General features: G+C 37.5%; 60 protein-coding genes and 2 pseudogenes (1 of these 62 running past the window's edge). 18 read left to right on the top strand and 44 right to left on the bottom strand.

What is annotated here, in order from left to right:
- From I6F53_RS12160 to I6F53_RS12130, 7 genes are all read left to right on the top strand, one after another.
- A protein-coding gene (locus I6F53_RS12160) for a DUF3081 domain-containing protein (RefSeq protein ID WP_002958616.1) crosses the window boundary here: on the top strand, window positions 1–151 show its 3' portion. It extends 107 nt beyond the left edge of the window; the window shows 151 of its 258 coding nt (coding positions 108–258); its start codon lies off the left edge, out of view; the stop codon is at window positions 149–151.
- On the top strand, window positions 151–456 hold the full coding sequence (locus I6F53_RS12155; protein ID WP_197239710.1) for a hypothetical protein: 306 nt from the start codon (window positions 151–153) through the stop codon (window positions 454–456). The genes I6F53_RS12160 and I6F53_RS12155 overlap by 1 nt, the downstream gene beginning before the upstream one ends.
- Window positions 457–879: 423 nt before the next feature.
- Window positions 880–1,455, top strand: coding sequence for a transcriptional regulator BetI (gene betI / locus I6F53_RS12150; RefSeq protein WP_197239711.1), 576 nt, complete (start codon window positions 880–882; stop codon window positions 1,453–1,455).
- A 1-nt stretch (window position 1,456) separates the two neighbouring features.
- Entirely contained in the window at window positions 1,457–2,920 is a 1,464-nt protein-coding gene (gene betB, locus I6F53_RS12145) for a betaine-aldehyde dehydrogenase (protein WP_197239709.1), read from the top strand.
- A gap of 11 nt (window positions 2,921–2,931) precedes the next feature.
- Window positions 2,932–4,599: a choline dehydrogenase gene (gene betA, locus I6F53_RS12140; RefSeq protein WP_197239708.1), complete on the top strand. Its 1,668-nt coding sequence runs from the start codon at window positions 2,932–2,934 to the stop codon at window positions 4,597–4,599.
- Window positions 4,600–4,757: 158 nt separating this feature from the next.
- A complete protein-coding gene (locus I6F53_RS12135; protein WP_166421205.1) occupies window positions 4,758–5,975 on the top strand; it encodes a BCCT family transporter in 1,218 nt (405 codons plus the stop codon).
- Window positions 5,976–5,984: 9 nt separating this feature from the next.
- Window positions 5,985–6,686, top strand: coding sequence for a TorF family putative porin (locus I6F53_RS12130; protein ID WP_197239706.1), 702 nt, complete (start codon window positions 5,985–5,987; stop codon window positions 6,684–6,686).
- 83 nt (window positions 6,687–6,769) lie between these two features.
- Here I6F53_RS12130 and I6F53_RS12125 read toward each other — a convergent pair whose 3' ends face one another.
- The 4 genes from I6F53_RS12125 to fdxA all read right to left on the bottom strand — a co-directional run bounded on the left by I6F53_RS12125 (window position 6,770) and on the right by fdxA (window position 12,077).
- Window positions 6,770–8,680 carry a putative bifunctional diguanylate cyclase/phosphodiesterase gene (locus I6F53_RS12125; RefSeq protein ID WP_197239704.1) on the bottom strand — a complete coding sequence of 637 codons (1,911 nt, stop codon included), beginning with the start codon at window positions 8,678–8,680 and terminating at the stop codon, window positions 6,770–6,772.
- 210 nt (window positions 8,681–8,890) lie between these two features.
- On the bottom strand, window positions 8,891–9,349 hold the full coding sequence (locus I6F53_RS12120) for an Sbal_3080 family lipoprotein (RefSeq protein ID WP_197239703.1): 459 nt from the start codon (window positions 9,347–9,349) through the stop codon (window positions 8,891–8,893).
- A gap of 24 nt (window positions 9,350–9,373) precedes the next feature.
- A complete protein-coding gene (locus tag I6F53_RS12115) occupies window positions 9,374–11,617 on the bottom strand; it encodes a carbohydrate binding family 9 domain-containing protein (protein ID WP_197239701.1) in 2,244 nt (747 codons plus the stop codon).
- 136 nt (window positions 11,618–11,753) lie between these two features.
- Entirely contained in the window at window positions 11,754–12,077 is a 324-nt protein-coding gene (gene fdxA, locus I6F53_RS12110) for a ferredoxin FdxA (protein WP_197239699.1), read from the bottom strand.
- Window positions 12,078–12,272: 195 nt separating this feature from the next.
- Between fdxA and I6F53_RS12105 the strand changes: the two genes are divergently transcribed.
- Window positions 12,273–13,880: an NAD(P)/FAD-dependent oxidoreductase gene (locus I6F53_RS12105; RefSeq protein WP_197239698.1), complete on the top strand. Its 1,608-nt coding sequence runs from the start codon at window positions 12,273–12,275 to the stop codon at window positions 13,878–13,880.
- 95 nt (window positions 13,881–13,975) lie between these two features.
- Window positions 13,976–15,475 (top strand): amidase family protein, encoded by a 1,500-nt coding sequence (locus I6F53_RS12100; RefSeq protein ID WP_197239696.1) that lies wholly within the window; start codon window positions 13,976–13,978, stop codon window positions 15,473–15,475.
- 30 nt (window positions 15,476–15,505) lie between these two features.
- Here the strand turns inward: I6F53_RS12100 and I6F53_RS12095 are convergent, their stop codons facing one another.
- The 28 genes from I6F53_RS12095 to I6F53_RS11960 form a co-directional block, all read right to left on the bottom strand.
- Entirely contained in the window at window positions 15,506–16,810 is a 1,305-nt protein-coding gene (locus tag I6F53_RS12095; RefSeq protein WP_197181618.1) for a DEAD/DEAH box helicase, read from the bottom strand.
- A 67-nt stretch (window positions 16,811–16,877) separates the two neighbouring features.
- Complete coding sequence (locus I6F53_RS12090; protein WP_024611386.1) at window positions 16,878–17,309, bottom strand: hypothetical protein; 432 nt, start codon at window positions 17,307–17,309, stop codon at window positions 16,878–16,880.
- Between the two features lies 1 nt (window position 17,310).
- On the bottom strand, window positions 17,311–18,123 hold the full coding sequence (locus I6F53_RS12085) for a MipA/OmpV family protein (RefSeq protein WP_197239695.1): 813 nt from the start codon (window positions 18,121–18,123) through the stop codon (window positions 17,311–17,313).
- Entirely contained in the window at window positions 18,116–19,345 is a 1,230-nt protein-coding gene (locus I6F53_RS12080) for a beta-ketoacyl-ACP synthase (protein WP_166421389.1), read from the bottom strand. Before I6F53_RS12080 ends, I6F53_RS12085 begins: the two co-directional genes overlap by 8 nt.
- Window positions 19,345–20,070 (bottom strand): 3-ketoacyl-ACP reductase FabG2, encoded by a 726-nt coding sequence (locus I6F53_RS12075; protein WP_166421388.1) that lies wholly within the window; start codon window positions 20,068–20,070, stop codon window positions 19,345–19,347. The genes I6F53_RS12080 and I6F53_RS12075 overlap by 1 nt, the downstream gene beginning before the upstream one ends.
- The gene (locus I6F53_RS12070; RefSeq protein WP_166421387.1) at window positions 20,070–20,531 is read right to left on the bottom strand and encodes a hotdog family protein; all 462 of its coding nucleotides are present in this window, start codon (window positions 20,529–20,531) and stop codon (window positions 20,070–20,072) included. Before I6F53_RS12070 ends, I6F53_RS12075 begins: the two co-directional genes overlap by 1 nt.
- 3 nt (window positions 20,532–20,534) lie before the next feature.
- The gene (locus I6F53_RS12065) at window positions 20,535–21,704 is read right to left on the bottom strand and encodes a beta-ketoacyl-[acyl-carrier-protein] synthase family protein (protein WP_197239693.1); all 1,170 of its coding nucleotides are present in this window, start codon (window positions 21,702–21,704) and stop codon (window positions 20,535–20,537) included.
- A gap of 1 nt (window position 21,705) precedes the next feature.
- Window positions 21,706–22,221, bottom strand: coding sequence for a DUF3261 domain-containing protein (locus I6F53_RS12060; RefSeq protein ID WP_197239692.1), 516 nt, complete (start codon window positions 22,219–22,221; stop codon window positions 21,706–21,708).
- A 47-nt stretch (window positions 22,222–22,268) separates the two neighbouring features.
- Window positions 22,269–23,543 carry an NAD(P)/FAD-dependent oxidoreductase gene (locus I6F53_RS12055; RefSeq protein WP_197239691.1) on the bottom strand — a complete coding sequence of 425 codons (1,275 nt, stop codon included), beginning with the start codon at window positions 23,541–23,543 and terminating at the stop codon, window positions 22,269–22,271.
- Window positions 23,543–25,885 (bottom strand): MMPL family transporter, encoded by a 2,343-nt coding sequence (locus tag I6F53_RS12050; RefSeq protein WP_197239689.1) that lies wholly within the window; start codon window positions 25,883–25,885, stop codon window positions 23,543–23,545. The genes I6F53_RS12055 and I6F53_RS12050 overlap by 1 nt, the downstream gene beginning before the upstream one ends.
- Window positions 25,854–26,417, bottom strand: coding sequence for an outer membrane lipoprotein carrier protein LolA (locus I6F53_RS12045; protein ID WP_197239688.1), 564 nt, complete (start codon window positions 26,415–26,417; stop codon window positions 25,854–25,856). Before I6F53_RS12045 ends, I6F53_RS12050 begins: the two co-directional genes overlap by 32 nt.
- Window positions 26,407–26,835 carry an acyl-CoA thioesterase gene (locus tag I6F53_RS12040; RefSeq protein WP_166421381.1) on the bottom strand — a complete coding sequence of 143 codons (429 nt, stop codon included), beginning with the start codon at window positions 26,833–26,835 and terminating at the stop codon, window positions 26,407–26,409. The genes I6F53_RS12045 and I6F53_RS12040 overlap by 11 nt, the downstream gene beginning before the upstream one ends.
- 9 nt (window positions 26,836–26,844) lie before the next feature.
- Window positions 26,845–28,401, bottom strand: coding sequence for an HAL/PAL/TAL family ammonia-lyase (locus I6F53_RS12035; protein WP_149593000.1), 1,557 nt, complete (start codon window positions 28,399–28,401; stop codon window positions 26,845–26,847).
- A 19-nt stretch (window positions 28,402–28,420) separates the two neighbouring features.
- Window positions 28,421–29,410: an LpxL/LpxP family acyltransferase gene (locus I6F53_RS12030; RefSeq protein WP_149593001.1), complete on the bottom strand. Its 990-nt coding sequence runs from the start codon at window positions 29,408–29,410 to the stop codon at window positions 28,421–28,423.
- Window positions 29,411–29,423: 13 nt separating this feature from the next.
- Entirely contained in the window at window positions 29,424–30,161 is a 738-nt protein-coding gene (locus tag I6F53_RS12025; protein WP_166421380.1) for a glycosyltransferase family 2 protein, read from the bottom strand.
- Window positions 30,162–30,173: 12 nt separating this feature from the next.
- Window positions 30,174–30,530, bottom strand: a complete 357-nt coding sequence (locus I6F53_RS12020; RefSeq protein WP_166421379.1) for an ApeI family dehydratase — start codon at window positions 30,528–30,530, stop codon at window positions 30,174–30,176.
- Entirely contained in the window at window positions 30,523–31,851 is a 1,329-nt protein-coding gene (locus tag I6F53_RS12015; RefSeq protein ID WP_197239687.1) for an AMP-binding protein, read from the bottom strand. The genes I6F53_RS12020 and I6F53_RS12015 overlap by 8 nt, the downstream gene beginning before the upstream one ends.
- A 5-nt stretch (window positions 31,852–31,856) precedes the next feature.
- Window positions 31,857–32,408 (bottom strand): hypothetical protein, encoded by a 552-nt coding sequence (locus tag I6F53_RS12010; RefSeq protein ID WP_197239686.1) that lies wholly within the window; start codon window positions 32,406–32,408, stop codon window positions 31,857–31,859.
- Complete coding sequence (locus tag I6F53_RS12005; protein ID WP_166421390.1) at window positions 32,408–32,662, bottom strand: acyl carrier protein; 255 nt, start codon at window positions 32,660–32,662, stop codon at window positions 32,408–32,410. Before I6F53_RS12005 ends, I6F53_RS12010 begins: the two co-directional genes overlap by 1 nt.
- A 56-nt stretch (window positions 32,663–32,718) precedes the next feature.
- On the bottom strand, window positions 32,719–32,976 hold the full coding sequence (locus I6F53_RS12000; protein ID WP_010553039.1) for a phosphopantetheine-binding protein: 258 nt from the start codon (window positions 32,974–32,976) through the stop codon (window positions 32,719–32,721).
- The gene (locus I6F53_RS11995; protein WP_231616588.1) at window positions 32,969–33,745 is read right to left on the bottom strand and encodes a lysophospholipid acyltransferase family protein; all 777 of its coding nucleotides are present in this window, start codon (window positions 33,743–33,745) and stop codon (window positions 32,969–32,971) included. Before I6F53_RS11995 ends, I6F53_RS12000 begins: the two co-directional genes overlap by 8 nt.
- The gene (locus I6F53_RS11990) at window positions 33,745–34,473 is read right to left on the bottom strand and encodes a beta-ketoacyl synthase chain length factor (RefSeq protein ID WP_166421375.1); all 729 of its coding nucleotides are present in this window, start codon (window positions 34,471–34,473) and stop codon (window positions 33,745–33,747) included. Before I6F53_RS11990 ends, I6F53_RS11995 begins: the two co-directional genes overlap by 1 nt.
- Window positions 34,474–34,554: 81 nt before the next feature.
- Window positions 34,555–35,076: a hypothetical protein gene (locus tag I6F53_RS11985; protein WP_166421374.1), complete on the bottom strand. Its 522-nt coding sequence runs from the start codon at window positions 35,074–35,076 to the stop codon at window positions 34,555–34,557.
- Window positions 35,073–36,176 carry a beta-ketoacyl synthase N-terminal-like domain-containing protein gene (locus tag I6F53_RS11980; protein WP_197239684.1) on the bottom strand — a complete coding sequence of 368 codons (1,104 nt, stop codon included), beginning with the start codon at window positions 36,174–36,176 and terminating at the stop codon, window positions 35,073–35,075. Before I6F53_RS11980 ends, I6F53_RS11985 begins: the two co-directional genes overlap by 4 nt.
- A complete protein-coding gene (locus I6F53_RS11975) occupies window positions 36,176–36,448 on the bottom strand; it encodes an acyl carrier protein (protein WP_010553044.1) in 273 nt (90 codons plus the stop codon). Before I6F53_RS11975 ends, I6F53_RS11980 begins: the two co-directional genes overlap by 1 nt.
- Window positions 36,439–37,590 (bottom strand): ABC transporter permease, encoded by a 1,152-nt coding sequence (locus I6F53_RS11970; protein WP_197239683.1) that lies wholly within the window; start codon window positions 37,588–37,590, stop codon window positions 36,439–36,441. Before I6F53_RS11970 ends, I6F53_RS11975 begins: the two co-directional genes overlap by 10 nt.
- Window positions 37,584–38,507, bottom strand: a complete 924-nt coding sequence (locus I6F53_RS11965; protein ID WP_197239682.1) for an ABC transporter ATP-binding protein — start codon at window positions 38,505–38,507, stop codon at window positions 37,584–37,586. Before I6F53_RS11965 ends, I6F53_RS11970 begins: the two co-directional genes overlap by 7 nt.
- Before the next feature lie 69 nt (window positions 38,508–38,576).
- On the bottom strand, window positions 38,577–40,601 hold the full coding sequence (locus I6F53_RS11960; RefSeq protein WP_197239681.1) for a 2,4-dienoyl-CoA reductase FMN-binding domain-containing protein: 2,025 nt from the start codon (window positions 40,599–40,601) through the stop codon (window positions 38,577–38,579).
- A gap of 266 nt (window positions 40,602–40,867) precedes the next feature.
- Between I6F53_RS11960 and I6F53_RS11955 the strand changes: the two genes are divergently transcribed.
- On the top strand, window positions 40,868–41,689 hold the full coding sequence (locus tag I6F53_RS11955; RefSeq protein WP_197239680.1) for a hypothetical protein: 822 nt from the start codon (window positions 40,868–40,870) through the stop codon (window positions 41,687–41,689).
- A 24-nt stretch (window positions 41,690–41,713) separates the two neighbouring features.
- Here the strand turns inward: I6F53_RS11955 and I6F53_RS11950 are convergent, their stop codons facing one another.
- Window positions 41,714–42,160, bottom strand: a complete 447-nt coding sequence (locus I6F53_RS11950; RefSeq protein ID WP_197239678.1) for a DUF2141 domain-containing protein — start codon at window positions 42,158–42,160, stop codon at window positions 41,714–41,716.
- A gap of 84 nt (window positions 42,161–42,244) precedes the next feature.
- Here I6F53_RS11950 and I6F53_RS11945 point away from each other — a divergent pair, with 84 nt between their 5' ends.
- From I6F53_RS11945 to I6F53_RS11930, 4 genes are read left to right on the top strand one after another with little or no spacing between them, the layout of a single operon-like run.
- Window positions 42,245–43,165, top strand: a complete 921-nt coding sequence (locus I6F53_RS11945; RefSeq protein WP_149593015.1) for a dialkylrecorsinol condensing enzyme — start codon at window positions 42,245–42,247, stop codon at window positions 43,163–43,165.
- A 9-nt stretch (window positions 43,166–43,174) separates the two neighbouring features.
- A complete protein-coding gene (locus I6F53_RS11940; protein ID WP_197239677.1) occupies window positions 43,175–44,329 on the top strand; it encodes a beta-ketoacyl-ACP synthase III in 1,155 nt (384 codons plus the stop codon).
- Between the two features lie 13 nt (window positions 44,330–44,342).
- Entirely contained in the window at window positions 44,343–44,744 is a 402-nt protein-coding gene (locus tag I6F53_RS11935) for a hypothetical protein (protein ID WP_166421366.1), read from the top strand.
- Between the two features lie 10 nt (window positions 44,745–44,754).
- Window positions 44,755–45,759 carry a BtrH N-terminal domain-containing protein gene (locus I6F53_RS11930; protein ID WP_166421365.1) on the top strand — a complete coding sequence of 335 codons (1,005 nt, stop codon included), beginning with the start codon at window positions 44,755–44,757 and terminating at the stop codon, window positions 45,757–45,759.
- A gap of 64 nt (window positions 45,760–45,823) precedes the next feature.
- Here I6F53_RS11930 and dapA read toward each other — a convergent pair whose 3' ends face one another.
- A complete protein-coding gene (gene dapA, locus I6F53_RS11925; protein ID WP_197239676.1) occupies window positions 45,824–46,741 on the bottom strand; it encodes a 4-hydroxy-tetrahydrodipicolinate synthase in 918 nt (305 codons plus the stop codon).
- Between the two features lie 171 nt (window positions 46,742–46,912).
- Here dapA and I6F53_RS11920 point away from each other — a divergent pair, with 171 nt between their 5' ends.
- Window positions 46,913–47,566, top strand: coding sequence for a DUF6058 family natural product biosynthesis protein (locus tag I6F53_RS11920; RefSeq protein ID WP_165740781.1), 654 nt, complete (start codon window positions 46,913–46,915; stop codon window positions 47,564–47,566).
- A 9-nt stretch (window positions 47,567–47,575) separates the two neighbouring features.
- Here the strand turns inward: I6F53_RS11920 and I6F53_RS11915 are convergent, their stop codons facing one another.
- From I6F53_RS11915 to I6F53_RS11885, 7 genes are all read right to left on the bottom strand, one after another.
- Window positions 47,576–48,340: a 2-keto-4-pentenoate hydratase gene (locus I6F53_RS11915; RefSeq protein WP_197139361.1), complete on the bottom strand. Its 765-nt coding sequence runs from the start codon at window positions 48,338–48,340 to the stop codon at window positions 47,576–47,578.
- A 130-nt stretch (window positions 48,341–48,470) separates the two neighbouring features.
- On the bottom strand, window positions 48,471–48,875 hold the full coding sequence (locus I6F53_RS11910) for a hypothetical protein (RefSeq protein WP_197139360.1): 405 nt from the start codon (window positions 48,873–48,875) through the stop codon (window positions 48,471–48,473).
- 109 nt (window positions 48,876–48,984) lie between these two features.
- The gene (locus I6F53_RS11905; RefSeq protein ID WP_007378675.1) at window positions 48,985–49,143 is read right to left on the bottom strand and encodes a hypothetical protein; all 159 of its coding nucleotides are present in this window, start codon (window positions 49,141–49,143) and stop codon (window positions 48,985–48,987) included.
- 26 nt (window positions 49,144–49,169) lie between these two features.
- Complete coding sequence (locus I6F53_RS11900; RefSeq protein WP_165740778.1) at window positions 49,170–49,514, bottom strand: hypothetical protein; 345 nt, start codon at window positions 49,512–49,514, stop codon at window positions 49,170–49,172.
- Window positions 49,515–49,945: 431 nt separating this feature from the next.
- Window positions 49,946–50,233 carry a putative quinol monooxygenase gene (locus I6F53_RS11895; protein WP_165741650.1) on the bottom strand — a complete coding sequence of 96 codons (288 nt, stop codon included), beginning with the start codon at window positions 50,231–50,233 and terminating at the stop codon, window positions 49,946–49,948.
- A 78-nt stretch (window positions 50,234–50,311) separates the two neighbouring features.
- Window positions 50,312–51,127, bottom strand: a complete 816-nt coding sequence (gene dkgB, locus I6F53_RS11890; RefSeq protein ID WP_197175928.1) for a 2,5-didehydrogluconate reductase DkgB — start codon at window positions 51,125–51,127, stop codon at window positions 50,312–50,314.
- Window positions 51,128–51,274: 147 nt separating this feature from the next.
- Entirely contained in the window at window positions 51,275–52,447 is a 1,173-nt protein-coding gene (locus I6F53_RS11885) for an MFS transporter (RefSeq protein ID WP_197239675.1), read from the bottom strand.
- A gap of 116 nt (window positions 52,448–52,563) precedes the next feature.
- On the opposite strand from I6F53_RS11885, the pseudogene I6F53_RS11880 reads away from it, so the two are divergent.
- Window positions 52,564–53,450, top strand: a pseudogene (locus tag I6F53_RS11880) (LysR family transcriptional regulator).
- A gap of 22 nt (window positions 53,451–53,472) precedes the next feature.
- Here the strand turns inward: I6F53_RS11880 and I6F53_RS11875 are convergent.
- Window positions 53,473–53,952, bottom strand: coding sequence for a hypothetical protein (locus tag I6F53_RS11875; RefSeq protein ID WP_197239673.1), 480 nt, complete (start codon window positions 53,950–53,952; stop codon window positions 53,473–53,475).
- A gap of 169 nt (window positions 53,953–54,121) precedes the next feature.
- On the opposite strand from I6F53_RS11875, the pseudogene I6F53_RS20805 reads away from it, so the two are divergent.
- Window positions 54,122–54,369, top strand: a pseudogene (locus I6F53_RS20805) (LysR family transcriptional regulator); the annotation flags it as partial.
- A 258-nt stretch (window positions 54,370–54,627) separates the two neighbouring features.
- Window positions 54,628–55,668: a metal-dependent hydrolase gene (locus I6F53_RS11870; protein ID WP_197239672.1), complete on the top strand. Its 1,041-nt coding sequence runs from the start codon at window positions 54,628–54,630 to the stop codon at window positions 55,666–55,668.
- Between the two features lie 74 nt (window positions 55,669–55,742).
- Here the strand turns inward: I6F53_RS11870 and I6F53_RS11865 are convergent, their stop codons facing one another.
- Window positions 55,743–56,705, bottom strand: coding sequence for a sensor domain-containing diguanylate cyclase (locus I6F53_RS11865; RefSeq protein WP_197239670.1), 963 nt, complete (start codon window positions 56,703–56,705; stop codon window positions 55,743–55,745).
- Between the two features lie 328 nt (window positions 56,706–57,033).
- Window positions 57,034–57,303: a hypothetical protein gene (locus tag I6F53_RS11860; protein ID WP_007580861.1), complete on the bottom strand. Its 270-nt coding sequence runs from the start codon at window positions 57,301–57,303 to the stop codon at window positions 57,034–57,036.
- Between the last annotated feature and the right edge of the window lie 368 nt (window positions 57,304–57,671).

Below are 57,671 nucleotides of genomic sequence, written 5' to 3'. Positions count from 1 at the left end.
TTCAGATGTAGATGGTTACACTGTATATTTGCAGGGAAGCGGTGTTGAATTACGCTTTGGTTTTCATAATACTTATCATCTAGATTATGAGCATGAAAAACATAAAGATGATTTTTTGAAAAAATTATATAACATTGCTAACGAGAGCTAATGCACCCACGAAAACTCAGGAACCGCCCTACCAGTAAGCTCAATACTACTTTTATAAACCAAGTAGTAGAAGAGCTTAAAGCTGATCCAAGCAAAATCTCAATTATTCAAGACAATTTAGAACAATACCGTGCTCAAACTCATTTAAAGCGTGGTTTTTTATTGGCTATAGAGCGCTTTGATTGGGTTTTTGAAGCAAGCAAAGATATAGATTTTATTTGCCAGCAAATTTTAGCTGATGACTATATTGGCAATAGACTAAGACGTTACCCCCTACTTTTTAAAGGCGTTATTAATAATGCCTGACCTTTCAAAACTTAACCTTTCAAACCAAGCGCTTTAAAACGATAAAACCGCAAAGCTTACTCTCGATATAAATTTATTAGAGCACTAAGCAATTGCAGGTTTGGTGTACTTTTGCATTAAAATAATACTATTAGTACTCTAACTATTACTGCACTAACGATTTTTACACATTTTATTCATTTATTGCTGTAAACAAATCATTACCATTATTTAATTTCAAAACAACCTCCACAACCCTATGTTTTATATACAGTTAAATGAAATAAAACTTTACCTTCTTTATCGCATTAGTTGCGATTTTATTAATGATTCATCTACATTTTGGCATCTAGATATTTACCTCAGCCTTGAATTGTTAGAGCTATTACCTTAAGCTTATCTTTATTGAACGTTCAATTAATAAAAATTATGCCTAAAGTTGGAATGGAACCTGTCAGGCGTCAGCAGTTAATTGACGCAACTATAGAATCTGTTGCAAGCAAAGGTCTGCAAGGAACGACTATAAACAGCATTAGTAAAAATGCAGGTTTATCGTCGGGTATTATTAGTCATTATTTTAATGGTAAGCAGGGGCTGATTGAAGCCACTGTTCGGTACTTACTAACAAGCTTAAAGCAAGACTTGATAGGCAAAGTAAACCATCAAACAAATGCGACTGAACGTTTAATGTATATTGTCGAAGCCAACTTTGCGCTTGTACAACAACGCAATGATACAACCCGAACGTGGTTGAGTTTTTGGGCGCAATCGATGCACGATAAAGAATTACACAGACTACAAAATGTAAACAGTAGACGCTTGCACAGTAATTTAGCATTTTCTTTGAAGCAATTAATGCCTATTGAGCAAGCGAATCAAGCTGCTGAACTTATCGCCGCCATGATCGATGGCCTATGGTTAAGAGCAGTACTGAGTAAGTCAGACAATAATCAGTTTAAACACAGTGAAAAGTTAGCAAAAAGCTACGTACTTTCACTTATCAAGCAATATGGAGCCTAGCGTGACTACACCTGTCTATCAAAATTTTATTAACGGCCATTTTCTTGCAAACCAGAGCGGCAAAACATTTGATGTAACAAACCCAGCTACGGGCGAGGTTATTTACGCAGTAGAGATTGCCGACGAATTTATTCAAAACGCAGCCATTGCCAGTGCAAAGCAAGGCTTTGCTCAGTGGTCAGCGATGACACCCATTGAACGCAGCCGCATTTTATTAAAAGCAGTGGCTATTTTACGCGAGCGCAATGATGAGCTAGCCCTTGTAGAAGTACTAGACACCGGTAAACCAATGCAAGAAGCAAATTGTGTTGATATTGAAACCGGCGCTGATGTAATTGAATACTTTGCAGGCCTTGCGCCAGCACAAGTAGGCCAACAGCAAATGGTGGGTGATGACTTTTACTACACACGTAAAGAGCCACTAGGTATCTGTGCGGGTATTGGTGCATGGAACTACCCACTACAAATTGCATGTTGGAAGTCGGGCCCTGCCCTTGCTGCTGGTAATGCATTTATATTTAAACCATCTGAGGAAACACCACTTGGCGCTATTAAGCTTGCTGAAGTGTTTTTTGAAGCTGGCGTACCTGCAGGTGTGTTTAATGTTGTTCAAGGCGCGGGCGATGTAGGCCAGTGGCTAACACGGCATAGCGACATTGATAAAGTATCGTTTACAGGTGAAGTAGGCACAGGTAAAAAAGTAGTGGCAAGTGCTGCCGGTACGTTAAAAGATGTAACAATGGAACTTGGTGGTAAGTCTCCACTATTAGTATTTGATGACGCCAACATTGAGCAAGCGGTTAGCGCTGCTATGTTAGGTAACTTTTATACGCAAGGCGAAATTTGTACTAACTGTACTCGTATTTACGTTCATAAAAATATTTATCAGCAGTTTATTGATGAGCTTAAAGCGCGCACTGAGAAAAACATTATTGCTGGTGACCCGCAAGATTTAAATACAAACTTTGGCGCACTTATCTCTAAAAAGCACCAAGAACTAGTAATGAGCTACGTTAATAAAGGTATTGAAGAAGGTGCAACGCTTTTAACTGGTGGTACAACGCTTTCACCAGAATCTGCTCCTAATGGCTATTTTGTAGCACCGACTGTATTTATTGATTGTAATGACGACATGACTATCGTTAAAGAAGAAATATTTGGCCCAGTAATGAGCGTGCTTGTTTTTGACGACGAAGACGATGTGATTGCACGCGCTAACGGTACACACCTAGGCTTAGCAGCTGGCGTATTTACGAGTGATATTAAACGTGCTCACCGCGTAATTCATAAGTTACAAGCCGGTATTTGTTGGATTAATGCATACGGTAATTCACCTGCTGAAATGCCAGTTGGCGGTTATAAGCAATCGGGTATTGGCCGTGAAAATGGTATACAAACGCTTGATCAATACACGCAAACTAAGTCTATTTATGTTGGTATGGCCGACATAGAAAGCCCATTTTAAGGCGCCCTACTATGAGTAATCATTACGACTATATTATTGTTGGCGCGGGTTCGGCGGGTTGTGTTTTAGCAAACCGTTTGTCTGAAGATTCAAATAACCGCGTGTTACTACTTGAAACTGGCGGTAGCGATAAAAGTATTTTTATAAAAATGCCAACTGCGTTATCTATTCCTATGAATAGTGACAAATACGCATGGCAGTTTCATACGCAGCCAGAGCCTCATTTAGATAACCGTGAAATGCATTGCCCTCGTGGCAAAGTATTAGGCGGCTCGTCATCTATTAATGGCATGGTATATGTACGTGGCCACGCAAAAGATTTTGACGAATGGCAGCAACACGGTGCAAACGGTTGGGATTACCAATCATGTTTACCGTATTTTCAAAAGGCAGAAAGCTTTTACCTTGGTGAAAATACTTACCGTGGTGGCAAAGGCCCGCTTGGCGTTAATAACGGCAACGAAATGCAAAACCCGCTTTATCGCACTTTTATAAAAGCAGGTGTTGAAGCTGGTTACGCCTCAACAGATGATTACAACGCGTCGCAGCAAGAGGGTTTTGGCCCAATGCACATGACCGTAAAAGACGGCGTGCGCAGCTCTGCGTCTCGTGAGTATTTAGACCCTGTTAAATCGCGTAGTAATTTAACAATTATTACAGGTGCACTAGCACAACGCGTGATTTTAGACGGTAAAAAAGCTACTGGCATTGAATACAAAGTAAATGACGACGTTAAAACTGCCCATGCAACAAAAGACGTTGTATTAAGTGCAGGGCCAATTGGTTCTCCACATATTTTACAACTCTCTGGTATTGGTGATACTCAAGCGCTCGAAAACGCAGGCGTTGAAGTACAGCATCATTTACCTGGTGTTGGTCAAAACTTACAAGATCATCTTGAGTTTTACTTTCAATACAAGTGTAAGCAACCTATCACGCTTAACGGCAAGCTAGGCATTGTTTCAAAGGGTTTGATTGGCGCACGCTGGTTATTAACGCGTTCGGGTTTAGGTGCAACGAATCATTTTGAATCGTGTGCGTTTATTCGCTCAAAACCAGGTGTTGAATGGCCAGATATTCAGTATCACTTTTTACCAGCAGCAATGCGCTACGATGGTAGAAGTGCATTTGCAGGTCATGGTTTTCAGGTTCATGTTGGTCATAACAAACCAAAAAGCCGAGGTAGTGTGACTATTGCCTCTGCAAATCCTGAGCAACCACCAACCATTTTATTTAATTACCTTGAGCATCAAGACGATATTGAAGGCTTTAGAGCGTGCGTTCGCTTAACACGCGACATAATCGAGCAAAATGCCTTTGATGAATACCGCGATGAAGAAATTCAACCAGGTAAACACATTCAAACAGATGAAGAAATAGATGCCTTTGTACGCCAAGCCGTAGAAAGTGCTTACCACCCTTCTTGCTCATGCAAAATGGGTGAAGATGATATGGCCGTTGTTAACTCTAATACCCAAGTGCATGGTATTGAGGGATTACGTGTTGTTGACTCATCTATATTCCCAACAGTTCCTAACGGAAACTTGAATGCGCCTACAATTATGGTTGCCGAAAAAGCAGCCGACATAATTTTAGGTAAAGACCCATTACAGAAAGCGGATGTAAATGTTGCCATAACAACAAACTGGCAAGAAACACAACGTAGTTCAAAGATCTAACTTTAGCCACATGCTTAGGTTTAGTCTCGTCGGGCTAAACCTGTGCGTGCCTTGCAGTGGCACACGATGTAAATAGGTTACGTTGTGTTAATGCGAGAATAAAACAATAAAATACGGAGTGCTTATGAATTATTTTTATTCATTACTGGAGGGTAACAATGACTATTTGGCTTAATGCAGGCATCATTTTTACCTTACTTGCCATTATCACTATTTTAATTAAATGGGGTAATGTGCGCGTAGTAGGTGTAACACCAGTTCGAACCTTTACGTTTATAGCAATATTATTTACTTCTGGCCTTGATGTTGGCCTTATTATGTTTCCTTTAACTGAGTTTGCAGGTTATGCAGACATAAAAGCAAGCCCAGAATACGCGTTTGCAAATCCACTGGCTATTGAGTTTGGCTACTGGGGATTTTTGATCTGGGGATTTTACTTTCTTACGTGCTTTTATTTCTGTGTAATAGAACCTAAAGTGAAATTTTTCGAAATTCCTTGGGTTAAATTTATCAATAATGTTGTAATTATTGGTACATGTGCATTTACCGCTTATTTACTGCTTACAAACCTACCGTGGTATTTACCCGAATTAGGTGATGGAACAAGCATAGTTTCTGAGTTTTATTTAATTGTGTTTGCGGCTATCTGTTTTGCGGTTTACTCAAGTACTGATATTAAATATGTACGTATTTTAAGTATTTCTACTACGTGGTTATTTTTAGCTTTAATCGCCTTTATGTGGGCTGGCGCATTTGTAATTGGTGATAGTCAAATGTCAGCATTTACGAATAACTTAGGCTCTATTGGCACTTACTTTGCAAACATTAATGAATTTGTTTTGCCGCTTAATGATTACCATGAGTTTTACTTATTTTGGTGGTTTGCGTGGAGCATAATGATTGGTCAATTTACATCACGTTTTGTTGGTGGACTTAAAACATACCAAGTATTGGGTGCGATGTTAATTTTCCCTTCTATTCCGATTGCGATTTGGTTTAGCGTACTTTATCACTACCACGAGGCGGGCATCCCAACTCAAGGTATTAAAAACTTTGCCATGGTATTTGTAGGTATTATATTTGTAATTAACTCTCTCGATTCGTTAGTACGTTTATATACAGATAACCTAAATTTTACCGTAAAGCGTTTTGGTAAAATGAAATACATGATAGGTAATATTGTTGCTCTATCACTACTTACATTACTGTTTAAACTAGAATTTTTACAAATTCAGTGGGTAGGTGCTTTAGTTATTGGCTTGTTCTTTATCTGTGCTGCCTTTATTGGTTACAGTAAATTTAAAACAGTAACGAATATAGATAGCTCACCAAAAGCAAACGCAATTGATTACACAAAAATAGACACAGTACACTAGGGATAAATAATGAATAACAGACTAAAACAACTAGTAGTAGCACTACCATTTGCACTTTTATCAACGACTGCAGCAGCTGATTGGTCAACAACAATCACGGCAGCGTCTGACTACACTTTTAATGGTGTGAGCCAAACTGATAGCGAGCCTGCAATTCAAGGTAGCTTAGACTACGCCTTTGATAGCGGTGTTTACGCAGGTGTTTGGGCTTCAAATGTAGATTTTGGTGACGACACTGATTTCGAGCTTGATGCTTACGTAGGTAAGTATGTACAACTTGATGAGCAATTTAGCGTTGATTACGGTATTGCTTATTACACTTATCAAGGTAACAACAGCGATGGTAACTACGGCGAAGCTTATACTAAATTTGGTTACGCAAGTGAATACGGCCAAACTGAGCTAAACTTTTGGTACAGCTGGGATTACTTTGGAACGGGCGCGGGTCATGTAATCTCAATGATTGCACACACCTATGAGCTGGCTCCAAATCATGCACTACGTGCAAGCTTTGATATTTCAAACTCGCTTGATGGACAAAAATGGGCGTGGGACGTAAACGAGAAAAAATCATACAACCATTACCGTTTAGCATACCAAACAAGCTACGAAGGTTTTGGTATTGAAGTGGCTGCTGAAAACACAAGCTTAGATTACGATTATGCTGATGAGCGTATTGTACTTGCTGTTTCTCGCACATTTGATCTTTAATATATTAATTACTGATTAAACAAAAAATGCCACTCTATTTAGAGTGGCATTTTTATTTGTAAACTAACTAACTAACTAACTAACTAACTAACAATATCCCACGCACTTGTACCCGATGCTGAAAGGTTACTAGTGTTGTTCCGTAATACTTTATTACCTACATTAATCGATGACTCAGGGCGGCTAACTAAATATCCCTGAACAGAGCTCACACCTATTTTTTTAACCAGTTCAAACTGCCCTATTTCTTCAACGCCTTCTGCAACAATTTTAATACCTAGCTTTTTTCCAAGATCACTAATTGTATTTAATATATCGTTATATTTTTGGCTTTTATTGGCTTGTGCTATAAACGAGCGATCAATTTTAATAACATCTATTGGTAAATCCGCTAATGTACTTAAAGAACTAAAACCTGTACCGAAGTCATCAATAGCAATAGTGATACCCTCTTCTCTTAGCCTACTGAGCTCTTTAATAATTCTTGGACTGGCTTTAATGAAAGTTGATTCTGTAATTTCCAGCATCAAAGACGTAGCCGGTAAACCGGTTTTTTTAAGCTTCTTCATTACCCAATCATAAATATCACGATGCTTTAGTTGAATGCCCGAAACGTTAACTGATATTTTTATTTTCCGCATACCTGCATCGTGCCATGCAGCCATTTGCCGACACGATTCAAGCATAATCCAATCGCCTAGCTCTAATATTAAATTAGACTCTTCTGCTATAGGAATAAACTCTGAAGGCGGGATCATACCTTCAATTGGGTGATCCCAGCGTGTAAGCGCTTCGAAGTAATCAATCATACAATCTTCAACATGCACAATTGGCTGAAAAGATAAGTACAAATCTTTACAAGCGACTGCTATGCGTAACTCTTCGAGTAAGTAATGGTAACGGCGCATTTTGTTACCCATTTCTGGTGAGTAAACTTTAAATATTCCCTTACCATCGCTTTTAGCTCTGTACATAGCCACATCAGCTAATTGTAAAAGTGCTTGTGGGGTTGACGCACTTTCTGGGTAAGCAGCAATACCAATACTGGCACTAATTTTTACTATTTTATTGCCTAGCACAAAGTCTTTTTCAAGCTCACTTAGCACGTGCTTTGCAATTTCAATAACTCTATCGCTATTATCAAGTAACTCTATGAAAATAGAAAACTCATCCCCTCCGAGTCTAGATAGGTTTTGCTCTAACTGGTTAGCACTATTTATATTACTCAACTTATGGTGACGCAAAACGTTTGCGAGTCGACTAGCAACTTGGACTAATATTTCATCACCAAAACTGTGACCAAACGAGTCATTTACTTGTTTAAAACCATCAAGATCTATAAACAGAAGTGCACATTTCAGCTCATCTTGATTCGCGTGATTAATTTGTCTGTCGATATGTTCAATATACGCATGACGGTCAATTAATAACGTCAGTTTATCTTGGCAAATACTTGTTTGGGTTTGTTTTACATAATTGGCCACATGTGTATTTAAACTATTTATTGATTGGCTTAAGCTACTTACACCCAAAGGATTCTCTGCTGGTTTTACTTGTAGGTTAAATGCAGTGAGTAAGCTATTAGCCTGATGATTAAGCTCAGCAATTTGGTTTTTATAGTGACGTTTTCTGCGCTCTCTACGTAAATACAAACCACAGCTAAATATTAAAACACATAAAAATAAAAAATTAATAGGTGATGCAAGTGTCATTATAATTAGCTTACTTGAATCGGCTGCTACAAACTGGGTGTCAGTGGTTTTAATAAGCAAAAAATCCGCAGTAGGCTGCTGGATTATATAGTGGCCATTTAAGATCGGATTATACCAAGGAGCCATATCAAGTGTGGTATTCGTTATTTCGAAGCTTCGTATATCAATACTGGTATGAAATAGATTTATACGGTTAATCTGATTCGTTAACTCTATATTTATGCAAAAACAAAATAGAATTATAATTAGGAAAATAAAACCGAGCGGTTTAAATTTATTCATAAAAAAAATCCATTTATCTTACCTCTCCCTTGAACCTATTTCCAAAAGCGGATTATATCGCTTGCTTTTAGTACTAAGCAAGCATTTATATAATCCTAAGCCATTAGAGTAACATAAAAATATAACAATAACGGTCTAACTAACTACGCATAACGCATAGTGTAGAAGGGGTTCATAAAAATAAACAAAAATGTTCTAATTGTTTAAAATTTAATACATACCGTCAATAAGCTCTATAATTTTTTCTTCGGCGTCTATAAACTTATCCAGTCCACCACCGGTGCGATAAGATGCTTGTGCTATTTTTTCATTCGTTTCAACGTCTTTAATCCAAATATTTGCGTATGCCATATAGAGCGCTAAATCCCAACGCCAATTTGCTACGTAGTAAGCTACGGCATTACACCCTATTGTGTCTGCATCTGGTAACTCAGTCTGGTAGTCTTGATGCTGCAATACATAATTAGCAGGAATAACTCGGGTTTCAACATCATGCTTTGCGAAACCTTTTTTCATGGCATCTAAAACACCTTCTTTAACAGCCTTATGTTCAGCAATACAGACTGTTTTGGGCTTATTTGTTTCAAAGCGAGTAATATCTTGCTTGGCCGCACAACCTGCCAAGGTAGCAACCATTGCTGCTGCAACCGTTATTTTTAAAGTTTTCATATATGTCCTTTTTTATTTTAATATTTAAAGCTGCCACGCATAGCTAACTTTTGTAAAAAATGTACGCTGATCCCGCTCAATATTTTTAAGAGAATCATCTTGATAACCTTTATCTGAATATCCTAAATAAAATAATGTTTGTGCATTAATTTTATATGAGTAAACAAGTTGGCTGCCATAATCTTTATTGATTTGGCTCACTTGATAAAAGTAGGCATTTTCGTCTCTATCAATATCTTCAAATTGTAAAATTAATTTAAGAATTGAACGCATGCTAAATTTATAATAAAGTCTAAAGTCGACTAAATTAGCAGTGAAAACACGATCCCCTTGCGGGTTATCTAATTGACTATAGTTATGCTTTACATCGAGCTGCCAGTGGTCGTTAATATCCCATACCACTTGGGTTTGAGTGTTAAACACATCACCAAGCTGTTCGTTGGTATAGTCAGTGCGGCTAGCGTATTCAATATATAACGAAAGCTTTAAATCTTTAGTGGGTTTGAAACCTGTGTAAATATAGCCAATATTTTGATTGTAAAAATTGTCGTTATAATTTTCATAGCGATGTACTAAACCAATTTCAAAAATAGATTGCATCTGACCTTTAAAGCTTAAAAAACCTTCGTATTCTTCTTCAAGTAAGTCACCGTTTTGTGCCCACGTTTTATCCCAATCAGCTTCGTATGACCATGAAGTAAGCAAATCAGCTTCATCTCGATACCATGTCTGCCCGCCTCCAAACACAACCTTTTCGTAATCTACTTTTTCTTGATAACCCAAATCAGTGCGGTAGTCCTCGCCAATATTTTCATACGACGCAAACAGTTTGTAATCACGTTTATCACGGGTAAGTTCCAGGGCATAAGCTTCATCTGACTGAGTTTCAGATAAATTATAATTTTCGATTAAAAATTCAGAGTTACGGGTATCAGCCGATGATACCTGATATAAAAGAGTGTCCGATTGATTAAACCAGTAACTCCCATCTACTGATAATACGGTATTATGATAGTCGTCGCTTTCTCTATGGGTGGTTGAAATACCAATAGTCCCCTGCTGACCTAGGTCATACTGATAACGCCCTGCGGCAGCATTCGTTTTTTCGTTTAAGCTTGCAAAGCCAGAGCCCTGATTTGTTGGCAGTAAAATATTACTATTATCATCATCAGCGAGCATTAAAGCATAACTATGATCGCCCGTTTTACCGGTTAGCTTTGCACCTAAAGTAGGCTCTGCAATTGTACGCGTGTATAAAAGCTCAAATAAGCTGCTTTTAAAGTAAGAAGCCCCATCTAAAAAGAAAGGACGTTTTTCAGCATAATAAATAGAGAAAGTTGTATTTACATCGAGCTCTAAAGAGTCTGTTTCTACTTGCGAAAAATCTGGGTTGATAGTTGCATTTAAAACAGCGTCTTTTGTTAAGCCCCAACGTAAATCTAAGCCCACTTCGGTGTCTATATCGCCATTATCCCAATTACCCGGTAGCTCTGATTTATTGTCATTACGTAGTGTAGTTAGCGTAGGTGTAAGTTGAATATTTTTACTTGATTCTATATCGCTAAAACCCACTAACTTATCAAACTGACAAAGACTGCATTTTATATTTCTATCGAATCCCATATTTGATAGCTGATACAAAACATCACGCTGATAGTTTCTCATTACTGAAAAACCCCACGTTAGCTCTTTTTTATTTTCAGGAAAGCGCAGTGCCTTAAAAGGAATACGCATTTCAACAACATAACCTTGCTCGTTAATTTGCCCCGCGCTATCCCAAATAGCATTCCATGAGGTATCAGAACTCCAGCCATCGGTATCGGTCATTCTTATATCGCCCTGTGCGCCAAGCGGGTTCACATGAAATTCATAACCACTGCGTTCATCATTAAAGGTGTCAATAACAAGAATGGCTACATCGTCTTCCCACAACGTATCGCGGTCACGCAGTGATGCACGAATTTGCTCAGGGTTTGGATCCTCTGCAACAAAGGCAACATATAAGTTTGTGCCATCCTCGTAAATGAAAGCATCCGTTTTTACAGGCGGAGTGCCTTTTTCGTTAGGCTCGTCTTGGTAGATTAAAGGAATACGAGTCGCATTTTGCCAATGCGCTTCATCCATAACACCATCAACGGTGATATTCGAATCAATACGGGATAAGGATATTTGCTGTTTTTCAGCCGCTACATTAAGGCTTGAAAATAATAAAACGAAACTTAAAAATAGGAAGGTAAACTTTTTTATTATAGTTATAAAGTACTGCATAAACATCCATTTAGACTGTAATTACTCATAAGGAGCAACTTAAGCCAAGGATTGTAATTTATCCAGGTACATTTGTTAATACTTTGAAGTAAAAAATTAACTATTTAATGATAAAGGAATAACTAATTGTTACGAATTATGTTTCGAGTAGTTTAAGTTTGTTATCTATGCCATTCCAAATATCAGCGTCCTCTGGTGCAGGCTTAACCTCAGTAATGCGCGGCCATACGAGTGCAAGTTCAGCATTTAATTCGGTAAATTCTTTTTGAGACTCAGGGAGTTCATCTTCTTGATAAATTGCGTCGGCTGAACATTCCGGGACACATAAACCACAATCAATGCAATCAATTGGGCTAATGGCTAAAAAATTAGGGCCTTCAAAAAATGCATCTGCAGGGCACACTGATACGCAATCGGTGTACTTACATTTTATACAGTTTTCGGTGACTACAAACGCCATACTATTTTAATACCTAAAATTTTAAACAACAGTTGCGGATCATACCCATCCACCCCAAAAATACAATAAATAAGTGCCATATCGCCCTATTTTAACGTAAAATGCGCGCCTTATGTTTGCACATCCGTTGTGCCCTGCATCACCCTTATTGTGAGCGGTAATAATACCCCGCTATGACACCTAAAAGAGATATAAATGATACGTTTAACCGAAATAAAGCTGCCACTTGATCATGACGAAGATGCAATTGGTCAAGCAATTGTAAATAAACTAAAAATCCAACCAGAACAATTGCACAGCTTTAATGTGTTTAAGCGTGGTTATGATGCACGTAAAAAATCAGCTATTTTACTGATTTATACACTCGATATAGAAGTTGATAACGAAGCCGATTTACTCACTGCATTCGAAAAAGACCAACATGTAAAAGTAGCGCCTGACACAAACTATAAATTTGTAGCCCAAGCCCGCGAAAATATAACAGAGCGCCCTGTTGTGATTGGTTTTGGCCCGTGTGGTTTATTTGCAGGCTTATTACTTGCACAAATGGGCTTTAATCCAATTATATTAGAACGTGGTAAAGAAGTACGTGAACGTACCAAAGACACGTTTGGCTTTTGGCGTAAACGCACACTTAATACAGAGTCAAACGTACAATTTGGTGAAGGCGGCGCAGGTACATTCTCAGACGGTAAGTTATACAGCCAAGTAAAAGATCCAAAGCATTATGGCCGTAAAGTAATTACTGAATTTGTAGAAGCAGGCGCTCCCGATGAAATTTTATATGTAAGTAAGCCGCATATTGGTACGTTTAAACTTGTCACCATGATTGAAAAAATGCGTGCACGTATTATTGAACTCGGTGGTGAAATTCGCTTTAGCACACGTGTTGACGATATTCATTTAGACGATGGACAAGTAACAGGTTTAACGCTTTCAAATGGCGAGCAACTAAACACTCGCCATGTTGTATTAGCCGTTGGTCACAGTGCGCGTGATACTTTTGATATGATCCATAAAAAAGGCATATACGTTGAAGCAAAACCATTCTCTGTAGGCTTTAGAATCGAGCATAAACAATCAATGATCGATGAATGTCGTTTTGGCACAAACGCAGGTAGCCCTATTTTAGGTTCTGCCGATTATAAACTTGTTCACCATTGTGATAATGGCCGCACCGTTTACAGTTTTTGTATGTGCCCCGGTGGCACAGTAGTCGCGGCAACGTCTGAAGAAGGCCGCGTTGTTACCAACGGTATGAGCCAATATTCTCGAAGTGAGCGTAATGCTAACAGCGCTATTGTGGTAGGCATATCGCCAGAGCAAGACTTCCCAGGTAATCCACTTGCAGGCATAGACTTACAGCGCAAACTTGAAGAGCAAGCATATGAGCTTGGTGGTAGTAACTACGATGCACCAGCACAGCTAATTGGCGACTTTTTGAAAGGTAAATCTTCAGAAAATTTAGGTGAAGTACAACCCTCTTACACACCAGGTATTAAGTTAACTGACTTGAGCAAAGTGCTACCACAATTTGCTATTGATGCGCTTCGCGAAGCGATACCAGCGTTTAATAAACAAATTCGTGGTTTTTCGACTAACGATGGTTTATTAACCGGCGTTGAAACACGTACTTCGTCGCCTATTAGTATTAAGCGCGACAAAACATTCCAAAGTATTAACACCAAAGGGCTTTACCCTGCAGGTGAAGGCGCAGGCTACGCGGGCGGTATTTTATCAGCCGGTATTGATGGTATTAAAGCAGCTGAAGCGGTCGCACTATCTATGTTAGAAAACGCTTAAACCTCTTTTTTAAACTGTTTATCGAAAAGCCTCACTTTGTGAGGCTTTTTTGTGCTAAATGTATAGAAAATAATAACAACCCAAGCACCTCAACAATGATCAAAAAATTTACCTTTTCGTTGCTTAGTGTATTAGCAATTTTTAACGCTAAAGCACAAGAACTAAAAACCATCGATGAAATTCACAGTGCATATAAAAATAATTCTATTAATGCACAGCAACTCACCCAAAATTATATAGACCGAATTAATAAACTTAATCCACACTATAATGCGGTTATTAGTTTAGAACCTACAGCACTTGCTCAAGCTAAAACGTTAGATGAACTTGCCATCAAAGGCACATGGGCTGGGCCATTACATGGAATATCTGTACTTCTTAAAGATAATATAGAAACTAAAGGGACACTTCCCACAACGGCTGGCTCTCTAGCACTTAAAAATAACATTACTAATAATGATGCTTTTGTTGTTAAACAACTACGCAATGCAGGCGCTATAATTTTAGGTAAAGCTAATTTAAGTGAGTGGGCAAACTTTCGTTCATCCTACTCATCTTCAGGTTGGAGTGCAGTAGGCGGACAAACACATAATGCGCATGATGTAACACGTAACCCATGTGGTTCTAGCGCGGGTTCTGCTGTGGCAGTCGCGCTTAACTTTGCGCCAGTAGCCTTAGGGACAGAAACAGACGGTTCAATTACTTGCCCTGCCTCAGTAAATGGTGTTTATGCAATAAAGCCAAGCATGGGCCAGGTATCACGCTCAGGTGTTGTGCCACTTTCAAGTAGCCAAGACTCGGTTGGGCCTATGGCACATTCACTTCAAGACGCACTGCTTGTTTTATCTGTTTTACAAGGTGAGGACTCTCTTGATGCGACAACTACAGGATTTGAATTAAAAACAGATAATCTAAAACCAAAATCATCACTTACCATTGGTGCACTACCAAGTGATAAATTTACAATTGAAACGCAGCGCCTTTATGCCAAGCAGTTACGAGTATTAAAACAGGCTGGGCACACTGTTATTGATGTTGATATTACTGATAACTTAGACATGCTTTTTGCAGATGAATACTATATTTTACTTTACGACTTCAAAGCCGAGATTAATCATTATCTGGCTAACACTCCAAAACAAGTGGCTGTTAAAAGTTTAAAAGCACTTATTGATTTTAATCTTCAAAACAAAGACAAAGAGATGCCTCACTTTGAGCAAGACATTCTTATTCAATCGCAGGCTATTGATTTAACTAAAAAGCAAAAATATCAGCAGACTAAAAAACGCTATCGTACTTTAGCAACAACAGCCATTGCTAATGTATACAAAAATAATAAGCTTGATATTGTAATAGCGCCAACAGTATCACCTGCTTGGAAAACAGACTTAGTTAACGGGGATAACTTTAATGGTAGCAGTAGTTCGTTATCTGCTATTGCAGGCACAACGCACATAACCCTACCGGTCGGAAAAGTAAGTAGTTTACCTGTTGGCTTGTCCATAATAGCAAATAAAGAAGACGAGCAAGCGGCTTATTTATACGCAAATATTATTGATGAGGTGTTATCACCAGGCACAAAAAAACCTGAGTAAACTCAGGTTCTTTTAACTAAACGGCGTTAACTATGACTTTTTAAGTGACAGTTTTTCGCCTTTTAAGCTTTTACGAACGCTTGAAATACGTGAGCGATTTACTGCTCTCGCTTCACCGGTTGCTTGTCCTGATAACTTGTTAGAACGTGTACGGCGTAAATGCGCTGGTTTTTTACCAATTTTATCAATGAGTACTTCACGGTTACTTACTTCATAACCTTCTAAATATACACGTTTGATTTTTTGGCCGATTAGCGTTTCAATTTCAAACAAGGTGTTTTCTTCTTCGCGGCTAACAAAAGAGATTGCTTGACCTTGGCGACCAGCACGACCTGTACGGCCAATACGGTGAACGTAATCTTCTGCAAGCCATGGTAAATCAATATTAATTACACGCGGTAAGCCATCAATATCGATACCACGAGCAGCCACTTCTGTAGCTACTAATACGCGTACCTTGCCTTCTTTAAATTCACGTAAAGCACGACGACGGTTACCTTGAGATTTATCACCGTGGCAAACGCCTGCCGGAATACCATCAAGGTTAAGCTCTTTAACAAGCTCATCAGCGGTTTCTTTCATGTTGACGAAGACAAGCACTTGTTGCCAGTTTTTCTTGCCAATCAATTCAGAAAGTAGCTCTTGCTTACGACGTTCTTCAACTGGGTAAACAACATGCTCAACAGTGCTTGCTGTACTATTAGTTTGATCAACACGAACTATTTCAGCTTGTTTTAATACCTTAGATGCAAACTGTTTAATTGCAGCAGGGAAAGTCGCTGAGAAAAGTAAAATCTGGCGCTCTTCTGCACAGCTTTTAATTACGTTTTGCATATCTTCGATAAAGCCCATATCAAGCATACGGTCAGCTTCATCAAGAACAAGGTGCTTAACATTCGCAAGGCTTAAGTTACCTAAACGAATATGATCAAATAAACGACCTGGTGTAGCAACTACAACATCAACGCCTTCTTTTAAAGCGTTTGCTTGGCCGGCAGTGCTCACACCACCAAATAAACTAACGACTTTAAGTGATGTATGCTTTGCAAAATCTCTAAAGTTATTTGCAATTTGTTCTGCAAGTTCACGCGTTGGAGCAAGTACTAATGCATGAGGTGCATTAGTTGTGCTGAGTTCAGACTCAACCAATTTTTGGATGATAGGTAAAGCAAACGCGGCAGTTTTGCCGGTACCAGTTTGTGCACTGGCTAAAACGTCTTTACCTTTACGAACAGCTGGAATTGCTGCGCGCTGAATGGGCGTAAGGGTGTGATAGTTAAGTTCGTCCAACGCCTGGATGATTTCAGGAGCGAAACTAAAAGATTTAAAATTCATGCTGTATAACCTACGGCCACATTATCAAGGGTCGCAAATTATACAGTAAAAACTAGCTAACAGTTAGTTATAACTTAACTAAAGTGCCTTTTAATGCAACACCAGCCATAATAGTACCTGCACCACATTCAAATTCAGTACTACTGACAAACTCACGTTTTTTGTAATATGATTGAATATTAACAACTGCATTCATGCCTTCTTTTACTGCACGCTCTTGTAATGCTTTAAGTGCACTTAACATTACCCACTCACATGCCTCAGTATCAGACTTACCAAATGCATTGGTTTTTTTATTAGTGATTACTTCACCGTATTTGCTGCTTTCTTTTGAATAGCTTTGGTCAGCAAAGTAAAGTGGAATATCCAATAATGCATTTTTTGCTTTAGTTGTTTCTAACAATTTTTGAATTGGGTATTTACTAATATCATCACGGGCTTGAGCAGCCGATGTCATTAATGCTGTGGCAATAAGTAACGTACTTATAATCGTTTTCATTTTATCTTCCTTCTCGTGTATAAAATTTCCATGCAACGCCAAAACCAAGCGATATATTACTATTTTGCTTAACTAAGGGACTGTGTTGCTGCTTTGTATTTGCTAGGTAATCATATTTTACAAAACCACCTAGCCAATATTTTTTAGTATCAAAATTTATCCCAATGGATAAATCTGATCCTGAATATCCAGAACGGTTATTAAATTCAGCTCGTTCAGCACTACTATCAAGTAAAGAAATACCATAATAATAATTTAAATAACGATCGTCAGCAAAATTAGCGTTTGCTCTTATGCTGGTACTTAACTCATAATTATTCGTTACTAAAAGTGGCGACTCAAAATAAATACTCGGTCCATAGTGCCAACCTACATTAGTGACAGACCCAAAATCGGTAGCCATTGCTTTTCGAGTAAAAAGCCCAAAATATAGGTGACGTTTTGTTTGTGGTGTCCCCATTAAATAATAATTTAATGATGGCCCCAGTTCAAACACCCAATCTAAATCATCTAAGCCCTCACGTGCCGTGTTATCTTTACTGTCAACGGCAATAGTTACACCGGCAGAAATATCTAAATGCAGGTTCCCCTGATGCCACAAATAACCTGTAAAGCTATTGCGGTCGATATCTAAATCATCACTTTGATAACGGATATAAGGTACTGGGAGTACATACTGTTCACTTTGATCAGAACCTAGGTAATGTGGGATGTCAGCCATAAAAATACCGCCACCCACTTCAAGCTTTGATGCACCAAATGAAAACGTACTAAATAAAGTGAGTAATAGGTATAACCACTTAACTTTATTCACCTTGAAACCGTTTAAAAATAAGAGATGTATTAATACCACCAAAGGCAAAGTTGTTACTCATTACAAAGTTTGTATGAATCTGTCGGCCTTCTTCAATAATGTAATCAAGAGGAGCACATTCACTGTCTATTGCGGTTAAATTAATAGTGGGTGCAAACCAGTCATCATTCATCATGTTTATACTTGCCCATGCTTCTATAGCACCACACGCACCAAGAGTGTGCCCTAGGTAGCTTTTTAATGAACTAATTGGCTTAGCACCTAATGCATTAAATGTTGCATGAGATTCTGCAATGTCACCTCTATCGGTTGAAGTACCATGTGCATTAATATAACCAATTTGATCCGCTGAGATATTAGCGTCTTGCAGTGCCATTTCTATAGCAACTTGCATGGTTTCAGAAGTTGGTTGCGTTACATGTTTCCCATCAGAGTTACAACCAAAGCCGACTACTTCAGCTAATATGGTTGCACCACGAGCTTTAGCATGTTCATATTCTTCTAAAATGAGTGTACCTGCGCCCTCGCCAATAACTAAACCATCACGATTTTTATCAAATGGTCTAGGTGTGTTTTTAGGTGTGTCATTTTTTGTACTCGTTGCATACAAAGTATCAAAAACAGCCGCTTCTGTAACACATAACTCTTCAGCACCACCTGCGACCATCAACTTTTGGCGACCGAATTTTATGGCTTCGTATGCATAACCAATTCCTTGTGAACCAGAAGTACACGCTGAACTTGTTGTGATCACACGACCTTTTAAACCAAAAAATACGCCAACGTTAACCGGTGCAGTATGAGCCATCATTTGAATATAACTCGTCGCGGTTACGCCATTCATAGAACCACTTTCCATCATGCGGCCAAAAGAGACTAAAGGCTCTGTTGAACCTATTGATGAGCCGTATGACACGCCAGTAGAACCATCAGTTAAAGCTGGGTGTTCTAATAATTGTGCTTGTTCTAAGGCGCGCTCAGTCGCAACTGTCGACATAAGAGAAACACGCCCCATAGAACGAACCTTCTTTCGCGTATAGTTTGCTGGACGACTAAAACCTTCAACGGGGGCTGCTAAATTAGTATTTAAACCATCAATATAATCCCAGCTAGGCATACGTTTTACTGCATTTTCGCCTTTTATTAAAGCCGCTTTGAATACATTCCAATCATCACCTAGCGCAGTGATAGACGCCATTCCCGTTACTACAACACGCTTCATTACGCCATTCCACCATTAACTTGAATTACCTGACGGGTAATATAACTTGCGCCATCAGACATTAAAAAAGCGACTGTTGCAGCCACTTCATCTACATTTCCCATACGGTTAGCGGGAATCATTTTTTTCATTTCGGCTATTGGTAAATCATCAGTCATACCAGTATCAATAAGACCAGGTGCTACGCAATTCACAGTTATTTTTCGCTTTGCAAGCTCGACAGCAAGCGCTTTCGAAGCGCCAATAATACCCGCTTTTGATGCACTATAATTAACTTGTCCACGGTTACCAGCAACGCCCGACACTGATGACATAGCGACAATACGCCCACCTTTACGATTACTTACCATAGGCATAACTAATGGGTGCAACACATTATAAAACCCATCTAGATTTGTGTGTATTACGCTATCCCACTCTTCATCTGTCATTGCAGGAAATGCAGTATCAGCAGTAATACCGGCATTGCACACTACACCATAAAATGCACCATGGCACTCTACATACCCACCTAAAATTGCTTTAGCTGATTCTCTATCTGCAACATCAAATTGTAAAATATCAACATTAACGCCTAAAGCAATAATTTCAGATTTAACCTGTTCTGCAGCTTCTATTCCTGAGCGACAATGCAAACTAATATCAAAGCCATCTTTAGCAAGCTTTAAAGCAATGGCTTTACCAATACCTTTACTTGAACCGGTTACTAGTACACGTCTTGACATTAAATTTGCTCCGCTAAAAATTGACTAGGATTTTCTGGTTGAAATACATTAATTTTGGCATCCACTAATAGCACGTCGCCTTCTTTAATAGTGCACTCAAATGCACTTAAGCCACTTTCTTCACTATATAATTTTTCAACTTCGATTGTTAAAGTACTATCGAGAGAAAAACCAGTGCAATGCATTTTATACTTACGGCTACTTACTAAAAATCCGACTTCTACTTTAGCGCCACTATCTACTTGATTTGCGTTAGCATAAGCGGCAATGGTTTGTGCCATATATTCAATTCCAACATGGCTTGGTACCTGCTTTAACTCAGGGTCATAAAAATTACTTTGTGGAGTAATTGTAACAAGACAGCGTCCGCTAATTTCATCATAACTTTCTAAGCTATCAATTAAAATCATTGGTGCAGTGTGTGGTAATACACTTTCGATTGGGTGATGAGGATGATTCATAGCTTATAGTCCGATTAATACACTGACGTTATTACCGCCAAATGCAAATGAGTTTGACAAACAGGTAGTAATTTGGGAAGGGTGCTTAGCACCAACTGGAACAAGGTTTATTGCGGGTAAACTGGTATCCCGTTCACCATCCCATACATGAGGAGCATAATCATTACCGCCCAATAATAACCAACATAAACCTACTTCAGTCGCGCCAGCGGCACCTAATGTATGACCAATCATACCTTTTGAAGAGCTACATGGTGTTTCAATACCAAAAACATTCATTATAGCAATAGCTTCCATTTCATCATTTTTAGGTGTTGCAGTTCCATGTAAATTTACATAGTCAACTTCATTTATATTGATATTAGCGGCAGCTAACGCACTTTTCATTGCCCTTGCCGCTCCCTCACCTTGTGGATGAGGTGCCGACATATGATGCGCATCGCTCGATTCACCAACACCTAATAGTTTAACTTCCCCTTGCTTTTGTACAATACACAAAGCGGCAGCTTCACCTATATTTATTCCATCACGATTCTTACTTGATGGGTTTGATATGCCTGCTGATGTTGATGCTAAAGCATGAAAACCATTTACCGTCATACCACATAGGCTATCTACTCCACCTACAATTGCAGCATCTGCTAATCCGCAAGCTATCATTTCTTGTGCTGTCGCAAATGCTTTAGAACTTGATGAACATGCTGTAGATAACGTAAAAGCAACACCTTCTAGACCCAGCTCACTTTGAATAAATTGTGCTAGGTTATCCATCTCTTGCTGCTGGTAATGATACTCACTCGGAAAAAGACCCTCTTGCTGTTGAGTTTTCATTGCTTGCTCACCTTGAGCAATACCTGATGTACTCGTACCAACAATGACTGCAATTCGCTGTGCACCATATTGCTTTTTAAGCTCAGTAACGGGTTCTCTTAATTGCTCAAGCGCATGTGCTGCCAATTGATTATTTCTAGTTTGAAACTCGAGATCTCGGTCAGTTAATAAGGGTAACTCAGCATTTACAGCGCCAACATAAATAGGACCTTCGTCAAAGAGAGTGTTATTGATAACAATACCCTCTTGACTGCCTGCGAGTAAATTACGTCTTATACTTTGGTTATCACACCCTAGTGCATTTATCATGGCGTAATGGCTAATAAATAGCGGTTGTTGCATATTAATATTCTTCTAATCTTTCTATAGTTAAACGATAATTCTGCTCGTTCTCAACTAGTTGAGTGTGTGAGCCATTATATATAACTTCACGAATTAATGTCTCGCCTCGATAAAAACGACGAGTTAATTGTCCTGCAATAGTAGTTTGAGTTACTTGGCAGTTTTTACAAATATGTTGCTTAAGTTGTGCCAATGGCCAAAACGCACTTTGCATGTCATAAATAATTTTTTTTCCATCAAAGTCAACTCCTAGCAAATTAGTCGTCGTTAATTGATTCGTCTGGGTATCAAACTGCAGCTGAGATAGCGGGATACCTTCAAAACTCAATGCTGCAACTTTTATCATTTTCTCAGAAAACTCAGTAGACACTAGCATTGACTGTTCAACAACACCTGAGAATTGAAACTTCTCAAGCCAGCCTTTGCCAACTATTTCGTTAGGTATTGGCATTGGCTCAAACAGTGCAGTATCAACCTTTGGTTTATAAGCTATCTGGCAAGCATTTAAAAACACCATAAAAATTATAATGAATGCTATTTTTATATTTTGGCTAAGCAACATATTTATACAACAGCAGCATTGATATCAGTCATTTCAGAGTCACATATTTTTTCTAAAATATTGAGACCTCGTTTAGTGTTTTTAACAAATGGATTTTTTTTATCCCATGCATAACCCGCTAAAATGGAGCACACCATTGCTTTTACATCTGGCTGACCGTCTGCAAAAAAGATAACCGATTGTAAACTCGTATCATACCAAGAGTTCACAAAGTATTTGAATACAGTGATCCCTTCGCGCAGTGGTATTTCATATTCATTTTTCCAGTCGATTGTCTCACCTTGTAATTGTTTAACCACAAGTTCAGATGCCTGTACCGCAGAACGCAGTGCAATTGTAACTCCAGAAGAAAATACGGGGTCTAAAAACTCACCTGCATTGCCTAATAACGCAAATTTATCACCATGTAACTGCTTTACATTTGCTGAGTAACCACCAATAGTACGCACAGGTGCAATAATTTTAGCGTCATCTAATAATGCCGATAAGTTATCATCTTCACTTATAAACTGAAGTAATATTTGCTCAAGGCTCATATCTGGATTTTCTATCTGTGCAGTTTCACCCACAACGCCTACGCTCACCGTACTGTCACTGAATGGGATAAGCCAATACCACACGTCAGGAATATCTGGGTGAACTGTAATAAGTATTTTATTACGATCAAATTTAGGACAATCTATATTATCTTTGAAATGTGTGAATACAGCTTTACGAGGTGATAACTCACTCGCTTCTTCTAAATCTAATAAACGAGGAAGAACTCGACCAAACCCACTGGCATCTAAAGTGAAACGGGCTGTTATTTTACTTTTTTGCTCCGTTTTTAAATTAGTAATGTCAATACACGTACTATTTTCGTTAGTTGTGAAGTTTGTAACACGATTACCAAAGCGAATTTCAGCGCCTTGATTAATGGCCTCTTGAGCTAATAAGTTATCAAACTCAGCGCGTTTAACTTGATACGTTGTACCAGGGCCTTCACTAAACTTTTCTTCAAAATTAAAGTTGGTGTGATGACCACTTCGGTAAAATGCAGCGCCATTTTTAAATTGAAAACCCAGTTTTTCAGCATTTTCAAGTAAGGTGTCGAGCATATTTGCTTGGCGTAAATAATCCATTGATTGTGGTAATAAGCTCTCACCAATAGAAAAACGTGGGAACTCATCTCGTTCTACTAAACATACACTTAAACCATGCTGCATTAATAAACACGCAGCAACTGTTCCTGACGGACCAGCACCGATTATAGTTACATCAAAATCAGTTGATATCATTAAATATTCCTTTTCGATACAAGAGTAAGGCGCGGGGCCATAATGAACACTATAACAACACCTATAAATACAGTGAAACCAAATTGGCTCACGGCGGGTGTTGAGCTAACAATTAAAATTGCAAATACAAATAAAGAACTCAAAGCTGAGATGAGCGTGGTTAATGTTATTTTTTCACAAAGACCATGCTCAGCATAAAATACGCAGTAGTCTAAACCCAATGCCAAAATGAGTATGCCCGCTACATAATTAAACACACTTAAGCCGTCAAAAAACCATGCACTAATAACAAGTGCTATTACCATAGCAATTGCAGGTCGGCTTACTGCAATAAACGCATTAAGTAATCCGTACCGTAGCCAAAAAACAAGCATTGCGGCACCAAGTGCTAAGCCATATATTAAAATCAAGTGATGCCTAAACAATCCTACCTGCTCACTTACAGCTAATACTTTATCAACAAAAACAACATCTTTGTAGTTATTTAAGGTCCTTTCAAGCATCTTTGGATCATTGATGCCTTGCAACTTTATAATGCTGTAGTAACGACTATTAATTTCGACCCATTGATCAGTAAATAAGTGGGCTATTTGGCTTTTTTGCCATGTTGGAAAATCTAACTGAGTTAATTCAGGATTATTTCGCGTGTAAGGTAATTCTAATAATGTTTTTAATTGATTAAACAAACCGTCATTCTCGGCTTGCAACATTAACGCTTGCGACTTTTCCTGCATAGCAATAGAGGGCAGCCACTGGCTAATACTTGAATATTTAGTAAAGGCATTATTTTGCTGTAATTGCTTTAAGTCTTCAGCTAATTGTTCAGAGCGTTCTAATGTTTGCTGAGAAGAATCCCCCGCCACTAAAATATATGGGCTGTCCCAATGTGCATTTAATATTTCTGAAATTTTCTGTTGTTGGGTCACTAAGCTCGCTGAGCTTTTATAAAACGTACGCGGGTCGTCAACGTTATTTATCATACTTAAAGCGGCTATCGCGATAACTAAAAAGCAGAACTGCCACCAATAGTTTAAGCGCTTTTTGAGGATGACTTGTTGCCAATCATTTAGTTGAATAACAAAATGAGGAATTGCACTTGGCTTTTTTACAATAAAACTAGCAATACTTGGATAAACAAGTAATACAGTCAGTAAAGCGCCTAATAGACCAGCCATAGTAAATACAGCAATTTGCTTAAATAATACTAATGGAGTGAATACTAAAATTAAATAACCGACTGTTGTCGTAATAAAACCCAATAAAAGTGACACACGAATACTACGTAAGGGATTAAACCGGTCAACTTTGCTAAAGCGTAATTCGCTCAGTGCATGAAAACTATAATCAGCAGCAATACCAATTAATGTCACAGCAAATACCAACGTTAAAATATTTACTTCATTAAAAAATAAACGTAATGCACTATATCCATAAAGCATACTAATAGAGATGACAAATAGCGTACAAAAAACACTTAACGCACTTCTATAAATAACCACAATCAACAATAAAGTAGCAATAATTGAAATACTGCCAAATACAGTCATCTCGTTTTGAGCGGTCATACTTGCGTCTGCGGTAAAAAATGCTGCTCCGGTAACAAGATAATTTACCCCAGATTTTTCCTCGCTACTTTGTTTTTTTATATCGTTAACTTTTGTAGCTATATCTTTGGCTATATTTAAATCTAAGCCAGTATTAGCACTAACAAAATTAATAAGCACATAGTAAATTGCATCGTCAGAACTACCGTTTTTTATCTCATCTTGAGCAATAAGATAACCTTGGTAATTTTTAAGCTTCATTGAGGGTACGTTTTGTTGATTAAAAAAATCAGCTAAACCCAAATTAGGATCAGAAGATAATGTCGCTGCAACCCATGGCGATCCCATTTCATTTAATAAACTAAATTGATAATTAAATACGGCACCCGCAGTTTTATTTTGTAATAAGTGTTTATACTTTTCACTCAAAAATGCATATTTATAAGGTAGGTAATCCTTCACTACAGATTGCAGTTCTGGAAGTGCTCCAAAATGAATATTAACCTCAATGCCATTAATATCACTTAGTGCAAGTGCAGCTTGCTCTGCGTACTTTATCGCGTTACTACGCTTTTTGTGACCAACAAGCATGACGTGTTGACGCAACTGTTGCTGCTCAACTTTATCATTCACTAATCGCACATCCTCACTTTGTTCTACTGTAAATACCTGGTTAATATCAGCCACAATAGCAAAAGGCTTAAATAGCCATAAATAGCTTAAACCAGCGAGTAATATGAGTAGTTGTATCCCCCAAAGGAGTAACTTAGTGCGTGAGTTTAACGACATCCATGTCATTTTTTGTCAGCTCCTTGCTGGTAAATACCATCATTATCTCTGTTTTATTATTCTGCTGGTCTGTTAGTACTATACTGCGTTGACTTTCATCAAGTGAACACAAGTTAACATTGGTAAATAATGCAGCAACGTCTTTAAGTTTTGGTATTAGGTTGTAACAATGTTCATCATTTGAAGCGGCTATGCTCCAATCGCTTTCGTTAATGTCACCACTAAGTAACTTTGCAAGTAAACTGTTTATTTGTTTATCTTGGGTAAGGATTTTATACGCTTTTGTTGATTCTAAGCGACGGTAAATCCCATTAGGGAGTAACAGCATTTCACTGCTAACCGGTGATAGGGTGTGCCAGTAAACATGTTGATCATGAATAACAAAGTTACCTTGCGATTTAATCGCGCGCTTTAGAAATGTAAAATGTTTAGCTTGGCTAAACTGACCTTTACCCTGCGCTACTTTAAAGCGAGCAAAGTCATTAGCTGCAGCCTGCGTACTTAAAAAAAACAAAAGTACTAAAGCCAGTTTATTCAACATAAGCCATCACTTTATCGATAAATATACTTGGCGATTCAAATTGGAGTTCTTGAGTATGTAAGTCCATCGCAACTTGTATCGTATAAGCTTTAGTCAAAACCTTATCCGTATCAAGGCATTCAATACGGTAATCAATTTTAATCCGCATCTCAAATTCAACCAAAGAGGCGTGAATACGTATACGAGATCCAAATACAGCCGATGCAACATACTTTAATCGCATATCAACTATCGGCCACATAAAACCTGACTTTTCCATCGCATTATAGTTATAACCAATTTTATTAAGCAATGCACAACGGGCGTCTTCTATGTATTTTACATAGTTACCATGCCACACAATTCGCATTGGGTCTAAATCATAAAACGGCACCACCATATCAATGGAGGTACTAACAATTGCTTTGGATTTTTTCATTATTTACCTTTAGCTAGTTTGATAAAGTGCCCAGCGTTGAGTTTGGATATACTCAATCGTCTGACGTAATATCTTATCTGTTGGGCGATCTTCTTCTAGTAAATCAAAGAAACTAGCTACATCATCAATCATTGCAGTAATTTCAGGGTTTAATGCAGAAGCATCAATTTCATTATTTAAAATACGAATTCGAACACCTTGCACAGCAGCCAATAGAGTTGCCGCGAGTACCTGCTCTGTTAGTTGTAAAATACGTAAACAGTCACGTGCAGCAATGGTCCCCATACTCACTTTATCTTGGTTATGACATTCTGTAGAACGTGAAAAAACGCTGGCTGGCATTGTTAATTTAAGTGCTTCAGCAGTCCATGCAGAACAACCAATCTGGATAGCTTTGAAACCATGATTTATAAAGTGACGTTCACTTGAGGCCGCACTTAAATTGGATGGCAAACCATTATTCATTTTAACATCAACCATCGTCGCAATTTGTCGATCTGCTAAATCAGCTAAATTTGCCACACAGTTTTTCATCGAGTCCATTGCCATTGCAATATGACCGCCGTAAAAATGACCTCCATGTAAAACATGCTCGCCAATACCATCAATAATAGGATTATCATTGGCACTGTTAAGCTCATTTTCAATCATATTTCTTAACCATGGTAGGCTATCTTCAAGCACACCTATAACGTGCGGAGCACATCGTATAGAATAGCGATCTTGTAAGCGGTCTGAATTACGAGGATGCTCAACATGGTTTAAATCATGCTGAATGCGTTTAGCAACATTTTGCTGACCAACATGCGGCTTAACACTAAATAAAATATCATCAAAGTGATTGCTATTACCTTTAAGCGCAATACTTGCAAGTGCAGTTATACGGGTCATTAAACGACTTGCGTACTCAGAGCGGTCGAATGCTTGACATGCTAGCGCCGTCATAACGGCGGTGCCATTCATAATAGCCAGACCCTCTTTAGGGCGTAACGTAATTGCTTTTAAACCCTCAGCCGAAAATGCCTCTAATGAATTAACAACCTGATCTTTATAGTACGTATCACGCTCACCAATTAAGCTACCAGCAACATATGACAGAGGTGTTAAATCACCACTTGCGCCTACCGATCCTTCTTGTGGAATGACAGGAATAATATCGCGGTTGATCATCTCAACTAATAATTTAAGTAAATCCCAACTTACACCAGAATAACCTTGTGACAAAGACGCCAAACGACTTGCTAAAATAAGCTTACCTTGCTCTGGCGTAAAAAAATCACCCAAGCCACAACCATGAAAACGCGTTAGGTGTATTGGCAACTCATTAACGAGTGATAAAGGAATTTCAACGGTGCATGAATCACCGTAACCGGTTGTTACGCCGTATATATGACCTTCTTCAGCTAATAACTTATCTAAAAAAGCGACAGCAGAATCAATTTTTTTTGCAAAGTGACTATCACCAGAAAGCGCAACTCCGCGCTTATCTTTTACAACACTGATAATGTCTTCAATTGTTAAACGCCCTGCACCAAATAATAGGTGACTTGATGTATTACTTTCCATTTACTACTTCTCCAGATATTTAGCTAGGCTTTGAATCTTTGTCTGTGGCTTTTGGCCAAAAATTAAAAAAATTGTACCATTGATACGGCGCTTTTTTACAATAAAATTCGAGTCGTTGCGCGAACTTAGTAGCCATTGACTGAAAGTACGCTTGACGCTCTTTACGTTTGACCTTAATGGGGTCTGCAAATTTTTCAATATATGTTTTATAACGTCCCTGCTCATTTATGCAAAACATTAAAAAAACTGGGCATTCCATAATATTTGCAAGTGCAAATGGACCCACCGCAAACGGAGCATCTTCTCCTAAAAACGGCACATGATGTACACTATTTGGATTATTAACCGATGTACGGTCAGCAAATATAATTACGGCTTCACCATCGTCTAACTTTTGCTTTAATTTAATTGTATCATCTGGACCAAAGTTATTGATATGAATAAAATTAATGGCTGCATCTTGGTTAACTTTTTTCAAAAAGTTATTAAATGAAGGTGTATGCTCATTATAAGTAATTACATTAAGCGGTCGTTTGTTATCTCCCATACTAAAAATAGCACGACAAATTTCCATATTACCTAAATGAGCACTAAAAATAACAGCGCCTTTAGCCTCTAGTAATTGCTGATAACCTTCTGGTGTAGCAATTTCTAAATCTTTAATATTTACTTTTCCAAGCCAGGCATCAAATTTATCTAAAATTGCCATACCAAACGAGAAGTACAACCTAAAACCTTGTTTAAAACGCGCCCAACCAGTGCGCTTACCTTCACCCATGCTAACATTAAGATTATCTAAATAATGCCAAATAGCTTGACGAGACAAGCGACCAGTAACGTAAAAATAAAACATAACTGGTGTTAAAACTATTTTGAACAGCCACTTACCAAATACTTTGTATATAAATACCAATACTTCGATACCTAGCATAGAGCCGCGTTCTTTTAATTGTGACCAATGAAATGGTTTATCAACGTCATTATGTGGTGCTGTTTTTTTCTCTGACATGCAATAAATCCCTTTATTTAAATTTGTTTAAAATTAAACGTGGTAAACGCCACAACATGCCAAAAAAGAGCCTCGTATGCATTTTTGAAATCAATACGTTATCGTCCCAGACATTAAAATGTGACACTCCATTCTCTGGGTAATGAACTTTAGTTTTGATAAATTCAACAGGCGTACCTTGCCAATAAAGCTTTACCATTACCTCTATATCAAAATCCATTTTATTACCCAAACGAGTACTATTTATAAGCGTTATATAAGCATCTAACGGATATACACGAAAGCCACACATAGTGTCTTTTAATGCAAACGATAACGTTTCTATATAAACCCAAAAATGAGTAATAAAACGTCCATAATAACGTCCTTTTGATATTGACTCATCGTAAATAGGTTGCCCACTCACTAATGCTTTAGGGTAAAGTTTAGAGCGTGCAACAAGTTGGTCTACATCATTTAAATCGTGTTGACCATCAGCATCAATTTGAATTGCATGACTCCAACCTGCTTGATGCGCATGAACAAGACCCGTTTGTACAGCGGCTCCTTTGCCACCATTTTCAATACGACGTACCAATGTAACTAAAGCGAACTCAGCATCTATTTTCTCAAGTACGCTTTGCGTTTGTTCGTTGCTTCCATCATCTACCAATATAATTGGCAGATTAAAAGCAACTAAAGCTGTTATCGTATCGTGAATCACTAAATCGTGATTGTAATTTGGGATGACAAATCCATATTTACTCGACATTATAAAGCACTCTTATTCATCATTTAGCACTACTTTGCCTGATGCATGCTGTCCATGCTCTGAGCTGTAACTAAAGCTAAATTTAGTATTTTTAATTTGTTTTAATAATAAATCTACTTCGTAATTTGGTTTAACTATAATCTGAAACTTTAACGCATCAACTGAAATTGCTTTTTGGCAATCTACATTCAAATATTTAGTCAAATAATGCATCACCCAATCAAGTTGAGCGACGCCTGGTAAAATTGGTGCTTGCACAAAGTGACCTTGAAAATAAAATAGGTTTTCTGGTATTTTTAAACGCAAAAGCACATGGTCAGGGCTTTGTTCTATTACTTCACAAATAGGTTTATATACGAAATCAGTCAAACATTTTCTCCAATTGCATTTTTTCGAGTTTACCTTGCGTGTTATAAGGTAATGCCGACAAATAACGAAACTTACGTGGTATCACTAAAGGTTCAAAAAATGCTTTTAAATGGCTCTTAAGAGCCTGTGAAAATTTAAATTTACCATGCTCTGCTAATACAGCTTCACCCTCTTGGGTTAACACTAATACTGCAGCAATCTCACTTCGCTTATTTTGTTGCTCATTTTCAAGAAGTAATACATAGCATTCGTTAACCAAAGTGTATTGATTTATCTTTTGCGTTATCTCATCTAATGAACAACGTTTTTCTTCAATTTTAACAATGCGATCTGCACGACCTAATAACGAAAACTGATTACTATTAGTTAATTGCGCTCTATCATCTGTTTGATACCACTCATTGTGATTAACATAAGGCGATGAGATAATAAGTCTTTGTAAGTCATCCGTTTTTATTTTTATCGGTGTAAATGCTTGCCAAATTACAGACTTATTTTGCTGGCGCCAAGCAATTCCGCCAGTTTCAGTACTACCAAGCACTTCAACCGGTGCATAACCAAATTGCTCGCTTAGTAAATTAGCTGCAACTGATTGCAGCGGTCCACCAGATGAAAAGCAACAGCGTAATTTATCTTTAACAGATACTAATACGTTATCTTGAACCAATCGATGATAGTAAGCTGGGCTACTAATTAAGGTAATGTCACTTTTAGCTGTATTTTCAATAAACGAAAGTAAATGCTCTGGGTATTCAAAGCTACTAAAACAAACATTTCTCCCAGAGTATAGCGGCCAAAGAACTTTAAATAACAATCCATAAATATGTTGATGCGACACAGTAGCAACAAAAGTTGTATTTACAATTTGCTCGCCAAATTGCTCTTCAAGTACATCGAGTTCTAAAACTAATTGCTTAAACGTTTTATCTATCGCTTTTGGTTGTCCACTCGAACCCGATGTAAAAAAACGAATACTTGTAAGCTCGTTAATCTCAAGCTCAGCTGTAGTGCTACTTCTTAAATCTGGTGTAAATGCGATGTCAGCAGATGATAAGTTAGCATCACCACAAAATGCATCGGCATAGCTTAAGCATTGCGTGAGCTGGGCAGGTTGTCCATTTTGGGGCAAAACAATTGACTTTTTTGCCACTAATAAAGCAAAAAACAATACGCTAAACTGGTAGCTATCAGCATCAAAAAGCAACCACGTAGTTTCAGGCTGCTTAGAAAAATTTTTAGCGTGGCCGTTAACCTGCTCACGCCAAATTGTAAAATCATGGTTCTCACCATAAAAATAGTTATTATTATTTGGCCACTTCATTCGATTTATTTTTTGCCTTTTGCCATTTGCCATTTTCTTACAATCAATTCTATGATCATTAATAACCCCATCAGCAGATACGAAATCAAGCCATTATAGGTAAGCCATACTTTTGGATTTGGGTGAAATACGGTTACAGTCGCAATTAAACCATTCAATATAAAAAACACACACCACACTTTAGTCACTGATCGTGTGTAACGTTTTCCATTTTCATCTAGGGTTTCAAATTTACCTGCAATAATTTCAATTACACTAGGGGGGTTATATAGTGAATAAGCAAATACAGCTAAAAAGCAGCTGCTGATAACAACAGGGTAAAACTTTAACGCTAATGCTGAATTTGCAAAAGTAGCAAAAAGTAATAACCCACACCCGCATGCAGTCATAATTTTTAAATGAGGAATCGTTGTTTTGCTGTCTTTAACCAACCAATGCCTTAGCAGTAAAACGGCAACAAAAACACCACCAATAATTACCGGTTCACTGTACTGTAAGCCAAAATATACCGCAAAAGGGTAAGTTAATAATAAGCCAGCTAACAACGCCTTTTTCATTAAGCCTCAACAACCATTAGCTTTTCAATTGCGTCAATTACATCTTGTACGGTACGAACTTGTTTAAAGTCATCAGGTTCGATTTTTTTACCTGTTTGTTCGCGTAATTTTACAACCAAATCTACGGCATCAATGCTATCAAGATCTAAATCTTCATATAAACTTGCTGTGCGAGTAATGTCCTCAGGCTCTATCTCAAAATATTCCTGTAAAATATCGCTAAGCATCGCAAAAATTTGCTCGCCGCTTTTCATGTTTTCATTATTCATATATATATCCAAATACTGTATCGCTTTAAAAACGCAGTATGTTATGCCCTTGTTGCAGCTATAAAATCACATAAAGTTTTAACCGAGTAAAAATGCTTTTTACTGTCATCGGTATTTCCATCAATTTTTACATCGTATGCTTTTTTAATTGCGACACCTAATTCAAGTGCATCAATTGAATCTAAGCCTAAACCATCAACAAAAAGTGCTTCTTCATCGTTAATATCTGCGGCTTCAATGTCTTCTAAATCTAAAGTTTCGATAATTAGTTGTTTAACTTCAGTGCTTAAATCACTCATATTTTAATTTTTCCTCGTTAAGATAAGCTTGTAAATCGCGTGTTAGTTTGCGTACCGAATTAGTTACCTGATCGTCTTGTATATAAGGTTCTATCAAATAAGGAGGTAAAACACGCATCTTAAAGGTAAAACGGCGATCAGTTACCTGATACCACTTTTGTCCTTTGGTTAATGTTATTGGGTTTACGTCAATTAAGATTGGTAAAATATCGACTTGAGTTCGAAGCGCAATATTTCCAGCCCCTCGTTTAAAATGCCAAGGTTTACCTGGTACACTTCGAGTTCCTTCAGGGAACACTATAAGATTGTTTCCACTGGCAAAGCTTTTTTTACATTGCCCTAAAAAGTAATCTGGCTCAGCATCATTATTAATATAACCAGTGGCTTTAACTACACCTTTTAGAAAAGGATTTCTCCATAAATCAGCTTTAACAACGCAGTCTGCATGGCGCACAATAGAAATAAGCACAACAACATCAATTAAAGATGGGTGATTAGCTATTATTAACTGCCCTTTTGCTTGTTTTATTGCATCGAGCTTATCTACATCTAATCGTAATATGCCAACTAAGCGCATATAACCAACAAAAAATTTAAATGAATAATGCACAGCAGTTCGTGCAGCTTGATTTCGTTTATTTATATCACGATAAATAAGTCGTTGAATTGAAAAGATAATAACAGACAATGCCAAACCACCAGCACTAAACAAGGCGAAGGCGCTGCCTGTTGCAATAATACGGTATGCTTTTATCAATTGAGTTTTCATTAGCGCGATAGCTGCCATTGATATCTTTTTGAGTTTATTTCTAACTTATTATTTTGTGAAAAATAAAACTTTAAAAAATCGAGAGCTTGTAACTCAGCTGCTTCGCTTTCTCTTACATAATGATGACCGGTACATTTTAGTTCAAAACCGTTACTACTTTCACACGGTTCAATAAGCAACCCTACTGCTATATTGTCAGGTTTTTGTTGTACATAAGGTTGGTAATGTTCAGGTACAGCTTGGTCACTATATACATATAAAATACGCTCATAGCCATGCATTTGCAGCTTTGCAACAGCATCTACTAATCCCATAAAAAAACTATCTTCACCTGCGGACATAGCGCAAAGTGGTGCTTTATTTCCAGCATAAATACTAAACAAACCACCCACAGCATTATGCACTGATAACGCAAAGTTAGTTGGAGAAAGCGTTTCTTTAGCTGCAACAGCTGCAATTAATTTAGTCGTTTTGTGTAGGTCGCCATGGCGAGAAGAAAATACACTAGGAATGTTATGCTGAAATCCTTCACTTGCCTCTAAAGCGCAGTGGAGTGTCAGTTTAGCAAATGCGCTTAAACGTCTTCGCTGCATCGCAGGTATCTGTTTTAATTCAGGAAGAGTTAACGTTTGCGGGTTTACTATCATACTGTTGGAGTATGATTGCCAATCTTGGTGATTTATTTTCCCGTCGCCCCAAGCGATGCATTTTTTGATAATAAATTTCAATGTAATAATCCCTATTACAGCAGTGGTGACAAAAAGAGGCTAGATTCTACAGTCGCACTTGTTTTGATTCAAGGAAAACTCTCATATAACACCACGTTCGCCGAAAAAACCATCATCTTGGATTATTTTCGCCCAACATTCTCGTTGGTTTTCATCTTCTTGCCAAACCAGTAAAATAGCGTGTTCAATCAAACCTAAGCTCATATCGGTTTCAGCTAGCAACTTGTTTTTTTCTATTGCTTGCTTACTACTACCTATAAAAATGTTTGGACCATCAATCGCATACGTATTAGCTATATAATAGTTTGCTGCATTACCAACACTTGCTACAAAACTTAATGGTTTTATAGGGTTGTTTTGGTGTACATCAATTAACATTGATTGCATTGAATCACTCGAAAAGTAATCCGCGCAACTATACAAACCACTCTTTGCACTTAGTTCAATATCACCTTTAGCACGGTATACTGCTAGTAACGCAATTAGTGTAAAAGAATCCATCCTACGAACCTGTAAACCAGTTTCTTGTTTTACAAGTTGCCTCAAGCTTTTTACATCTCGATTTTTTTCAAAGCTTAAATAGCTACTGCCTACTTCTTTCATTCAGTACCTCTATAACGCTGAAAAACTAAAGCCGCATTATTACCGCCAAAACCAAAGTAATTAAATAATACAGTGTTCACTTGTGAAAAATCATTTCCTTTATAAAAAGGCCACATCAAATCGTTATTTTGAGTTATATACTCAGGTGGTATGTACGATTCTTTACTTAAACAATCAGCGAATAATGCAATTTCAATTACACCACATGCGCCTAATGTATGTCCTGTAAAAGGTTTGAAAGCAATAATAGGAGGGCGATGAGTTGTTTTTGATGTATTAAATAATGAAGTTAAAGCATTACACTCTGCTTCATCATTACCAAGCGTGGCAGTACCATGTACTTTAATTAGGTCTATATTAGTACTTTGAATATTTGCCTGTAGTAAACAATCATTAATAACTTGTGCAATATGACTGCCATCTTCCTGAGTCATTGTTAAACTATAAGTGTCGCATGACGATGCACCACCCAGCATTTTGAGACTGCACTGCGCGTTAGGCGTCGATGATAAATAAAGAGCTGCAACTCCCTCCCCTAAGATTAAGCCAGAACGACCTTTAGCAAATGCAATTAATTCTGTTTTACTAATTAAATCTAACGACTTAAAGCCTTCAACTGTTAGGGGGTTATAAAATTCGCAACCTATAACCAATGCATGTTCAATTTTTCCGGTACTTATTAAACGCGAAGCATACAAACATGCATTAGCACTTGCTGTACATGCTGTGCTAAACGTAAATTCCAACTCATTTAAACCGTATCGTTTTACTAATGCTTGGCTAATTTTATCTGTTTTAGATAGCCACAACTTACCTTCATCTCCCACTTCCACAGCACTGATATCTAAAGAAGTCGATCCTAAAAATAAATTAGTTTTTGCTAAATCACTAGCTGATAGATTCAACTTTTCAAAAAGAGGATATAAAACGGCATCAAAATAACTTAAAATACCCGCAAAATCGCTACAATTTATTTCTTCTCGAAATGATTTAAATGCCACACTTTCATCTTCAATAGTGCTTACAACACTACTTGTTTTATTACTTAATGGTGCCGATAAGACCCCGCTGGCATTTAAATATACATCCCGTTTATTCATTACTTAGCACGCTCTTGAATAATGAAGTCGGCAATTGTATCTATAGACTGTAAATGTTTACGCGTTTCTTTAGAGCCTTCGACTTTAATGCCAAAGTTTTGTTTTAATACTAATGAGAGTTGTAAAGCATCTAATGAGTCTAAGTTGATGCGTGATTTACTTCCAAACAATAGCTCTGAGTCAATAATATCAGCGGGCTCAAAATCATCTTCTTTATCACATTCAGTGATAATTAATTGTTTTAACTGTAGTTTTAATTCGGCTAATTCCATGTCAAATTCCTCATTTTTTTATTAAATATACATAATGCAGCAACAAAGCATAGCAATGAAAAACCCCAAAGCGATGCTGTATATTGCCAAAAAGTGTGATCAACTGATTCACTCATCAGTTGTCGTAATAGTTGAGCTGACCAATACATTGGCGACCCATTTGCCAGCGCGGCTAAATTATCAGGCATAATCTCAAGCGGCACCATAAAGCCACTCAATGCAGCTAAAATTATATTTACCCCACCACCTACAACAATTGCTTGTTCATAACTCGACACCATACTTGCTAATAATAAAGCAAAGGCAATTGCAGTAAAACTAACGGTTATAAATGTAAATATACTAAGCAATAAACCATACAGCGGTAGTAAAGGTAGATTCAAAAAGTAGGGAATTGCAATACAACCAATGATTGCAAGTAAACAGCCTTGTATAAGGCTGACAATTACATAAGCACATGCTTTGTTATAAAAATAGCGAGCCATACTAATTGGGTACGTTTTTAACCTAACCAAAGTGCCATTATTACGCTCATTAATAAAAGTGAGTGAAATAGGCAAAACAATAAAATAAATACCAAATACCCACCAAGCAGGAATGCTATTCAACGCTGGGTTGTGTAACGCTTTAGCTAACGGCTTTTCTAATAAATAACTTACATCTGATGATTCAACAACTTGATTAACTTGCTCATCTAACGATAAATCCTGAGATAAATCACCTGTATCAAGCATATACAAATAGAGTTTTAATTGAGATAAGCTCGCTTTCAATTTTTCAGTCATTAGTAATCGCGTTTGCGGCGCAAGGTCGTCACTTATATCTAACCGTAACTGGCTATTACCTTGGCGCATTAAAATTTGTTTATCTACACCGGCTTCTATTGTTAATCTGTTATCGGTATTGTTTTTATCTATAGTAAAACCCTGTGCAATTAAAAGTGCGATTAAAACATTACTATTCGCACTATTCTCTTGCCCAATGACACTGAGTGTTAGGTTAGCTTGTATATTTTTTTGCGACTGGCTGCTTGCCATCGTCATAATAACCATAAACACAATAGGCATAAGTAATAGTACGGCTAAGCTGTGTAAGTCATTTGCAATTAATCTGGCTTCTTTTTTTACCGTATGGATTAACATGATGACTCCGAAAATAAGTCACGATACAGTTGCTCTATATGACTATTTGAGAATGTCAGTGTTTTAATAGCATGACTCAAATTAGCAAGCACTGTAAAAGTAGATGCTAGCTGCTCGCTATTACTCACTTTTAATTGATGTCCGCCATTTTCTAAAATGGTTATCGGCTGTTTAAAAAGGGCTATTTGACTTGGAGATAAAGGCTTAACAGTAGTGAAATTTAAAGACGGTTTTTGATTATTTAAAAGCTCATTTGCAACGACTTTACCATTATTTAAAAATACGACTTCATCGCATAGCAATTCAACCTCATGTAATAAATGAGAGGTATAAACCAAGGTTTTACCTTGTTGTTTTAAATCCAATAATAAATTAATTATTGCATCACGCGATAATGGATCTATGCCTACCGTCGGTTCATCTAAAAATATAATGTCTGGCTGTTTACTCAAGGCAATTGCAATATTTAAGCGACGCTTATATCCACCAGATAAAGAACCCGCCATTTTATTAATAACATCATCAAGCCCGCATGCACGTATAGCCGATTTAATATGATTTGAATGTAAACTGCGATTTTTTTCACTTATGGACACAAAAAAAGCTAAATTATCGTGCACACTAAGTTCATGATAAAAAGCAAAATCTTGCGGTACTAAAGCAACTTTTTGGGCTATAGCTTCTTGGGTCGTATACAGTGAATAAAAAGGGTAACTAATTTGACCTGTTTGAGCAGTCAAAAGACCACTCATTAATGAAATTAATGTTGATTTTCCAGCTCCATTAGGTCCTAAAATAGCAGTGCAGCTACCTTGAGCAAGATTTAGTGATATATTATTAACACTCAATGGCATATTTGCTTTATAGCCAAAGCTCACTTGTTTTAGCGCCAACATAATTGGCATTAACTTCGCCATACTATTCCCTGTACCATTAAATATTCCTTTGAATTTTTATATTCTATTAATAGTGAACTGCGTAACCATCTATAAACTTTGCGCAACAGAAAAAGCATCGCCAATCGCTCTTTGCAAATCTAATTTTTCAGCGTTTAACGCACCGCCTATATAGCTAACTGGCATTAAACTGCTTAGTTGATGATGATACTCTGGCAGTACCGACTGCTGACCACTACAAATTACAACATGGTCCACATTTAATACTCGTTCACGGTTACGTATATTTAAATGCAAACCTTCTTCATCTATTTTTTGATAATTCACAGCAGCAAGCATTTTTACTCCCTGCTGTTTTAAATGCTCTCGGTGTATCCAGCCTGTCGTTTTCCCTAAATCTGCACCGTGTTTTCGTAATTTACGTTGTAGTAAATACACTTCACTTGATACTGTTGATTTGACGGGTTTTCCTTTTATACCACCTGCATTGCCGACGCTTAAGTCAATACCCCATTGTTCACTAAAACGTAAGTTTGAAGGTTCAAGATTCAAACACTGATTTTTCATTGCAACTATATAAGCAGCAACATCAAAACCTATTCCACCAGCGCCAATTATTGCAATTTTTTCGCCTGGCTTTACTTTAGCGCTAAGCACTGCCTCATAACTAATTACATTTGGTAATTTAATACCTTCTATTTGAGGGGTTAAACCTGTTACCCCCGTAGCAATAACGCAGTGATCAAAACGAGCCAAAGCCGCTATATTCGCTTTTATATTTAAGTTAATTGTAACATTTAGATTTTTTAAACGGCTTTTAAAATAGCGTAACGTTTCTCTAAATTCTTCTTTTCCAGGTACATTGGCTGCAAGTAATAGTTGCCCACCCAGCTTTAATGCGCTTTCAAATAAAGTAACTTGATGGCCACGTTCTGCGGCATAAATAGCACAAGCCATTCCTGCAGCGCCACCACCTACTATAGCAACTTGTTTTACCTTATTCGCTTTATTAACAGGCATTAGCGTTTCATTACAAGCTCGAGGATTAACAATACATGTGGCTGGCAAGTTAATAAAGATATTATCTAAACAAGCCTGATTACAGCCAATGCATGTATTAATTTGATCAGAATTACCCGCTTTCGCTTTTGCGACAAACTGACTATCGGCTAAAAAAGGGCGTGCCATAGAAATAAAATCAGCATGTTTACCTGCAAGTAATTGTTCTGCAACTTCTGGAGTGTTAATTCTGTTGCTCGTAATAACAGGCACTGTTACTGCTGTTTTTAGCCGTTGACTTAAGGATGAAAAAAATGCTCTTGGGACACTCGTTGCAATAGTAGGAATGCGCGACTCGTGCCAACCAATGCCTGAATTAAGCATATCAACACCTGCACGTTCTAGCTCATGCGCCAACTGTAATACTTCATCAAAAGTACTGCCGTCTTCAACTAAATCAAGCAAAGATAAACGAAATATAACTATAAAGTCACGCCCTAAAGCAGCACGAACTTGTTTTACAATACTAACTGCAAAGCGAATACGGTTTTTATAAGATCCGCCCCATTGATCATCTCTATGGTTTGTCGCTTTAACAATGAATTGATTTATTAAATACCCTTCAGAGCCCATAATTTCGACACCATCGTACCCTGCTTTTTTAGCGAGCTTAGCGCATTGCACAAAATCATCTATTTGTTTTTCTATTTGTTGATGGGTTAATTCTGCTGGAGTATAAGGGCTTATAGACGCTTGAATAGCTGATGGGGCAACTTGCTTAGAATGGTAACCGTAGCGCCCTGCATGCAATATTTGCATACAAATTTTTGTATCGTGTTTTTTAACAGCCTTTGTAATTAACCTGTGTTGCTCAACTCCCTCTATAGAATCTAAAACACTGCGGTTAGGCGCTAATATCCCTTCTTGATTTGGAGAAATACCACCGGTAATAATCAAACCAACACCTGCGCGGGCACGTTCACCATAAAAAGCGGCTAAACGCTCAAAGCCTTGAGGTAACTCTTCTAAATTTGTGTGCATAGAGCCCATCACCACACGATTATTTAGTGTAGTGGAACCTAACTGATAAGGCGTAAACAAATGGCTATATAACATAAAAACAACACAAAGTGGCTCAAAACCGCGCTAGAGTAACAAGCTTTAATTATGACTGCAAAATTTACTGCAATATTTTAAAATTAACGACAAAACAGTTTGATTTAAAAACAAATAAATAATATATCTTGTTGTGTAGCAAAGTGATGACTATGATAGTTAACAAGTTTATTATACTAATTAACTTTCAAATACAGAGTGCTATATTTAAAAAAATTAATAATATAGTATTACTCTTTTTACTCCCTCTTATACAAGGAATCGTTATGTTTTCATTAAAACCATTATTAATGGGCTTAGGTTTAGCTGCATTATCAAGCTCTGCATTTGCACTAACAACAAGTGAGCAGCTTGATTATGACCGATTAATTTCAGGCGATATTAATCAAGTAAAACAAGCTGCTCAGTCTATTGTATCTAGCAACAATAGTAACCCTGAAGTGTTAGATGTTTTAGCCCAATACTTAGCCAAAAACTACTTAGCTGCAGCTGATTACCAATTAGATACAATGGCATGGGCGTGTCGAGCTTTAGGTGAGACAGGAAACGCGCGTTACCGAGATTTACTCTCTACTATAGTTAATAGCGATGCACATAAAAAAATCCGTAAATATGCAAAAAAATCATTAAAGCGTTTACCTTCTGATAGTACTGAGCAATTTGTAGTTGGGTCTGTAGATTTATCAAACTTACAAAAAAATGCCCCTAAGTCGGACATTCCCTCGCTTAAAGGTGACGATAAAGTCCTGTTTGATATAGCTAGTGAAAATTTAACTGAAATTAAATTGCTCGCCCAACAGTACACATCTAAAGGCCTACCCTCTAAGAAAATAGGCGACACCCTTGCTGAGTATTTTGCTCAAAATTACAAAACAAGCGAACAACACAAATTCGATACTTTAGCGTGGGTATGCAAAGGTTTAGCAACCGATGCAACCGGACGTTATAAAACACTCATTGAAGACGCTGAAGAAAACAGCCCTATTCGTGCAGTTAGAAAGCATTGCCCTGATGATATTGATGGAAATGGCCCGTATTACAAAGCAGGTGATATTGATTTAGCTGCAATTATTAAACAGCTTAAATAACGTATTTATAAATAACGCCGTAATTTAACGGCGTTTTTTGTAATTAACGTTTACTTTAATAGATTTACTACTTGTAAGTTCAAACACGCTATTTTCGGGTGATGGTAGCCCCATCATTAAATTAGGGTTGTTCGAAAACCCAACTGGTTCTTTAGGAATCGAACTCGACGATACATCAAGTAGACCATTTCCATTTAGATCTTGAAAAAAACGCAAACAATAACGACCTTCTGGTAACTCATTCAGCGTTACTTTATGCTCATCACTCGTTACTGTAAAATTTTGTACTCGAATCTCTGGTAAATCATCCCATGCTAAGTCTGTATTACTGCAATCAAGCACTTGAAAGTGTGATTGACCTTCAACCTGCCTAAACTTTGCGAACGAAATATCAAGAGAGTAACCTTGCTCTACAGCAAATAATTTACAGCTAAATAGTATCGTAGAAACAAAAATAACTATTTTATACATCAAGTAATCATCCAATTTAGTATGGTTTGAGTTTTTATATTGGGTATAATAGCTGACTATTAGGAAGTTATAAAAGGTAAAAGGATGCACAAAGTACTCGTTATTCATTATTCTCAAACAGGTCAACTCACCAAAATTGCAGATTCAATTGTAAAACCTCTGCAAAATGATGATGAAATTACGGTAGATTACCTTAATTTAAAACCTGAAAAAGAATACCCATTCCCTTGGCCTTTTTTAACCTTTTTTCATATTTTTCCTGAATGTGTAAAAATGACGCCGCAACCAATGAAAGTTGTTGAGCCCGCTCATAGCGATTACGACTTAATTATTTTAACGTATCAAGTATGGTTTTTATCTCCATCGCTCCCTATTTCATCATTTATGCAATCACCACAAGCAAATAAACTACTAAACAATAAACCCGTTATTACCGTTATTGGTTGTCGTGGCATGTGGTTAAGCGCACAAGAAAAAATGAAACAGCTACTTAAAAATGTCAATGCTAACCTAATCGATAATGTGGTGCTTAGTGATGAATGCGGTACTGGCTTTAGCTTTTTAGCAACACCACTTTGGATGTTCACAGGAAAGAAAAAACCTGTTTCGTGGGTGCCTGCAGCAGGTATCGCCGAAAAAGAAATTATTGATGCAAGCCGCTTTGGTATCGCAATAAAAAAATCAATTAACAATTTACCCAATACGCAACAGCTTCAACATTCTGTATTAAAAGGATTAGGAGCAGTTAAAGTAAATGAGAGATTTATTGCCAGTGAACGTGTTGGTCAACATAGCTTTAAGATTTGGAGTAAAATCCTAACAGCTTTGGGTCCTATGCACTCAAAGCGTCGAAGTTGTGGGCTTATAATCTATGTGCTATTTTTGCTCACCTTAATTATTACTGTGGTGCCAATTACAGCAATAATAAAAAAATTAATTGCCCCTTTAACAAGAAAAAAAATTGCAAAGCAAAAAGCCTATTTTGCTGAGCCTTCTGGAGAGTAGTTTTACGTTATGGAAAATGCCGTATACATAAATAACTTACATGCTGTTTTACCGAATAGCCCTGTTAATAATAAAGAAATGGAAGTTGTATTAGGTGAAGTTGGAGGGCAACGCTCGCGCGCTAAACCTGTTATTTTACGCAGCAATCAAATAAAAAATCGTCATTACGCTATTGATCCACAAACTGGCGAATATAATTACACAAATGCATCGTTAGCAGCTGAAGCTGTAAAAGGATTATTTACTAAAGAAGGTACCCAACTAGAGCAACTAGACTCTTTGGTGGCAAGTACCTCTATGGCTGATCAGATCATGCCTAATCACGGTGTAATGGTCCATGGAGAGCTTAAAAACCCAAGCCTTGAAGTTATCTCAACTGCAGGTATTTGTTTGTGCGGAATGACGGCTCTTAAATATGCTTACTTAAATGTTAAGGCTGGTGAGAGTAAGCACAGTGCAGTCGTTGCCAGTGAGCTTGCATCCAATGTAATGCACTCAAGAAACTTTGCCGCCGAAAGCGATTATAAAGTTGATATGCTCAACCAGAAGCCTGAAATTGCTTTTGAAAAAGACTTCCTTCGTTGGATGTTATCTGACGGTGCTGGCGCAGCATTATTAAGTAATCAAGCTAACCCTACAGGTTTATCACTTCGTATTGATTGGATTGATATTGTTTCTTATGCAGACCAACTTGAAGCGTGTATGTATGCAGGGGCTGAAAAAATAGATGGCGTATTAAAAAGTTGGACCCGTTTTGATTCAAAAGAACGTGAACAACAATCAATACTTTCTGTTAAGCAAGATGTAAAACTACTTAACGAAAACATCGTTAAATTTACGGTTGAAGATGCACTTAGTAAAATAATAAAAAAACGCGCCATAAAAGCCAGTGATTATGATTTCTTTTTGCCGCATTATTCGTCAGGTTACTTTCGCGAACGTTTATTTGAAGGATTAAATAATATTGACTTTCAAATCCCTTACGACAAATGGTTTACTAACTTAACAGAAAAAGGCAACACAGGGTCTGCATCTATTTTCATTATGCTTGATGAGCTTTTTAAATCAGGTAAATTAATTAATGGCCAAAAGCTACTGTGTTATGTACCTGAGAGCGGTCGTTTTTCAAGTGCATTTATGCAGTTAAGTGTCGTAAGCCAATAGTTTAGAGTCCATTATGAAAAAAGATGAAGTACCTCAAGATAATAGCAAAAGCTATCAGGGTCAAAACAAGTTACTTTACGCGGTAGACGACAGCGGACATTATCACGGTGTTAAATCATCTGGCTGGGAAGTAGAAAATTTTGCAACCCAATTAGCGGTAGACGATTTAAATGAACAAACAAGCCAAGCTCTATCTGATGCTCATTCGGGGCTAATTTCTCCGCTTGGTTATCATATGCTCGCAAGACGCTTTGATGTTTCGACCCTTGCTGCCGCGAGTGGTTTTTTTCAATGGCAAATTAATCGTCATTTGCGTCCCGCTATTTTTTTAACGTTATCTGATAAAAAAATTAACCGCTATTGCGATACACTAAAAATTAGTCGTGACGCTTTACTCTCACTGCCCTCACAATAACGAACCTTTCATGCCTGACATTATTTTACCTATTAACCACCTACAATCTTCACATTGTGAAACGGGTGTAGTTGCCACACTTTTACAAAGTAAAGGCATTGATATGAGCGAGCCAATGGCTTTTGGTCTTGCTTCAGCACTTACCTTTGCTTACTTGCCTTTTGTAAAAATTAGTGGAATGCCATTAATTGCTTATCGCATGCCTCCAAAAACAATCATTAAAAAGGTATGTAAAAAATTAAATATTGAATTAGAAACGCGCAAATTCTCGAATGCCCAAGACGGTATGCAAGCACTCGATGATGAGCTAGCTAAAGGCAATTTAGTTGGTTTACAAAGCTCTGTATATTGGCTGCCTTACTTCCCTGAAGATATGCGCTTTCACTTTAATGCACATAATCTAATTGTTTATGGGAAAAACGCTCTGGGCGAATATCTTATTAGTGACCCTGTTTTTGAGCATCCAGTAACGTGCCCCGCAGAGGATTTAAAAAATGCACGCTTTGCAAAAGGTGCACTCGCGGCAAAAGGATTAATGTATGTTATTCGCAGTACACCATCGAATATTGAGCTCAATGAAGTGATTAAGCCTGCAATCAAAAAAACAGCAAAAATGATGAATGGGTTAATATTGCCTTATTTTGGTCTTAAAGGCATTCGTCATATGGCAAAACAAATACGATTGCTTGATAAAAAGACACCTAAATATACGCGTCTTTATTTAGCTCACATTGTGCGTATGCAAGAGGAAATAGGCACAGGTGGGGCTGGTTTTAGATTTATGTACGCCAGCTTTTTAGAGCAGGCAGCCGATATATGTCAAATACCTGCACTCAACCAATGTGCAGTGCACACTACCTCAGTGGGTGATTTATGGCGAGAATTTGCAATGGATGCCGTAAAGTATTGTAAAAAGCGCGGTGATATTAGCTTAGATGATATCGCAAAAAAACTTGAACAAGTAGCTGAAGAAGAAGCAAAACTGAGTAAAATGCTACTTTCAGCTATCGCTTAAATATTAAAAGTCACCTTAGCGTGACTTTTATTTTAATAAACAGATTAAAGCTGCCACTTAATTACTAAGAAAGTAGTGCTATATCGCCTTGCTTAATACACTTAGCTGCGCCGCCTACAACATCACTGTTATTTAACTCATTAATTAACACTTCGCCTTGAGCTTGTTGTTCATCATTAAGCGGTAAATACGGTAATCTGAATACTGGGTTTACTGCACCTGTCATCATCATGGCGGTATTAATAGCAATCGGGTTTGGCTCACAGAACAACCAGTTCATCAATGGTTGTAACGACGCATTTAGCTCGTTATTTGGCGTATCCATCAACTGACGGAACAAACCAGGAATAAGGTTAGATGTCACCGAAATAACACCGTGCGCTTTATGTATGTGGCGTGCATCGTGACTTTCGTCATCGTTACCCGACCAACATGCAATACCTTGTTGCTCATAATGGGCGATGCGTTCATTGCCGCCACACTCTTTAACACCAATAAAATGCTCATGCTGTGCCAGTGGCTCAATAATATCAGGTGTTAGGTCTTGACCTGTTCGCCCTGCAACGTTGTAAATAAAGGCAGGTCCAATATCTAGCACACGCTTAAAGTGCTCTTTAACACCCGCGATTGACGTACGTCCGTAGTACGGGTTAATTTGCAGTGCTGCATCCATACCGCTGGCAAAGCCATACTTAGTTGCTTTAATAGCTTCACGGGTATTGTTACTACCAGTATTACCAACAATAACTAGTTTGTCGCCATACTTGTTTGCACTGTGCGCTATAAGCATTAAATGCTCTTCCCAGTTCATTAACTGGCCTTCGCCTGTTGTGCCACCGACTACAATGCCATCAACGCCCGCTGCAATTTGTATTTCTACGAGTTCATCGTACTTTGCTAGGTCTATTTCACCGTTTGCTAAGTATGGCGTTTTGATAGCTGTAATAAGGCTTGCTTGTTTAATTTTCTCTAGGGTGCGCATAAAAAATCATTATTTATAAAACTTGCGCTATTTGTAACATAATTGCCGATACTTTTGGAGGTGTAAGCGCACATTTAATTATAAAATCTCTTGTGTTATTAAGTTTGGTAATACAAAATGAATGACTGTATATATAAACAGTATTTTATTTTTAACGATACCAGAGGCTTTATGCGTTTATCTGACTACTTAGCAACTCATTTTTATAACACCGATGAACTGTGCCAAGCATTAAATATAGATGCAGATACACTTTTAGCTTGGCAAGAGCGAAGTGTTTTCCCCAAACCAAGCTACTGTATTAAAAGTCAACTTAGCTGCAGCTCATATTCAGGTTTGTATGAATGCGAAGAGTATGACGACTATTACCCGCGCGGCTGTGTTAATTGGGGTCAAGGTCTTTTAAAACAAAAAATAGAATCATCAAGCCATGCTTTTAATTATTTTGCACAGCAATATACTGCAAGCCTAACTAAACTCGCTCAGCAAGGATTTACGTTTAGCGAAGAGCTATTTGGCTGCGAAATAGACGAGCACTTGCAGCAAATTTGGCAACAGTTTTTATGCAGTAAGTACGGCGTGCTTACTCAAAATGGATTAATAGACGAAATAGTCTCGGTAGATATTGGCAGGTTATTAGTTGACGACATTACCGAACTGCGCAGTAAAGCGAGTTTAAACCAAGACGAAAGAGCGCTACTACACCCAGCCATGAAGCTTTTAAACAAAGCACTAGGACACGGCGCCGACCATGAAAAACAACAAACATTGCGCACCCGTTACATAGATGCGCTTATTTTAAAGTACGATTTATCTATTAAATAACGTTTAAATTTACTTTGATAAAAACGTAGTGCTAAATGACCCTAAGTCTTCGTAACTAATCGTGGTTAACTGATCGGTATTAAGCTCAACAACACCACAGTAAGAGCCCGTTATAAACACTTGCCCTGCTTCTAAGTTGATTCCTTTGGCTGATAAGTAATTAACCGCCCAATAAAGTGGAAGTTGCGCAAGTTCTGCAGGGTGAATACCCGCCAAGCTTAACTCAGCTTCAATTTGCTTAACGTTAATGTTTACACTACTTGCGTTATACGCTTTGGCTTTATCTATTTTTGGGCCTAAATACACGCCTTGATTAGATAAACCATCGGCCAGCTTTTCAATGTGAGTGCTTGGAGTGTCTTCATCAAACCTTTTTTGAATAAGCTCAAGTGCTAAGTGGGCGCTGGCAAATGCAGTATCCACGTCTTCATTTGTATAGGTTTTATTACTTGGTAAATCGCTTTGCAAAATAAATGCAATTTCTGGTTCTATCAGCGCTTTATCTTTTGTTGTATACAGTGGGCAATTTTCAGCTTGTTTTATAGGTGCATGTAAAAGAGGTGCTAATATAATTGAGCCATCATCTAAAGGCAGCATACACTTCCAGCCATATACAGTTTGATCATTTAAATAAATCATCAACTTTTGTACTTCTATTGCATCGTCAGTCGAGTCTAATACCAACTCTTTAGGAAAGTTTGAACGTGCTGGGTTTTCTTCTCTTTGTGCCATTAAGTGAGTAGCAATTAGTTTTAGCTGTATTGAGTTGTTCACATAAATCTCTTTAAAATACGTTACTGGTTAATCAGTAAATAGGAAGGATTACATTATTAATTTAGGCATTAGTACATCGTGTTAAATGCCTATAATTAAAATTGTATTTAAAACAAAGCGTGGTAATTATTTAAGTATCAATAGATTTAAGCGAGCGTAAAAACAGCCCCAAGCCACCAAACGCTAAAACTATAATAACAATCAAATCAAACGACGTCATAGTTCGCATGCTAAACCGAACACTCGATATAACGCCAAATATTAGTGCGGTTAACGATCCTAGCGATAGCACCCAGCCTAAAATATTTTTAGAATTATAAAAAATCAGACCCACACCAAAAATAAAGGGGATCATAACCATGCCGCCTGTAACGCCAAAGCCACCTAAAGCATTAACACTATAAATACGAGAACTTAGTCCAAAATTAGAGGTCACCGAAATTGCGTTTAGCAGCATATAAAAGCCACCGCACATCATAATCAAACCAATAAAAAAATGCCCAATACCACCAGAGCTTCCACCCGCACCTTTCATTATTAATTATTCCTTTTATATTTTTAACTTAATCGTTTTAAATGGTAATTACTCGACTATTAACATTGACCGCGGTCTACATAATCAATCCGTGCACACGCGAAAACACTTATCGCGTAATTACATGCCAAATAACATAAAACCAAGATAAAAAACCATGCAAAATTGCCCATAACACAGACTCGTTAGCACTCCATGAAATAGCAATTGCTAGGGCTGTACCAAAAGAGACTCCATATTTTACTATTTCATTTCTTGAGTTTCTCATTAATTATATTCCTCGATTCTAACTTATTAGCTGCTTGATTTATTTACTAAAACTGAAAACTCTTTACCATCAATATTTATACTTGCTTCTTTGCCCAGCTCAACGACTAAAGAAGGTGCCATATGTTTTTCACCTAATTTCAGGTCGGTTGCTAAGCTTACGGTCGAGTCATCAATTGGCGTTAGTGTAAGAGCAAAACTATACGAGTTATCAACTGAAACTGATGCCTCTTCGTTTGAATTTACTACTAAAACAGGTGAACCAATTAAATTTTTATTATCATAAAATTTGGCATTTACTACAAAACTGTCATTAGCTTGTGCAAATGAAACAAAGCCTAACAACGCTACTATTGCGATTAATTTTTTCATTATTATTTCCATATAAATTGATACAACTTAAAGCTGTTAAGGCTTTATTTGCTGTGATTTTTTAGCTGGCTATTTTCTAGTGATTGATGTTACATCGTTCACTATACTTTCCATGTGCTAAGGCACTTAATAGTGCCTATGAGTGTTTCTATATTTACACCAGAGAACTTTAATGTAAACAATAAATTAAATAAGCCATTTATTAGAGTAATTTGTGATACAAAAAACGACTTTTAATAATTTTATGGAGCACTTTAGATTTCGCCACACTGCAAATTAACAAAAAAGAGTTCTAATAGATTTCATTGATATATTGGGGAAGTAGAGTATTTAGGCTGGTTAAAGTGTAAGAATAAAAGGTGATGTAAGTTAACAGCACCTATTTGAGTATTTACTTAGTTATGTAGTTTAGCTAAGTGGTATAAAACTGCTTAACCAATTGTTCTATATACATCAATACTACTATTGGTTAAAAGCCCAGTAACCTGCGTACCAAACGCTTTAAAGTGTGGCTCGTTTTTATGCGCTTCAAAGTGCTCATCAGACGCCCATTGTTCGCTAACTACATAGTCAGTATGCTCAGCATCACTTTTTACCGATAATTCATAACGTAAGCACCCTACTTCTTGGCGCGATGACTTTTGTAAATTTTCAAGTGCTGTAAGCATTACATCTGTATCAATATTTTTGCACGACAGTGCAGCTATAACCGTTAACATGTGTATTCCTTATAAAAGTTAAGGTATAGACAATCTACACCTTAAAATATTTGGTTTAACTTTGCGTTTGAGGTAAGTTTACTGATCCCACTGCGGCGCAAAGTCTGGTGTTGCTTGTCGGTCGCCACAATCTAAGCCATCAATGCGGGCTATGTCTTCATCATCTAATTTAACATGGTCGTTAAAGTTATCTTCCAAGTTTTTACGCTTAGTTGATGATGGAATTGTCGTCATGCCATTGGCGTTAACCCATGCTAAAACAACTTGTGCCGGGCCTGCATCATGCTTTTTAGCAATGTCGATAATGGTTTGATCTTTAAGCACCTTACCTACAACAAATGGCATATAAGCTGTTACATGAATATCGTGCTGGGCACAAAAAGCACGTAATTTAGTGTTAGTTAAGTACGGGTGTACCTCAACCTGATTGGTAAATATTTCACGTGAGTCAAGCGTTTGCATTGCTTCATTTAAGTTTGCAATAGTGAAATTAGATACACCAATGTGCTTAGTTAAACCAAGCTGCTTTGCTTTTAATAATTCAGTAAGATATTCACTCATTGGCTCGTCGTTAGCAGGCGATGGCCAATGAATTAGCAGTAAGTCGACCGAATCAACTTGTAGCTTTTCAAGTGACTTTTTAACGCTTGGAATAAAGTCGCTTTTATTTAATTTGTTATTCCACACTTTGGTGGTTAAGAATATTTCACTGCGCGGAATATTGCTGTCTTTTATAGCTTGACCTACTTGCTCTTCATTGCCATAAATTTGTGCGGTATCAATATGGCGAAACCCAACTTCTAGCGCCATTTTTACTGAGTTATAGGCAGTGTCACCCTCTAAGCGGAATGTTCCCATACCGAGTTCTGGCATTTCTATTACACGTTGTGTCATGGTTTATCCTTATAAAATAATCGGTTTTGAAATACAAACTTCACTGAAGCTTTACGAAATACACCTTTTACTTCTTATTACGACTGTCACTTAAAATTCTATGACCTCATAACAGGTATGAGGTCATTAATTTTAACAGAGGATAGTTTACGCTTGCTGAATTTCACGTTTATCAAGCATACCGCTGTAGCGTGTAACACCAAGTGCTAAAACAGAGATAACGGCGCCTATCCATGCTGTATCTTGCAGGGTCATGTTCTCTACTACGCTACCACCAATAATTGAGCCAAGTGCAATACCAATATTAAATGCGGCTATGTTTAAACCTGATGCAACATCTACCGCATTTGGCGTGTGCTTTTGTGCTTGCTTTACTACATAAAGTTGCAAGCCTGGCACATTACCAAAAGCAAATGCGCCCCATACTAAAATAGTAAGTACAGCAGCAATTTTTGATTCCATCGTAAAGGTAAATATCAGTAAAATAACACTCAAAGCGCTAAATATAATACTCAGTGCGCTAATTGGGCCGCGTTTGTCAGCTAACTTTCCACCCCAAATATTACCTATCGCTACCGATACACCGTAAACAAGCATTATTAAAGCAATAGCCGAAGGCGCAAAACCTGTTTGTTGCTCTAAAATAGGTGCTAAATAAGTAAACGCTGTAAACGTGCCGCCATAGCCTAATATAGTCATTAAATATACGAGTAATAAACGCGGTTTTACGATTACTTGTAGTTGTTCTTTAAACGTGGCTGGTATTGATTGTTTTAAGTTTTTTGGCACTAAAATAGAGCTGCCGATTAATGCAATTAAACCTAATACCGACACAACTAAAAACGTAGCACGCCAACCAAAGTGTTGTCCAATCCATGTACCTAGTGGCACACCAGTTACTAGTGCTACAGTAAGCCCGGTAAACATAATGGCTATTGCACTGGCTTCTTTGTCTTTGCTTACTAGGCTTGTGGCAATCATCGATCCGATTGAAAAAAACACACCATGGGCAAGCCCCGTTAAAATGCGCGCAAGTATTAATGTTTCGTAGCTTGGCGCTTGCCAAGCAAGTAAGTTACCCAATACAAATAAGCCCATTAAGCTTATTAGTACCACTTTATGATTCCAACGACCCGTTAAAGCGGTTAGCACCGGTGCACCAATGGCAACGCCAACCGCATATAAACTTACAAGCAAACCTGCTGAAGGTAGGCTTACGCCTAAGTCGTTTGCAATGGTGGGTACTAATCCCACTATTACAAACTCAGTTGTTCCTATTGCAAATGCGCTTAAGGTAAGCGCCCACAAAGCCAATGGCATAGTTATATCCTCATTAATATATGAAGAATGTAGTTTGGCTAAAATATCATTTGCAAAAAACAGCATTAGTGACAAAATACTTTTGTTAATAATGCAAAAATGGTGTTGGTATACTTATGGCTGTTCATTCAAAAACTGAAGATTTAGAAACATTTATAACGGTAGTAGATTGCGGAAGCTTTTCGGGGGCAGCTAATTTGCTCGATCAACAGGTGGCTAAAGTGTCGCGAGCTGTATCACGCCTTGAAAATACATTGCAATGCACTTTGCTAAACAGAACAACACGCCGATTAGAACTTACCGAAGAGGGCCATACTTTTATAAAATATGCGCGCGAGGGGTTAAATACGCTTTATACCGGTGAAGAAGCCATAAAGCTTTTAAAACAAGCGCCAAGTGGCAAGCTGCGAATAGATGCTGCAAGCCTTTTGTATTGCATCAACTTACGCCTTTAATTGGCGAATTTGCTAAGCAATACCCTCACATAACGCTTGATATAACCTCGCACGACAGCATTATTGATTTACTTGAACATAAAACCGATTTAGCCATACGCATTGGTGATTTAAAAGACTCAAACTTACATGCTCGTAAACTCGGCAGCAGTCAGTTACGTATTGTAGCCAGCCCAGAATATATAAAAAACAACACAGTAATTGCGCAAATTTATGATTTACAAAATCATAAGTTAATTGGTTTTAGTGACTCCCCTAAATTAAATACCTGGCCATTAGTAAAACCCGCTTTATTCACGTTTTCGCTTAGTGCAAGTAGCGGCGAAACAGTGCGCCAACTATGTATTGCAAACCAAGGCCTTGCGCTACTTTCTCACTTTATGATTGGCAATGACCTAAAAACAGGTAAATTAGTTGAAGTGTTACCCAATGCAATTAGCTCGCCAAATAACCGAGAAATTATACAAGCCGTGTATTATAAAAACAGTGCGGTATCGTCTCGCATTACTGCGTTTTTAGATTTTATAAAACCACGACTAAGCTTATAACTATATTAAAAAGCAAGTTAAATTATGCTTGGTTATTAAAAAGCAAACCTGAATTTTTATTATCTGAAGATGATGAAAACATTGAATCCATTAAAGTAGATACATTTTTTCGCACTGTTAATTGTATCGACGATAGCTCACTATCGAGTTGCTTTTTAAGTTCGCTTAGCTCTTCTACCGCTTCACCTGTAGGCGTATCAGAACTATTGGTCATTTCTCTTATTTTACTCTGCAAATCCTTAATTGATTCGATCGCTTTATTCATTTGAACCGCTGAATTGTCACTCGAATCTTCTGTCTCGCTGCTAGTGATAGACTTTACGTCTTCAGTAGCTGCAGTCGAGATCGTAGTTTTTTCGGCATCTTTATTTAAAGAAGAGTCTGCTTTAGCCTCTGTACTTTTACTAGGATCATCCGTTTTTACAGTGTTTTTATTTAAATTACTTAGGCTTGAATAGCTATTGTCATTGTATAACTGCGAAGAAAGAGTTCCTAAATTCATTTTTGCCTCATGTGTCTAAAAATTGACGACTTTATTTTTATAATTAGAGGCAATTATCATTCCAAATATGGTAACAAATTGACCATCCTTATTTTAAACGGGAACAGGACTTATAAGTCGCCACGGGGTATTATTTTGCTTAATTTAAAATGCGAGGAAAGCTATACTTTTAAAATACGCCTGCGAAAGGCTAAATATTTTATGCACAGATGAAAACGCCATAAAGCTTTAAAACAAGCGCCAAATGGTAAGCAGCTAATAGATTCGGAAAACCCTTTTGTATTGCATCAACTTACGCCTTTAATTGGTGAATTCGCTAAGTAATACCCTCACATAACGCTTGATATAACCTCATACGGCAGTACTATTAATTTACTCGAGCATAAAACAGACTTAGCCATACGTATTGGTGATTTATAAGATTCGAACTTACATGCTCGTAAACTTGGCCGTTAGTAAAACTCATTTTATTTACGTTTTCGCTTAGCGCAAGCAGCGGCGAAACAGTGCGGTATCATCGCGAATTGTGGCTTTTTTAGATTTCATAAAGCTTAGGCTTAGTTTATAAGCTCTGTATATTAATATGCTTATTAAATGTTTTAACCGATTTTTTGACGCTTTTTAATAATCAAAAAGTATAAATAACAAAAGTAGTAATTAAAGGTATTAATTAAAATGGATTCTTTAACGCAGGTAACATTAGGCAGTGCTGTAGGTTATGCGGTGTTAGGCAATAAAATAGGTCGAAAAGCCGTTTTATGGGGAGCAATTTTAGGCACGCTCCCTGATTTAGATGTATTTTTGCCATATGGCGGATCTGTAGAAGCATTTACTTATCACCGTGGCTTTAGCCATTCGTTATTAATACATTTATTAATTAGCCCGCTCATTGTATGGCTAATATTAAAAGTACACGCGGGAATGCAAATTTATAAAGTGCGCTGGTTTTGGCTAGTATTTTTAAGTTTATCTACACATGCCCTATTAGACAGCCTAACGGTATACGGTACACAATTACTCTGGCCTTTTACTGAGTACCCCTTTGCGGTTTCTAGTGTGTTTATTATTGATCCCGCTTATACGTTTCCTTTATTGATTGGCGTAATATGTACGCTGATTCCCAAAATAAAAGCAGCAACGGCTTATCGTATAAATACAGCAGCCTTAGTTTTAAGTAGCCTATATTTATTCTGTGCTTTAATTTTAAAAATAAATATTGATAACAAGGTAAAAACGGCCCTCAATAACAGGCAAATACCAGTAAATGCGTATGTTAGTACGCCTGCTCCGCTAACTACTTTGCTATGGCGTATTGTTGTGATGTCTGACGGGCAATACTATGAGGGTTATGCATCAGTATTTGACGCGCCCAACGATGTTACTTTAACGGCTTATCAAACGACGCCTTCATTGTTAAATAATATTAGCGATGAATGGGCTATAAAACGCTTGCAGTGGTTTACTAAAGGGTTTTATTCGGTACGCCAACAGCAAAGCAATATTGTACTTTCTGATTTACGTATGGGTATGGAATGCAACTATGTGTTTAATTTTGTAGTGGGTCAAAAAAATGATTCAGAAGTAAACCTTGGTAACTTTGAAAAAATAAGTCAAAGGCCAAAATTAAACAATCTTCATAAAATATGGAACAGGGTTTGGCAACCAAATGTGTCTTTAGCATCACCCGCGGCAAAAAATGACTGCAATAGCGAATAACGGCATATTATAAAATTCGTACTAGCATGAGGAAGTTAAGTGAAGTTCAAGCAGCAATTAAACTAAATAGTTCACTAAAGTGATTGCTGCTTTTTTTGCTGATACATTGCAACATCAGCATCTTGAATCATATCCTCAACTGATTTACCTGTATCGTGTTTAAAGTGTGTTACTCCTACACTGTAATCAATTTTGTATGGCTTGTTTAAGGTATTATTAGCATGCGCTATTGCATCCGCTAACCTTTGTAAAACAAACTCTGCTTTTGTCTCGTCTGAGTCGCTTAACATCGCAACAAATTCATCTCCGCCAAGTCGACCTATGACTTCGCAATCACGAAATGAACTAAGCATAATTTGTGCAAATTTATTTAATACAAAATCGCCTTCGTGGTGTCCATAAATATCATTAATTTGTTTAAACTTATTGAGATCAAACAATATAAACGACATTGATACTTTGTTTCGCCTACATACATTTAGCGTATGTTCGGCAAGGTTTAAAAAGCCACGTCGATTAGAGATTCTTGTTAACTCATCAATTGTGGCTAGTTGAATTGATTGAATTTCTCGCTCGACTAACGTGCCTAAATCTCTTAGTAATTGTTTTTCTTCATCATTGAGTTGTCTAGGTTTATTATCGGCAAGGCACAAAGTGCCTATAATGACTCCTTCCCTTAATTTTAAAGGAAAGCCTGCATAAAAGCGTACTTTAGGATCGCCTGTAACAAAGGGATTATCAAAAAACCTTTCGTCTTGAGCTGTATCTGGGATTATTAATAACTCGTCTTGATTTATGGTGTGGCCACAAAATGAGGTTTCGCGAGGAAGCTCAGGCGCATCAAGCCCCTGCCTTGATTTAAACCACTGGCGGTCTTCGTCAATCAAAGTAACCAATGAAATAGAAACATTAAACATACGCTTGGCAATACGAGTAACACGATCAAAGCGCTCTTCATGAGACGTATCTAGAATTTTTAATGCTCTAAGCGCGTGTAATCGCTCAGCTTCGTTATTTGGAATCTCAGGTTTAATCATTAAAGCTCTATTAATTTTAAATGTTTTATAAATTACGAAACTGGAGCGAATATTTTCGAGTATATCATCCGACAAACTTATTTAAACTATAAACAGTCTGCCTATTCAAACTAGAACATTACCTAAAAATAGCAATAAATAAATATTTATAAATATCAGTAAGTCGTGCCTAAATAAAGGTAAGATTCAATACGCAAAAAATTATGATTTAAACAGGTGGGAGTAGTGGTTGATACAACATAGCTACTCTTTAATGAAAAAGTAGTAGTGGCTATTTAGTTTTATTTAAATAACCACTGGATTTGGCATACTTACAAAAATAAACACTTTAATTTTGGTGCTCATATTGTCCACGGTAAACTTCAAATACTTTTAAAACAGTATGTTGCTCTTTAGTTAGGTTATCAAACCAATCATCAAACAGCTCATCATCTTCTTGCTCGCTTAGTGCCATATACCTTGCTAGTAACTCTACAATATCATTGTGGTTGCAGGTTAAAGGATTTACTTGTTGCGCCAAGGTACTGTGGTCGCGCTCTCTTAGGGTTTCCATCACCCCTTGATCAATTTGTTCTTGTTGTTGTGTTGCGTCACTCATACATAACCTCTGTAATAACTTTATAACCGTATTTGTTAACGTTTTAACTCTTAAATATAGTTATAACAGCCTAAACGCCAATAGCCAGCATTTTTGATTCAAGTGCTTATTTTTTGATTTGTTTGCGCAAATAGCCAGCAATTACGGCCTTTTTGAGGAACATTTAAATAATTTGCAATGGGGGAATAAATACGTTAAATTAAAATGATATACTATCACATATCATTTATTGAGGCGTATTATGAAACCAAATATTCATCCTGATTACCACGTGGTTGCTTTTCACGATACCGGCGTTTTTCAAGACAGTTGTCGCCTAAATTGTTAAGCAGCTTCTTTGTGTTGCTCTGGATTTAACTCCACAGCGC

Source organism: Pseudoalteromonas sp. SWN29 (genome assembly GCF_015864465.1).
GTDB lineage: Bacteria > Pseudomonadota > Gammaproteobacteria > Enterobacterales > Alteromonadaceae > Pseudoalteromonas.
This window is presented reverse-complemented; position numbering and strand designations above follow the sequence as displayed.

Coding starts and splice junctions, on each gene's coding strand:
- I6F53_RS12100 (WP_197239696.1), top strand. CDS start 13,976: ATGATCAAAAAATTTACCTTTTCGTTGCTTAGTGTATTAGCAATTTTT.
- I6F53_RS11975 (WP_010553044.1), bottom strand. CDS start 36,448: ATGGAATTAGCCGAATTAAAACTACAGTTAAAACAATTAATTATCACT.
- I6F53_RS11985 (WP_166421374.1), bottom strand. CDS start 35,076: ATGAAAGAAGTAGGCAGTAGCTATTTAAGCTTTGAAAAAAATCGAGAT.
- I6F53_RS12055 (WP_197239691.1), bottom strand. CDS start 23,543: ATGATATCAACTGATTTTGATGTAACTATAATCGGTGCTGGTCCGTCA.
- I6F53_RS12040 (WP_166421381.1), bottom strand. CDS start 26,835: ATGAAAAAATCCAAAGCAATTGTTAGTACCTCCATTGATATGGTGGTG.
- I6F53_RS11920 (WP_165740781.1), top strand. CDS start 46,913: ATGCGTTTATCTGACTACTTAGCAACTCATTTTTATAACACCGATGAA.
- I6F53_RS11960 (WP_197239681.1), bottom strand. CDS start 40,601: ATGTTATATAGCCATTTGTTTACGCCTTATCAGTTAGGTTCCACTACA.
- I6F53_RS11950 (WP_197239678.1), bottom strand. CDS start 42,160: ATGTATAAAATAGTTATTTTTGTTTCTACGATACTATTTAGCTGTAAA.
- I6F53_RS11955 (WP_197239680.1), top strand. CDS start 40,868: ATGTTTTCATTAAAACCATTATTAATGGGCTTAGGTTTAGCTGCATTA.
- I6F53_RS12080 (WP_166421389.1), bottom strand. CDS start 19,345: ATGAAGCGTGTTGTAGTAACGGGAATGGCGTCTATCACTGCGCTAGGT.
- I6F53_RS12135 (WP_166421205.1), top strand. CDS start 4,758: ATGACTATTTGGCTTAATGCAGGCATCATTTTTACCTTACTTGCCATT.
- I6F53_RS12125 (WP_197239704.1), bottom strand. CDS start 8,680: ATGAATAAATTTAAACCGCTCGGTTTTATTTTCCTAATTATAATTCTA.
- I6F53_RS11930 (WP_166421365.1), top strand. CDS start 44,755: ATGCCTGACATTATTTTACCTATTAACCACCTACAATCTTCACATTGT.
- dapA (WP_197239676.1), bottom strand. CDS start 46,741: ATGCGCACCCTAGAGAAAATTAAACAAGCAAGCCTTATTACAGCTATC.
- I6F53_RS11965 (WP_197239682.1), bottom strand. CDS start 38,507: ATGGCGAAGTTAATGCCAATTATGTTGGCGCTAAAACAAGTGAGCTTT.
- I6F53_RS12060 (WP_197239692.1), bottom strand. CDS start 22,221: ATGGTGTTTTTAAATGCTTGCCAGATAGCTTATAAACCAAAGGTTGAT.
- I6F53_RS11995 (WP_231616588.1), bottom strand. CDS start 33,745: ATGAAAACTCAATTGATAAAAGCATACCGTATTATTGCAACAGGCAGC.
- I6F53_RS11910 (WP_197139360.1), bottom strand. CDS start 48,875: ATGAAAGGTGCGGGTGGAAGCTCTGGTGGTATTGGGCATTTTTTTATT.
- I6F53_RS12010 (WP_197239686.1), bottom strand. CDS start 32,408: ATGAAAAAGGCGTTGTTAGCTGGCTTATTATTAACTTACCCTTTTGCG.
- fdxA (WP_197239699.1), bottom strand. CDS start 12,077: ATGGCGTTTGTAGTCACCGAAAACTGTATAAAATGTAAGTACACCGAT.
- I6F53_RS11865 (WP_197239670.1), bottom strand. CDS start 56,705: ATGATTAAACCTGAGATTCCAAATAACGAAGCTGAGCGATTACACGCG.
- I6F53_RS12065 (WP_197239693.1), bottom strand. CDS start 21,704: ATGCAACAACCGCTATTTATTAGCCATTACGCCATGATAAATGCACTA.
- I6F53_RS11935 (WP_166421366.1), top strand. CDS start 44,343: ATGAAAAAAGATGAAGTACCTCAAGATAATAGCAAAAGCTATCAGGGT.
- I6F53_RS12030 (WP_149593001.1), bottom strand. CDS start 29,410: ATGTCAGAGAAAAAAACAGCACCACATAATGACGTTGATAAACCATTT.
- I6F53_RS12075 (WP_166421388.1), bottom strand. CDS start 20,070: ATGTCAAGACGTGTACTAGTAACCGGTTCAAGTAAAGGTATTGGTAAA.
- I6F53_RS11900 (WP_165740778.1), bottom strand. CDS start 49,514: ATGAAAAAATTAATCGCAATAGTAGCGTTGTTAGGCTTTGTTTCATTT.
- I6F53_RS12015 (WP_197239687.1), bottom strand. CDS start 31,851: ATGAAGTGGCCAAATAATAATAACTATTTTTATGGTGAGAACCATGAT.
- I6F53_RS11980 (WP_197239684.1), bottom strand. CDS start 36,176: ATGAATAAACGGGATGTATATTTAAATGCCAGCGGGGTCTTATCGGCA.
- I6F53_RS12025 (WP_166421380.1), bottom strand. CDS start 30,161: ATGTCGAGTAAATATGGATTTGTCATCCCAAATTACAATCACGATTTA.
- I6F53_RS12105 (WP_197239698.1), top strand. CDS start 12,273: ATGATACGTTTAACCGAAATAAAGCTGCCACTTGATCATGACGAAGAT.
- I6F53_RS11940 (WP_197239677.1), top strand. CDS start 43,175: ATGGAAAATGCCGTATACATAAATAACTTACATGCTGTTTTACCGAAT.
- I6F53_RS11905 (WP_007378675.1), bottom strand. CDS start 49,143: ATGAGAAACTCAAGAAATGAAATAGTAAAATATGGAGTCTCTTTTGGT.
- I6F53_RS11875 (WP_197239673.1), bottom strand. CDS start 53,952: ATGAATTTAGGAACTCTTTCTTCGCAGTTATACAATGACAATAGCTAT.
- I6F53_RS11895 (WP_165741650.1), bottom strand. CDS start 50,233: ATGTTAACGGTTATAGCTGCACTGTCGTGCAAAAATATTGATACAGAT.
- I6F53_RS12035 (WP_149593000.1), bottom strand. CDS start 28,401: ATGGAAAGTAATACATCAAGTCACCTATTATTTGGTGCAGGGCGTTTA.
- I6F53_RS12000 (WP_010553039.1), bottom strand. CDS start 32,976: ATGAGTGATTTAAGCACTGAAGTTAAACAACTAATTATCGAAACTTTA.
- betI (WP_197239711.1), top strand. CDS start 880: ATGGAACCTGTCAGGCGTCAGCAGTTAATTGACGCAACTATAGAATCT.
- I6F53_RS11970 (WP_197239683.1), bottom strand. CDS start 37,590: ATGTTAATCCATACGGTAAAAAAAGAAGCCAGATTAATTGCAAATGAC.
- dkgB (WP_197175928.1), bottom strand. CDS start 51,127: ATGACACAACGTGTAATAGAAATGCCAGAACTCGGTATGGGAACATTC.
- I6F53_RS11860 (WP_007580861.1), bottom strand. CDS start 57,303: ATGAGTGACGCAACACAACAACAAGAACAAATTGATCAAGGGGTGATG.
- I6F53_RS11885 (WP_197239675.1), bottom strand. CDS start 52,447: ATGCCATTGGCTTTGTGGGCGCTTACCTTAAGCGCATTTGCAATAGGA.
- I6F53_RS12005 (WP_166421390.1), bottom strand. CDS start 32,662: ATGAAAAGCGGCGAGCAAATTTTTGCGATGCTTAGCGATATTTTACAG.
- I6F53_RS12095 (WP_197181618.1), bottom strand. CDS start 16,810: ATGAATTTTAAATCTTTTAGTTTCGCTCCTGAAATCATCCAGGCGTTG.
- I6F53_RS12090 (WP_024611386.1), bottom strand. CDS start 17,309: ATGAAAACGATTATAAGTACGTTACTTATTGCCACAGCATTAATGACA.
- I6F53_RS12115 (WP_197239701.1), bottom strand. CDS start 11,617: ATGCAGTACTTTATAACTATAATAAAAAAGTTTACCTTCCTATTTTTA.
- I6F53_RS11870 (WP_197239672.1), top strand. CDS start 54,628: ATGGATTCTTTAACGCAGGTAACATTAGGCAGTGCTGTAGGTTATGCG.
- I6F53_RS11945 (WP_149593015.1), top strand. CDS start 42,245: ATGCACAAAGTACTCGTTATTCATTATTCTCAAACAGGTCAACTCACC.
- I6F53_RS12045 (WP_197239688.1), bottom strand. CDS start 26,417: ATGTTGAATAAACTGGCTTTAGTACTTTTGTTTTTTTTAAGTACGCAG.
- I6F53_RS12120 (WP_197239703.1), bottom strand. CDS start 9,349: ATGAAAACTTTAAAAATAACGGTTGCAGCAGCAATGGTTGCTACCTTG.
- I6F53_RS12050 (WP_197239689.1), bottom strand. CDS start 25,885: ATGACATGGATGTCGTTAAACTCACGCACTAAGTTACTCCTTTGGGGG.
- I6F53_RS12130 (WP_197239706.1), top strand. CDS start 5,985: ATGAATAACAGACTAAAACAACTAGTAGTAGCACTACCATTTGCACTT.
- betA (WP_197239708.1), top strand. CDS start 2,932: ATGAGTAATCATTACGACTATATTATTGTTGGCGCGGGTTCGGCGGGT.
- I6F53_RS12070 (WP_166421387.1), bottom strand. CDS start 20,531: ATGAATCATCCTCATCACCCAATCGAAAGTGTATTACCACACACTGCA.
- I6F53_RS12155 (WP_197239710.1), top strand. CDS start 151: ATGCACCCACGAAAACTCAGGAACCGCCCTACCAGTAAGCTCAATACT.